Annotated in this window: 33 protein-coding genes, 1 tRNA gene and 8 pseudogenes (2 of these 42 cut by a window edge); 28 read left to right on the top strand and 14 right to left on the bottom strand. The window is 42.9% G+C overall.

Annotation, left to right across the window (positions count from 1 at the left end):
• Together JCM10512_RS06075 and JCM10512_RS06070 are read right to left on the bottom strand one after the other, a co-directional pair.
• Window positions 1–717 carry the 5' portion of a DUF4373 domain-containing protein gene (locus JCM10512_RS06075; protein WP_044161379.1) on the bottom strand. The gene continues 291 nt to the left of window position 1, outside the view, so 717 of the gene's 1008 nt are visible here — the first part of the coding sequence; its start codon is at window positions 715–717; its stop codon lies beyond the left edge, outside the window.
• Window positions 718–836: 119 nt separating this feature from the next.
• The gene (locus JCM10512_RS06070) at window positions 837–1121 is read right to left on the bottom strand and encodes a hypothetical protein (protein WP_244436968.1); all 285 of its coding nucleotides are present in this window, start codon (window positions 1119–1121) and stop codon (window positions 837–839) included.
• Between the two features lie 760 nt (window positions 1122–1881).
• Here JCM10512_RS06070 and metG point away from each other — a divergent pair.
• From metG to JCM10512_RS06025, 10 genes and pseudogenes are all read left to right on the top strand, one after another.
• Window positions 1882–3920: pseudogene (gene metG, locus JCM10512_RS06065) on the top strand (methionine--tRNA ligase).
• A gap of 105 nt (window positions 3921–4025) precedes the next feature.
• Window positions 4026–5470, top strand: a pseudogene (gene wzx / locus JCM10512_RS06060) (O-glycosylation flippase).
• Entirely contained in the window at window positions 5467–6414 is a 948-nt protein-coding gene (locus JCM10512_RS21250) for a glycosyltransferase (RefSeq protein WP_052517118.1), read from the top strand. Before wzx ends, JCM10512_RS21250 begins: the two are co-directional and overlap by 4 nt.
• Window positions 6415–6420: 6 nt before the next feature.
• Window positions 6421–7068 (top strand): glycosyltransferase, encoded by a 648-nt coding sequence (locus JCM10512_RS06050; protein ID WP_052517117.1) that lies wholly within the window; start codon window positions 6421–6423, stop codon window positions 7066–7068.
• Complete coding sequence (locus JCM10512_RS21245; RefSeq protein WP_052517116.1) at window positions 7059–7409, top strand: hypothetical protein; 351 nt, start codon at window positions 7059–7061, stop codon at window positions 7407–7409. Before JCM10512_RS06050 ends, JCM10512_RS21245 begins: the two co-directional genes overlap by 10 nt.
• A 2-nt stretch (window positions 7410–7411) precedes the next feature.
• Complete coding sequence (locus JCM10512_RS06045) at window positions 7412–8512, top strand: glycosyltransferase WbsX family protein (RefSeq protein WP_044161378.1); 1101 nt, start codon at window positions 7412–7414, stop codon at window positions 8510–8512.
• Window positions 8513–8516: 4 nt separating this feature from the next.
• Window positions 8517–9427: pseudogene (locus JCM10512_RS06040) on the top strand (glycosyltransferase family protein).
• Entirely contained in the window at window positions 9424–10485 is a 1062-nt protein-coding gene (locus JCM10512_RS06035) for a glycosyltransferase family 4 protein (protein WP_044161375.1), read from the top strand. Before JCM10512_RS06040 ends, JCM10512_RS06035 begins: the two are co-directional and overlap by 4 nt.
• 25 nt (window positions 10486–10510) lie before the next feature.
• A complete protein-coding gene (locus tag JCM10512_RS06030; protein ID WP_044161374.1) occupies window positions 10511–11776 on the top strand; it encodes a glycosyltransferase family 4 protein in 1266 nt (421 codons plus the stop codon).
• Window positions 11769–12524, top strand: coding sequence for a glycosyltransferase family 2 protein (locus JCM10512_RS06025; protein WP_044161372.1), 756 nt, complete (start codon window positions 11769–11771; stop codon window positions 12522–12524). Before JCM10512_RS06030 ends, JCM10512_RS06025 begins: the two co-directional genes overlap by 8 nt.
• A 64-nt stretch (window positions 12525–12588) precedes the next feature.
• Here JCM10512_RS06025 and JCM10512_RS23540 read toward each other — a convergent pair whose 3' ends face one another.
• The 3 genes and pseudogenes from JCM10512_RS23540 to JCM10512_RS06010 all read right to left on the bottom strand — a co-directional run bounded on the left by JCM10512_RS23540 (window position 12589) and on the right by JCM10512_RS06010 (window position 19432).
• Entirely contained in the window at window positions 12589–13494 is a 906-nt protein-coding gene (locus tag JCM10512_RS23540) for a heparinase II/III family protein (protein WP_244436966.1), read from the bottom strand.
• Window positions 13495–14426: 932 nt separating this feature from the next.
• A pseudogene (locus JCM10512_RS23535) lies at window positions 14427–15528 on the bottom strand (glycoside hydrolase family 88/105 protein); the annotation flags it as partial.
• Window positions 15529–15563: 35 nt separating this feature from the next.
• A pseudogene (locus JCM10512_RS06010) lies at window positions 15564–19432 on the bottom strand (TIM-barrel domain-containing protein).
• 406 nt (window positions 19433–19838) lie between these two features.
• On the opposite strand from JCM10512_RS06010, the pseudogene JCM10512_RS06005 reads away from it, so the two are divergent.
• The 9 genes and pseudogenes from JCM10512_RS06005 to JCM10512_RS05975 all read left to right on the top strand — a co-directional run bounded on the left by JCM10512_RS06005 (window position 19839) and on the right by JCM10512_RS05975 (window position 35069).
• Window positions 19839–21226, top strand: a pseudogene (locus JCM10512_RS06005) (alpha-L-fucosidase).
• A gap of 19 nt (window positions 21227–21245) precedes the next feature.
• Window positions 21246–23352: pseudogene (locus JCM10512_RS06000) on the top strand (glycoside hydrolase family 2 protein).
• A 108-nt stretch (window positions 23353–23460) separates the two neighbouring features.
• Complete coding sequence (locus tag JCM10512_RS05995; protein WP_044161370.1) at window positions 23461–26877, top strand: TonB-dependent receptor; 3417 nt, start codon at window positions 23461–23463, stop codon at window positions 26875–26877.
• A gap of 23 nt (window positions 26878–26900) precedes the next feature.
• The gene (locus JCM10512_RS23530) at window positions 26901–27617 is read left to right on the top strand and encodes a RagB/SusD family nutrient uptake outer membrane protein (RefSeq protein ID WP_244436965.1); all 717 of its coding nucleotides are present in this window, start codon (window positions 26901–26903) and stop codon (window positions 27615–27617) included.
• A gap of 247 nt (window positions 27618–27864) precedes the next feature.
• Window positions 27865–28941, top strand: a complete 1077-nt coding sequence (locus JCM10512_RS23525; RefSeq protein ID WP_244436963.1) for a RagB/SusD family nutrient uptake outer membrane protein — start codon at window positions 27865–27867, stop codon at window positions 28939–28941.
• A gap of 115 nt (window positions 28942–29056) precedes the next feature.
• Entirely contained in the window at window positions 29057–31450 is a 2394-nt protein-coding gene (locus tag JCM10512_RS05985; protein ID WP_052517120.1) for a M60 family metallopeptidase, read from the top strand.
• A gap of 422 nt (window positions 31451–31872) precedes the next feature.
• Complete coding sequence (locus JCM10512_RS23520) at window positions 31873–32940, top strand: hypothetical protein (protein ID WP_244436962.1); 1068 nt, start codon at window positions 31873–31875, stop codon at window positions 32938–32940.
• A gap of 59 nt (window positions 32941–32999) precedes the next feature.
• Complete coding sequence (locus tag JCM10512_RS23515) at window positions 33000–33809, top strand: hypothetical protein (RefSeq protein ID WP_244436960.1); 810 nt, start codon at window positions 33000–33002, stop codon at window positions 33807–33809.
• Between the two features lie 339 nt (window positions 33810–34148).
• The gene (locus JCM10512_RS05975; protein ID WP_044161367.1) at window positions 34149–35069 is read left to right on the top strand and encodes a discoidin/SUN/FTP domain-containing protein; all 921 of its coding nucleotides are present in this window, start codon (window positions 34149–34151) and stop codon (window positions 35067–35069) included.
• A gap of 92 nt (window positions 35070–35161) precedes the next feature.
• Here the strand turns inward: JCM10512_RS05975 and JCM10512_RS23510 are convergent, their stop codons facing one another.
• Both JCM10512_RS23510 and JCM10512_RS23505 read right to left on the bottom strand, forming a co-directional pair.
• Window positions 35162–37693, bottom strand: a complete 2532-nt coding sequence (locus JCM10512_RS23510; protein ID WP_244436958.1) for a hybrid sensor histidine kinase/response regulator transcription factor — start codon at window positions 37691–37693, stop codon at window positions 35162–35164.
• Between the two features lie 35 nt (window positions 37694–37728).
• Window positions 37729–39186, bottom strand: a complete 1458-nt coding sequence (locus JCM10512_RS23505) for a ligand-binding sensor domain-containing protein (RefSeq protein WP_244436956.1) — start codon at window positions 39184–39186, stop codon at window positions 37729–37731.
• A gap of 390 nt (window positions 39187–39576) precedes the next feature.
• Here JCM10512_RS23505 and JCM10512_RS05965 point away from each other — a divergent pair, with 390 nt between their 5' ends.
• Together JCM10512_RS05965 and JCM10512_RS05960 are read left to right on the top strand one after the other, a co-directional pair.
• Window positions 39577–40524, top strand: a complete 948-nt coding sequence (locus tag JCM10512_RS05965) for an SPFH domain-containing protein (protein ID WP_044161365.1) — start codon at window positions 39577–39579, stop codon at window positions 40522–40524.
• Between the two features lie 88 nt (window positions 40525–40612).
• Window positions 40613–40795, top strand: a complete 183-nt coding sequence (locus JCM10512_RS05960; protein WP_044161363.1) for a type II toxin-antitoxin system antitoxin — start codon at window positions 40613–40615, stop codon at window positions 40793–40795.
• Window positions 40796–40804: 9 nt separating this feature from the next.
• Here the strand turns inward: JCM10512_RS05960 and JCM10512_RS05955 are convergent, their stop codons facing one another.
• Window positions 40805–41515 (bottom strand): SIR2 family NAD-dependent protein deacylase, encoded by a 711-nt coding sequence (locus JCM10512_RS05955; protein ID WP_044161361.1) that lies wholly within the window; start codon window positions 41513–41515, stop codon window positions 40805–40807.
• Between the two features lie 384 nt (window positions 41516–41899).
• On the opposite strand from JCM10512_RS05955, the gene bamJ (JCM10512_RS05950) reads away from it, so the two are divergent.
• The 5 genes from bamJ (JCM10512_RS05950) to JCM10512_RS05930 all read left to right on the top strand — a co-directional run bounded on the left by bamJ (JCM10512_RS05950) (window position 41900) and on the right by JCM10512_RS05930 (window position 44493).
• The gene (gene bamJ, locus JCM10512_RS05950; protein ID WP_044161359.1) at window positions 41900–42484 is read left to right on the top strand and encodes a BamJ family beta-barrel-assembly machinery protein; all 585 of its coding nucleotides are present in this window, start codon (window positions 41900–41902) and stop codon (window positions 42482–42484) included.
• Between the two features lie 21 nt (window positions 42485–42505).
• Complete coding sequence (bamJ, locus tag JCM10512_RS05945; RefSeq protein WP_044161357.1) at window positions 42506–43372, top strand: BamJ family beta-barrel-assembly machinery protein; 867 nt, start codon at window positions 42506–42508, stop codon at window positions 43370–43372.
• Window positions 43373–43545: 173 nt separating this feature from the next.
• Window positions 43546–44010 carry an Lrp/AsnC family transcriptional regulator gene (locus JCM10512_RS05940; protein WP_025076302.1) on the top strand — a complete coding sequence of 155 codons (465 nt, stop codon included), beginning with the start codon at window positions 43546–43548 and terminating at the stop codon, window positions 44008–44010.
• A gap of 4 nt (window positions 44011–44014) precedes the next feature.
• The gene (locus JCM10512_RS05935; protein ID WP_044161352.1) at window positions 44015–44326 is read left to right on the top strand and encodes a DUF4491 family protein; all 312 of its coding nucleotides are present in this window, start codon (window positions 44015–44017) and stop codon (window positions 44324–44326) included.
• Between the two features lie 93 nt (window positions 44327–44419).
• Window positions 44420–44493, top strand: a tRNA-Ile gene (locus JCM10512_RS05930).
• Between the two features lie 1151 nt (window positions 44494–45644).
• Here JCM10512_RS05930 and JCM10512_RS05920 read toward each other — a convergent pair.
• A complete protein-coding gene (locus tag JCM10512_RS05920; protein WP_044161347.1) occupies window positions 45645–47060 on the bottom strand; it encodes an aminotransferase-like domain-containing protein in 1416 nt (471 codons plus the stop codon).
• Window positions 47061–47165: 105 nt separating this feature from the next.
• On the opposite strand from JCM10512_RS05920, the gene JCM10512_RS05915 reads away from it, so the two are divergent.
• Window positions 47166–47636, top strand: coding sequence for a pyridoxamine 5'-phosphate oxidase family protein (locus JCM10512_RS05915; RefSeq protein WP_044161345.1), 471 nt, complete (start codon window positions 47166–47168; stop codon window positions 47634–47636).
• 143 nt (window positions 47637–47779) lie between these two features.
• The gene (locus JCM10512_RS05910) at window positions 47780–48625 is read left to right on the top strand and encodes a methylated-DNA--[protein]-cysteine S-methyltransferase (RefSeq protein WP_044161343.1); all 846 of its coding nucleotides are present in this window, start codon (window positions 47780–47782) and stop codon (window positions 48623–48625) included.
• A 39-nt stretch (window positions 48626–48664) separates the two neighbouring features.
• Here the strand turns inward: JCM10512_RS05910 and JCM10512_RS23500 are convergent, their stop codons facing one another.
• The 5 genes and pseudogenes from JCM10512_RS23500 to JCM10512_RS05890 all read right to left on the bottom strand — a co-directional run.
• The gene (locus JCM10512_RS23500) at window positions 48665–49078 is read right to left on the bottom strand and encodes a hypothetical protein (RefSeq protein ID WP_081741236.1); all 414 of its coding nucleotides are present in this window, start codon (window positions 49076–49078) and stop codon (window positions 48665–48667) included.
• The gene (locus JCM10512_RS23495; protein ID WP_081741240.1) at window positions 49051–50469 is read right to left on the bottom strand and encodes a sialate O-acetylesterase; all 1419 of its coding nucleotides are present in this window, start codon (window positions 50467–50469) and stop codon (window positions 49051–49053) included. Before JCM10512_RS23495 ends, JCM10512_RS23500 begins: the two co-directional genes overlap by 28 nt.
• A 33-nt stretch (window positions 50470–50502) precedes the next feature.
• A pseudogene (locus JCM10512_RS05895) lies at window positions 50503–53553 on the bottom strand (glycoside hydrolase family 2 protein).
• 361 nt (window positions 53554–53914) lie between these two features.
• Window positions 53915–54247: a helix-turn-helix domain-containing protein gene (locus JCM10512_RS23490; protein ID WP_244436954.1), complete on the bottom strand. Its 333-nt coding sequence runs from the start codon at window positions 54245–54247 to the stop codon at window positions 53915–53917.
• A gap of 32 nt (window positions 54248–54279) precedes the next feature.
• Window positions 54280–57671 carry the 3' portion of a two-component regulator propeller domain-containing protein gene (locus JCM10512_RS05890; protein WP_244436953.1) on the bottom strand. Its footprint extends 694 nt past the window's final position, so the window shows 3392 of its 4086 coding nt (coding positions 695–4086); its start codon lies beyond the right edge, outside the window — the gene reads right to left on this strand; it ends in the stop codon at window positions 54280–54282.

Here is a 57671-nt window from a genome sequence, read left to right as displayed (position 1 = left end):
CAAACCTACTTTTCTGGAAACCTCTTCAGGTTCTACCCCATCTTCCGATTCACATTCATTAATGGGCACACTCCTATTCCCTTCTCCAAAATTTCTCCCTCCTTCATCATTCCCTCCTTTACCCAAAGGAGGGTTAGGGAGGATGTTTTCTTTTCTTTCTCTTTCCTTTCTTTTTATGGAGGTGTTTTTTGTTACCATATCCCCGGTTTGCGTTACATTATCCCGGGTTTGCGTTACAATTTCGGGTGATTCTGCAACATCATCCGGAGAAGATATTGAGCTTGCATTGGATGAACGCACACTTTCAGCAGACGGTTCTACCTCCTCTTCGGAAAGCAAACAGTAATCCGGAAGGATATGCTGCTGATTCCGACGACGCCTGGTTATAAAAAGAAATTGCCGCTGGATATCAGCAGAAGTTAGAATACCATAGCGTTCATAAAGCCCGGTGTCGAAGAAACCGTATTCCACCATCAAGCGGATCACGCGACGAACACCGTCATTATCCGTGTTGAAAAACTGATCGGAAAGCTCGTCATAGAAATCATCATCCGTATAGATGTAATAGCCCTCGCCCGAATAGATGTAGGACAAGGTATAGAGCAAGATCGCGAAGGCAGAATCGCCTTCACGCTTCATCACACGCCGCACAACACGATCGTGCATAAAATCAGTATTTAAGGGGAAATAGTCCAGTCCCTGCTTGATCCTTCCCATGATATAATTAGGTTTTGTGAATGGTTGTTTTTTATAAAAATAGTTCTCAATTTATTCGTCACCCGCCCATTCAGGATCGGTTTCATAACGTTTTCGCCTTTTCCGCTCTACGCGGGCGGCTACGATTTGACAGGCACGCCGGAGAAGTTTCCCCCGCAAAACAGGTCCTCTATACGGGTGATAACCGGATAGTCTTCTTCTTTCTCTTTTGCAAGGGCATGTTTCTCTGTTTTCCGATGAGCCCGGCTGGACGATTTGCGGCACTCTTTGCAATAGTTATCAGGAAGGCCAGTTTTCTTGTGTATATAGAAGGCCTCGGTTGGAAAAGATTGTTTGCAGCATCCGCAAACGAAAAGTGTTTGTTGTTTTAAGATATCCATCTCATTATTAAATTTTAAGTTCATAGATTAATAGTTTCCAAGTTAAATCTGCAATATATTACGCACAGGGCGTTTGTACACAACAAACAATCTTATTATTGTCTGTTCACCAAGCATTAATACCTAATATGTAGGGTATTAATAATAGGAAGATTAACTATTAACACCAGATCCAACAGGCATTAACAGCCACAAAAGCCCTTTTATGGGCAACGGACGAGGATTTCCCGTTCCTCTATCGTCCTTCTTAGAGTTTCGCTTATTCCACGAACGCATCAATTGGCATTTCTAAAACTAATTTAGATTTTAACCGCAGCAAAGATAAATTAATTTTCAAATAAAAAGAATAAGTTTTCAATTTAACCGTTAATAATTTCAGAAAACGTTATTTTAAGGCATTAAAAAGAGTCTCAGTTTTCAAAAAGAGCCATCATAGACATATATGTGAACTAAAGACTAGGTGTTTTGATAAAAAGACTAAACGGATATCAAGTTGAGAGGGTCAGGCACCACCAAATATTACGTAAGAAATACCAGGCTAAAACTTAATCATTCAACGGCTTGATTCGATGACGGGCACCATACATGCTACAGGGTGATGAGCCCTTTGTTTATAACAATTAATCCGACGGCATGAATGATGTTCTCTATCAGAAGACATGCTACGATGCGGCATTCGCCACAGAAAAAGGTAAATATCTGCTTTAATCCATGTAATCTGTGGCGAAAAGTCATTATCTTTGCACATTGCAAAAATTGGAAACAACAAAATCACGCGATATCAATGGAAAAGAAATTCAAAAGAACCACCGTCACATCGGCATTGCCTTATGCGAACGGGCCTGTCCACATCGGGCATCTGGCTGGCGTATATGTGCCGGCAGATATTTATGTGCGCTACCTGCGCCTGAAAAAAGAGGATGTTTTATTTATCGGAGGCTCGGACGAACACGGGGTGCCTATTACAATCCGTGCCAAAAAGGAAGGGGTTACTCCACAAGATATAGTAGACCGTTTTCACTCACTGATTAAAAAATCTTTTGAAGAGTTTGGTATCTCGTTCGATATTTATAGCCGTACCACTTCACAGACCCATCATCAGTTGGCTTCGGATTTCTTCAAAACGCTATATGAAAAAGGCGAATTTATCGAAAAGACATCCGAACAATACTATGATGAAGAAGCGCATCAATTCCTTGCCGACCGCTACATCACCGGAGAATGCCCACATTGCCATTCGGAAGGAGCCTACGGCGACCAATGCGAGAAGTGCGGTACATCCCTTTCGCCCACCGACCTGATCAATCCGAAAAGTGCCATCAGCGGAAGCCAACCTGTAATGAGAGAAACCAAGCATTGGTACCTCCCACTTGATAAACACGAAGGATGGCTACGCAAATGGATCCTGGAAGACCATAAAGAGTGGCGTCCCAACGTATACGGGCAATGCAAGAGCTGGCTCGACATGGGATTGCAACCACGTGCCGTTAGCCGTGACCTCGACTGGGGAATCCCGGTTCCGTTGAAAGATGCCGAAGGAAAAGTTCTTTATGTATGGTTCGATGCCCCGATTGGCTATATATCCAATACAAAAGAGCTACTTCCTGATAGTTGGGAAACATGGTGGAAAGATCCCGAAAGCCGCTTGATCCACTTCATCGGTAAAGACAATATCGTATTCCACTGCATCGTATTCCCCGCCATGCTGAAAGCCGAAGGCAGCTACATTCTGCCGGACAACGTACCGGGCAACGAATTCCTGAATCTGGAAGGCGACAAGATCTCGACTTCCCGCAACTGGGCGGTATGGTTGCACGAATACCTAGCCGATTTCCCTGGTAAGCAAGATGTACTTCGCTATGTACTGACCGCCAATGCACCCGAAACAAAAGACAACGACTTCACTTGGAAAGACTTCCAAGCCCGCAACAACAACGAATTGGTAGCAGTATACGGCAACTTTGTCAACCGTGCGATGGTGTTGACTCAGAAATACTTTGATAGTTGCGTACCTGCGCAGGGCGAATTGACCGATTACGACCAAGAAACATTGAGAGAGTTCGCGGATGTGAAAGCAGAAGTAGAAAAGCTGCTCGACGTATTCAAGTTCCGCGATGCCCAAAAAGAAGCCATGAACCTGGCACGCATCGGTAACAAATATCTGGCCGACACCGAGCTTGGAAATTGGCAAAGACCGATATGGAACGCGTAGGAACAATCCTAAACATCTCCCTGCAATTGGTAGCCAATCTGGCCATCGCCTTTGAACCGTTCCTTCCGTTCAGCTCGCAGAAATTGCGTACAATGTTAAAGATGGACAGTTTTGAGTGGACTGAATTGGGCAGAAACGACTTACTGGCGGCAGGCCATCAGTTGAACACGCCGGAACTCTTGTTCGAGAAGCTGGAAGATAGTGTAATTGAAGCACAGATTCAGAAGCTGCTCGATACGAAAAAAGCCAATGAAGAAGCGAATTATAAAGCCAACCCAATCCGTGAGAACATCGAGTTCGATGACTTCACCAAGCTGGATATTCGTGTGGGAACCGTGCTTGAATGCCAAAAAGTGCCCAAGGCCGACAAATTGCTGCAATTCAAAATTGACGACGGACTGGAAACACGTACCATCGTTTCGGGTATTGCCCAGCATTACAAGCCCGAAGAGTTGGTTGGAAAGCAAGTATGCTTCATCGCCAATCTGGCTCCGCGTAAGTTGAAAGGCATTGTTAGCGAAGGCATGATTCTAAGTGCTGAAAACAACGACGGAAGCCTGTCGGTTATCATGCCCGGACGCGAAGTGAAGCCTGGTAGCGAAGTGAAATAAATTCATATAGCATAAGAATACATGAGCGGAAGTACCTCATAAGACTTCTTCATGTATTCTTATCTTTTTATAGGAAACTTACCCCAACTGAGGGAAGAAAAGAAAATGAGCAAGGAACAATCTTTGAAAGAGAAAACGGCCCAAGGACTATTCTGGGGAGGATTCAGTAATGGTGCTCAGCAATTACTAAATCTTCTTTTCGGTATATTTATTGCCCGCCTGCTAAGCCGGGAGGACTACGGAATGGTAGGTATGCTCAGCATTTTCTCACTCATAGCCGGAAGTTTGCAAGAGAGTGGTTTCACAGCCGCCCTCGCTAATAAAAAGGAGATACTCCACAAAGACTACAATGCCGTTTTCTGGTTCAGTTCCCTTATGGGAATAGGGCTCTACCTCTTGTTATTTTTGTGTGCCCCCCTCATTGCCGACTTCTATAACACCCCGGCATTAACACCCTTGGCACGCTATTCATTTCTGGGTTTCCTCATTGCCAGCCTCAACACGGCTCAGAGTGCATACATATTCCGCAATCTGATGGTGAAGCAAAAAGCCATTGCCACAATGTCCAGCCTTGTCATCTCAGGAGTAACCGGTGTCACAATGGCGTTCTACGGAATGGCTTACTGGGGTATAGCGACTCAGAGCATTGTTTATATCACATCGCTGACCTGCTTTTGCTGGTATTTCTCCCCATGGCGACCCTCGATGCAAATCAATCTGCGCCCGCTCAAAGGCATGATCGCCTTCAGTTGTCGCCTGTTGATAACCAACATCTTTGGGCACATCAATTACAATATACTATCCGTTATTCTCGGGAAATTCTACACCGAGCAAGAAGTTGGCGACTTCAACCAAGCCAACAAATGGAACTACATGGGCTATTCCGTCATTACTGGAATGATCAACGGGGTGGCGCAACCCATCCTTGCCAGCGTTGCCGACGATCGTGAACGACAGAAACGGATCTTTCGCAAGATGTTGCGATTTACAGCTTTCGTCTCTTTTCCCACCCTATTCGGACTGTCACTAATTACACCGGAACTGATCACCATTGCCATCACCTCCAAATGGTCGGCAAGTGCGGAAATCCTCCGGGTACTGTGCATCGGAAGCGCATTCACCACCATCAGCGGACTCTACTCCAACCTGATTATCAGCAAAGGAAAATCGAATATATTCATGTGGAATACCATTGTACTGGGGCTGATTCAAATAGCCGTTATGCTCTATTGCTACCCATATGGCATCCCCGTCATGATTAAATTCTACGTGATCATCAATGTCAGTTGGCTACTCGTTTGGCAGTATTTCTTATGGAAAGAGATCCGCCTGAGCCTGTTTGAAATGCTGAAAGACATCTGCCGTATGCCCTCATTGCGACAGCTGTTATGCTTGCTACCCATTATGCCACGCAGTCGCTCACAAACGTATACCTATTGTGTACCGCCAAAATCCTGTTGGCAGCAACACTGTATATAGCCATCATGTGGGCAAGCGGTTCCGTCACATTTAAAGAAAGCCTGCAGTATCTATGGAAGAAAAAGCGATGAAGACAGTATCGGTCGTAATGTGTACGTACAATGGAGAAGAATATCTCCGGGAGCAACTGGACTCTCTGGTGCGGCAGACTTATCCAATCCACGAACTCATTATTCAGGACGACGGTTCCACGGACAACACACTAACGATTGCCCGGGAATATGAAGAGTTGCATCCTGAAATTCCATTTCGTATCTATCGAAATCCTCAACAACTGGGGTATAGCCGCAATTTCTTTTCCGCTTATCAAAAAGCAACAGGCGACCTGATAGCTAGTTGCGACCAGGACGATGTATGGGAGCCTCGCAAGTTGGAAGTACTGGTTGACAAGATCGAAGATTGCTCTTTCATCTTCCACAACTCGACTTTATTTAGAGGAGCAGAAGTATTGGGTAAACTGCATCGGAAGAAGCTGGAAGAGTTCCCCAGCCCGATCCATGCGTTGTTGGCTCCGCAGAGTTTCGGGCATCAGATCCTATTCACCAAACAAGCGTTGCCACTGCTCCAGCCTTTTGCAGCATACAACCTGTCATACGATTACTTCACCTACACTGTTTGCAGCAGTTTCGGGGCAATCAGATATCTGGACGACTCCTTGGTTCGTTGGCGCAGGCATGATCAAGCGACCACCTATTCCGGCAGCCGCGGATCGGAAAGCAAATTAAGCGGATATATCCGAGCGGTTTCTTCACTGAGCAAGCGTTCCAACAGAGAAACAACCCGCAACTATTTCAAGCTGTGTACCCACATCCGCTTTCGGGACCAAACAGCGGAGAAAGCAGCTTTTTATATGAGCAAAGGTGATCTTTGGCATATCTTCAAAACTTGCTATCTTTGCCTGAAACATAAGCGAGAACTTGTTACGGATAAAAAAGGAGCGATTCAAAGCCTTCGTGCTTTCTTCACCCCCTTGTTTTTCATCCGCGATCATGGACGTTATATATATAGAAATTAGTTTATTATGGAGAAAATACCGGTCTTCTTTACTTTCGATAAGAACTACGTGGTAGCAGCTCAAGTAGCCATCTACTCCATGCTTAAACAAGCTGCCCCTCGCTACACATACAAACTCTATGTGCTGCACACCGATATTCCATTGGCTGCACAAAAGAAGATAAACCGCCTTGTCGCCAAATTCGACAATGCCACACTGGACTTTATAGATACTTCCGCTTTCGACGACGATGCGCATATCCTGCAGAGCAAAGCTCATTTCTCTAAGGAGATTTACTATAAACTCATTGCCGCTGAAATATTTCCTCAATACGACCGGATCATCTGTTCGGATGTAGACGTTGCTTTCACGGGCGACATCTCCGAATCCTACTTCATGCATCCGGACCGGTTTTTTTATTTTGCCGGAGTGGGACAGATCTTAGAGAGCGACCGAATGAAGAATTACGATCCCGATTTCACCCTTGAAGAGAAGGAAATACTAAAGAAAGAAATTGCTGCAGGTTATCTGTTGATGAACCTGAAGGTGATCCGCGAGAATGCCATGCAGCAAAAACTAACGGATTACTATAAAGCGAACTACCACCGCCTCCGGCTACCCGAGCAAGACTGCATGATTCTATGCTGCTGGCCTCACATAGCTACTTGCCTCTGAAGTTCGTAGTCTGTACGAATTATTATCATACAGATACCCGAACAGCCTCTTTTTACAAGGAGAATGACGGATTCCCTCAACGACACGAGGAAGCCTGCCGGACTTTTGAAGAAGCACTTGCCACTCCGGTACAGCTCCACTACGTGGGTGGGAATAAACCTTGGAACAGCCTGTGTGTTCCTAAGCAAAGCGTCTGGTTATCCCTGCTATGGGAATCCGGATGTACCGCCGACTTCCTGCAAGCATTACCCGGCTTTATACGAAAAAGGTTAGAACGTTACAGTCTGAAACGGTTCTACACCAAAATCAGTAAACGCATCGCTAATAAGAAAACGAAATAGATATGAATAAGCAACCGGTTCGCGTCATCGCACTCTACTTGCCTCAGTTTCATCCGACTCCCGAGAACGACCAATGGTGGGGAAAAGGGTTTACCGAATGGACCAACGTCGGTAAAGCCAGGCCTTTGTTTCACGGCCATTACCAGCCACGAGTTCCCGCCGATCTGGGCTATTACGATTTGCGTGTACCCGAAACCCGGATCGAACAGGCCGAGATGGCACGTACCTATGGAGTGGAAGGATTCTGCTACTGGCACTATTGGTTTGGCAACGGACGCCAACTGCTGCAACGCCCTTTTCAGGAGGTCTTGGCATCCGGCCAACCGGATTTCCCCTTCTGTCTTTCTTGGGCCAACCATAGCTGGGAAGACAAGCAGTTTAGCAAAGAAGGTACCCATCAGGTATTGATGGAACAGCTCTATCCGGGCGAAGCTGACGAGATAGCGCATTTCAACACGTTGTTACCGGCATTCAAAGATCACCGTTACATTCAGGTGGACGGTAAACCGCTATTCATGGTATACGCTCCTTTCGAACTGCCGGATGCCGAACGCTTCATCCGTTTATGGCAAAAACTAGCTCAGGAGAACGGTTTGAAAGGAATTCACTTCGTTGGACAGACGAACAATGCAAATGATGTTGCGGCACTGCGAGCCATGGGCTTCGATGCTGTTAACATCGTCCGCCTATTCGATTTCTTTAAACAAGACTATTCATTGTTGGAGAAGATTCACATGAAAGCCATGCGACTCATCTTCAAGAAAGGACGTTTGGTGGACTATGCGAAGGCTGCCACCTATTTCTCCGGATCGGAGGACCGCGAAACCGATTGCTATCCCACCATCATACCCAATTGGGACCACTCTCCACGCTCCGGCAGAAGAGGCCATATCTTGATTAACTCCACCCCGGAGCGATTCAAAAAACATGTGCGGACTTCTTTCTCCAATGTTGTACACAAGCCGGCAGAGGAACGGATCGTATTTCTCAAATCGTGGAACGAATGGGCCGAAGGCAACTACATCGAACCGGATCTTAAGTATGGGCTTTCGTACCTGGAAGCCTTGAAGGAAGCGATTGATGAAACCAACCCTAAACAATAAGCTTATGACCTGCGCACCGATATTACTCTTCGTATACAACCGCCCGGCACATACCAGCCAAGTAGTTCAATCCTTGCAACTGAATCAACTGGCAAGCGAGAGCCCGCTGTTTGTTTATTCCGATGCCGCCCGGACAGATGAAGACGTGCAGGCGGTGGAAGAGACTCGACAACTGATACGTGAAATTACCGGATTCGCCTCCGTTACACTTATCGAACGGGACGAAAACTGGGGATTGGCACGCAACATCATCGATGGGGTTACCACTCAGGTCAATCACTTCGGACAGGTAATCGTGCTGGAAGACGATTTAGTAGTAGCTCCCTACTTCCTGCAATTCATGAATGATGCACTCGAAACGTATCGGGATGAGCCTTCGGTAGGACATATTCAGGGCTGCGACTTCACGCAGGATCCTTCTCTGCCCGATACCTTCCTGATTAAATGGACCGGCAGTTGGGGGTGGGCTACCTGGGATCGGGCATGGAACTTTTCAATCCCGATGGGCAAGCGTTACTGAATGAATTGGAAAAACAGAAACTTACGTATACGTTCGACTTCAATGGGAAATATGGGTACACCCGCATGCTACGCCGACAGGTAGAGGGTAAAAACAACTCGTGGGCCATTCGTTGGAACGCTTCTTTATTTCTACACAATATACTTTCGCTCAATGTTGGCAAGTCTTTAGTACAAAACAATGGATTCGACGGAAGTGGCACCAACTGCGGAGGAGGCGGGCTTTATGCTTCCAACCTCCACTTACAACCTTTGGAAGTGCGTAAACTCTCCCCCATTGCGGAAGATCCGAAAGCACGGAATGCGTATGTACGCTATTATGCACGTACCAATTCATTTACGGCAAAGGCTATCCGGCGCATCCAACGAACACTGAAAGGAGACTTCGGAGCATGAGAATATATTATTATCATACGCGCCCCATTCTCCCGGCCTTGGAAGAATGGAAAGAGTTTAAACATCCGGGACACATCCTGTATGGGCTGACTCATTTTGAAAGAAACGGAATCGACACAGTTATCCACCCTTTCAAAGCATACGCTTCCCGCCTCCGGTTAATGATCTACAACCTGATCACCATTCTGAGTTGCAAGCAATCTTACGACGTATTGTATGGTACTTCTTATCGGGGACTGGAATTACTCATTTTTCTACGCGCATTGGGGCTTTATCGCAAGCCGATCGCTATCTGGCATCATCAGGCCGTTCCGGCATCCAACGGATATTTAAAAAACCAAGTTTCTAAACTCTTCTACAAAGGGCTTGACTGCCTGTTTTTCTTTAGCCGAGCACTCATCGAAGATTCCTTGAGCACCCGCAAGGTGCGGGCAGAGCGACTTCATCTCATCCATTGGGGAGCTGATCTTGATTTCTATGATCATTTAATCCAGGTAGATAAACCCGGGAAAAAGGATTTCTTTATCTCTACGGGCAAAGAAAACCGTGACTTCCAAACGCTGCTACAAGCCTTTGCTGCAACTCAACAACCTCTTGAGGTTTATACGTCGAGTGCCAATGGCGACCAACAATACGACACAATTCTACAGGCGTATGCCGATCAACCGCATATTCGCATTCACTTCGTGAAAGGAATCATCCCTTATGAATTAGCTCTCAAAGTGGCCTCCAGCCAGGCAGTAGTTATCTCGTGTCTGGACTTTCCCTACACCGTGGGACTAACGACTCTGGTAGAAGCTCTAGCCTTAGGTATTCCGCTAATCACTTCACGCAATCCGAAATTCGAAATGGATATTGACCACGAAGAAGCGGGCATCACCGTAGCGTATGGCGATGTCAACGGTTGGGAAGAAGCTATACGCTTCCTTCAGCAACATCCTGAGAAGGCGGTCGAAATGGGACAAAATGGAAGGCATTTGGCCGAGCAGACATACAATTTAGAGAACTATACCAAGGAATTGGCCGATATTTTAAAGACTTTAGCTAGAAAAGCGTAACTTTGTGCAAACTTTATAACAGGCTATGAGGGTACTTATTATCAATACGTCCGAACGCACAGGCGGGGCCGCTGTTGCCGCCAGTAGATTGATGGAGGCATTAAAGGACAACGGCATTAAGGCGAAGATGCTGGTACGCGACAAGCAGACCGACAAAATCAGTGTGGTCGGTTTAAAACAGGGATGGACACAAATTTGGAAATTTGTATGGGAACGGATCGTGATCTGGAAAGCCAACCGTTTTCATAAGAACAACCTTTTCTTGGTCGACATAGCTAATACCGGCACTGATATAACCTCTCTTCCCGAATTTCAACAGGCTGACGTCATTCACCTGCATTGGATCAACCAAGGAATGTTATCGCTAAAGCATATTCGCAAGATTCTGGAATCCGGCAAACCGGTTGTATGGACCATGCACGATATGTGGCCTTGCACAGGTATCTGCCACTATGCCTACGACTGCGATCATTATAGCGATGAGTGCCATCACTGCCCCTTTATTTATGGAGGAGGCGGTAAGAAGGACCTTTCCAATCGAATTTTTCGAAAGAAGAGAAAGATATACAACATATCCCGCATTAATTTCGTCACTTGCAGCCGTTGGCTTAAAGAGAAAGCGCAGATTAGTTCCCTGCTTACCGAACACTCGCTAGTAAGTATTCCGAATCCAATCAACACCAACTTGTTCAGACCCGGAAACAAGAACGAGGCTCGTGTTAAGTGCCAACTGCCACTAAATCAAAAATTGATTCTATTCGGATCCGTTAAAATCACCGACAAACGCAAAGGGGTAGACTATCTAGTCGAAGCATGCAAACTGTTGGCCGACAAGCATCCGGAACTAAAGGAGTCTTTAGGAGTCGTCGTATTTGGCAACGAGTCTCAACAAATACAAGACTTGCTTCCTTTCAAAGTCTATCCGCTGGACTATGTAAAGGACGAGCACGTATTGGTTGACATCTACAATGCAGTCGATCTGTTTGTGCTCCCATCTCTCGAAGACAATCTGCCTAATATGGTGATGGAGTCCATGGCTTGCGGAACTCCTTGTGTCGGATTTAACACAGGTGGCATCCCCGAAATGATAGATCACTTGCACAATGGCTACGTGGCAGAATATAAATCGTCGAAAGACTTAGCCACGGGCATACATTGGGTGTTGACAGACCCGGGTTATCCTGAATTATCCGAGCAAGCCCATCGCAAAGTGGCGACTAACTACTCGGAGAGTGTTATTGCCAAGAAGTATACGGACCTTTACAACAAAATAACGGGGAAGCATGCATAACAACCACCCTACGCCTACATTTTCAATTATCACAGTCACCTACAATGCGGAAAAGGTTCTGGAAGAAACCATTCAAAGTGTTATTTCGCAAACCTATCGACATATAGAGTACATCATTGTAGACGGGGCCTCAGTGGATGGCACCTTGGGCATCGTTGAAAAATATCGGGCACAAATAGACAAGGTGGTGAGCGAACCGGATAAAGGTTTATACGATGCGATGAACAAAGCCATTTCCCTGGCTACCGGCGACTACCTCTGCTTTCTCAATGCAGGCGATTGTTTCCATGAAGACCACACGCTACAACAGATGGTGTATACACTCCGCCGTAACGATCTCCCGGATGTTCTTTACGGAGAAACCGCCATTGTCGACACGAACGGGCACTTCCTGCGTATGCGCCGCCTATCAGCTCCGGAAACCCTGACCTGGAAGGATTTTAGAAAGGGGATGCTTGTATGCCACCAAGCTTTTTTCCCCCGACGTACACTTGTTGAGCCCTACAATCTACACTACCGGTATTCAGCCGACTTTGACTGGTGTATCCGCATACTCAAGAAAGCGCATGCCACGCACAATACGCATCTGACAATTATCGATTATCTGGAGGAAGGAATGACAACACAAAACCGGAAAGCATCTTTAAAGGAACGCTTCCGCATCATGGCCAAACACTACGGTTGGATAAGCACCCTCCTCTATCACGCCTGGTTTGTCGTACGACTTATCACCAAGCCGGGACAATAGCTGTTACCAGCAACAGCTATTGCATTCGACTTATAATCATAGATTTTCTTTATCAAGACCAAACTCACTTTGCAGACATGGACAACCGAATATATCCGGTTCTTGCCTGATCTTTGAGTACGATTCCAATACGTGTATAAGCCGGTGAGTTTACCTCAATCACTTCATGCGTAAACTTAACTGCACCGGAAGCTTCAATAGAAATAACCATCTGTTCTGTTTCAGTAGTAAGCAAAAGATGTGTGTCGTCTAAAATACTCCAATTAGTTTGTGTTGTAACGGCTGTTTCGAATCGAATAGGAACTTTCGCTGTAAATTCATCATTGACACTAAAATTGCCTGCACCTTGGCGTTCGTAAACGAAAGTACGAGTAAGCTTATCTAAATTGGGGGTAGAATAAGCTGAAGTAAGATCAATGCTAAATACATCTTTTTCATTTGTAAATTCTTTCTTCAACACAACACCTTTTGCTTTGATACCTGTAGACTGGGTTACGCCGTCGACTAGCGGAACCGGATGCCCGAATGAGCCTTTAATCTTATATTTCTCAGGAGCACCGGAATCAAAATAATCACCCGGATAGGAGAAAGGACCACCTTGGTCTCCTGCCATCGTTCGGTCACCTAAAACAACCGCATAAGAACCGATGTCATTGTGATTATGACTTTCGGCGTTATTACCTCCTTTGGCCGAAATAGCCAAGCGACAGGAAGTACCTTCGGCCGGACGAGCAATAAGAACATCTGCTTGATTGTAATAAGCCCGAAGTAGGTCTGATTCATCTTGCAGAGCTTGTCGAATCTCATCATTCTTTTCTATCTTCCAAGCCTGAATAGGGAAGAATTCAAGTAGCTGAAGAGAGAAATTCTCTCCTACGGGAAAGGTCGATTGCTCTTTGGAAGAAACAATGCCAAGTGCCTGATCACAATAATCGATGATAGACTTATCCGGCGATAAGCTATTCGACAATCGGAGTAAGCGGGACAAATTCCATTAACTATTTGTATCTTCTTCCCATATTGAGCAATGCGAACAAACTTTGAATTACGGAAAAAATCAATCTTCCCCTGCGTTGCACGGCAAACCTCCTCACGCAATAAAATATAGGCGCGGAAACCGTAATTATAATAACCTACCCCTTCACTGCAATAGCCATCATCGGCATAGCCTTTCATTCCATATACGTTATACTTTTCCGCTGCAGCAATGAAATAAGCCCGTTCTTCCTTGTCAGGCAGTAGGGTAAGTGCCGCTCCCGTAACACCAGCTAAACAAACAGAGTTCCAATTGTTGGTTACCGTAAACCAGCCAAACGGCTTTGTCTCTTCCAGACTGCGGTAAACCGGACGAAACATCTTTTCACGGAAGGCGCACTGAACACGTGCTTTCACTTCGGGGGACAAGCGGTCGTCAAGCATGGCAACACATTGAGCTATGCCATTTCCAGCCGTAGCCACAACTAAATCTACATAGTAATCAGTCCCCTTATAGTTATTCAGGTTCCGATCATGAGCGGGAATAGACCAGGATTTCTGATTACATAGTGCTATCAACGCTTCCTCAATGGCACGAACATAACGTCTTTTGTTTTCCACACATTCGGCTAACGTAAGCCTAAACAGATATTGATACCGGGCATTCATCATGTCCTCTCCCGGCAAGCGAATATTAGTCTTATTCAAATGCAGGTATAACGAATCAACAAACGGAGGCATCCCCTTCTTAAGCAATAAAGGCGCCTCTTCCAAAAGCAATTGTTGCACATCATCACTCTGCTTGACCTTCTCCCAAAATGTGCGATCTTTATAGGAAACACCAATGCCTTGTGGTTTGTCTGATAACATCTCTGCTATCTCTCGAACACGTATCGGTGAGATATTTGTATGCTCCCTCGGTGCATCCTGCGCCATCCGGTAGATCTCTGTTCCCGCCAATAAGAAGGCTCCCGGTCCATAGACTTCGGTCATTTGGCGAGTCACCTTTTTAGGATCGGCACCAATCGGCTGTACATATCCCAGCTTCCCATCTTCCTCTACTGCTGAAAGCAATGCTTTCCACCCTTTGTCAACAACCGGAAGCATTTTCTCCGCAGGCAATAACCCTTCGTTAATGCCATAAGCTAAAGCATACACGAAGAAACCACTACCGCTAGTTTCGGGTGACGGATAGGAAGCCGGATCCAACAGACTCGCATGCCAGAAGCCATCACTACTCTGCAAACCGGCAATGCGATGACACAGCTTTTTAAATAACTCTTCATAAAACGGACGATATTTACTCTTGGCAGGAAGTTCTCGCAAGATCTCTACGAGCTCCGAGAACCCAACCATTCCCACGTCCCCAGAAAACCTTAGCCCCATTGGCCTCCTTCATTGTAAAATAGCGGTGGTCGCGATAGAAAAGGTTTTCGTCTTTATCAAATAAATAATCGTAAGTGGCCTTATATTCTTTATCCATGAAACGGATAAACTTCTTATCACCCGTTATATTATAAAGTTTCATATAAACAGGAGGGGCCATAAAAAGCGCATCACACCAGGTCCAGCGTTCTAACGTACTGCCATCCGAGTAGTCAAGTCTAAAAGACCCCGAAGAAGGGTGTGTAGCCACCCATTCGGCACGTGCCAACGTGGGAATAAGCATGCCTTTTCTCTTATACTTTTCGTACAGATAGAGATAAGCCTGAGAAATGCAGATATCGTCTGCATGATACATCCGCTGATCGACCTGCCAGTAATTGCGATTTCCAAGACGCAACAACCATTTATAATAGGAATCATCCTGATCTGTCTGCTCGGCCACTGCCGCCCAATGGGCAAGTCCCAAATAAAAAGTAGCATTCACCCAGTTAAGATCGCCGTAAATAGCCTTATTATAATGGGCAATCTGCCAGTCGGCTACCCGACGCATGGACTGTTTTACTTCAGACTTACTAAACGACTGTGCATTGATCGCACATAAATAGCTCATACACAAGATGAGAGTTAACAGTTTTTTCTTCATAATGCAATTCAATTACATGACAGCGATGTCAAGCTTTACAACTTATGCGTATTAAGTTTCTTATCTACTAATAAACCATCCACTAACTTCAGGTCGAAGGTGAGTTTCCGCTTTGCCTTGAACTTCAAGACAAATAGGTTAGTAGTTCCTTCAAGCGTCTTTTTATTTCCCACATTAATAAAGGTAGGATACAAAGATTTTAAGCCGTTACTATGCAGACGGTCATACGTGAGATTTTCCATTTCACCCATATGCTGTAATTCGACACCCGCGAATTCATAAGCTTGCTGATCATAGGGCAAAGCAAAACTCAGGGCATTGACAGCACTGAGATCAATGCCTTTCACCTCTATTTCAATAAGCTCATCCTTGGCATAGATTTTCTTGGAAGTACTGATTTCAACAGCACCGTTTACTTTTTCTGTTCCACGGGTACCTACACCACCTTCAAGTTGTGTAGCAACAACCGAGATATCATAAGCATCGATCAAGCCATTCTTATTAATATCTCCATTGCTGATATAACCTTCAAAATCAGAATCGCCCTTTCGCAGCCCCGTATAGTTTGTATAAGATGTCAAGTCATTACCATCAATCTTACCATCAAAGTTGATGTCTCCTTGAAGATAACTTTCTGTTCCGGGAACCTTGAATACATAAATCTCTCTGCCGGAGCCATAATTGCCAACAGCCTCCGTAACAGACAACCTGATATAACGAGCCGTAGGCTGATTGGCAAAGCTGAATACCTTGACATCACCGTTACGTTGCCACTCGAAGGCACCCGCCTCTATCCACTCTTCTCTGTTCATGCTATAGGCCACCTTTCCTTTCAGTAAAGTTCCATTGCCGGCATCCGTACGAGGTAAATAATGGAATTTATCCAATTGGCTAACTCGAACCAGATCGAGTGTTAATTCGAACGGAACTGCTTTTTCTCCGTACTTCGTATGCCATACATCCCCCGATTCTACAAAATCAACCAAACGCTTTATTCCATCTCTCCCTTGAGAAGCTGCAGTTGATTCAACTTTGATATCACGAATAGCAAACTCAAGCGGATCGGATTTGGTTATTGCGCTGAATTCTGTCCAATCAGAAGTGCCTGTTTTATTGACTGCACGCATCTTAAATGAATAAGACGTTTCAGGTGTTAAATCTTTAAAGACTAATTCCGTATGCTTAATCGTAGTATAAAGCATACCTTCAAAATCAATCTCGTAGAAGTCGGCATCAGCAACCTGATTCCAGGTTGGCTTCAGCGTATAAGCTTCTATATAATCAGTAGTGACTTGAGCCACAGGAGCAGACAAGGCTCCAGCGGTTATCCGATGTCTGTCTTCCGGAGTAAACCGAAAGCCCTCTATACGCAAGGTCGTTGCAGATGCTGTGACATCTTCTGCTCCTAATTTCACCAGCAACTGAGGATTTTTGGTAACCACCTTCTTCTCAAACTCACTCCCTGGTGTGGCAAATTTATTCAGATTAGGAGTTTTATCGTAGAAATACACATTCTCGCCTTCAATATACGCATCTCGCGATGCCACATTTGTCAATTTCACTTTTCTTCCTCCTACTTGCGCAGTTATTCTCTTCGGTTGAGCAGTGACATTGATCCTAAATTCAGTAGTCTTCTCTTTCACAAAACCCACAAAACTGCCTTTAGTCGGATGAATAGTGACAGTGACATTATTCTTATTATCAACAATTGATTCAATATCCGTTTTAACGCCTTCACCTCGCTTATACGATTCAGAGATTCCATCGTCATCATATTCGGTAAAAGCACTCTTACCATACGGGTAAATCTCATAAATTCGAACTCCGTCATTTATTTCACTAACATTGTTATTAGGGTTTGTCAATGGAATAATTGCTCCGTTCTTTACAAATATCGGAAGTTTCCAAAGGGGAGCAGCAAAATTATTGAGTATACAGTTTCCCTCGTATTTTTCTCCCGTAAAGTAATCAATCCAAGAACCTTCAGGCAAATAGATACCATCACGGATATCATTACCGGCTTCGTCCGTTTGAGTCGCCTGATAAATAGGAGCAACAAGAAAGTACGGACCGTACATATATTGATATTGTGTAGCCGCACTCCAAGTATAGGCATTGGGGCATTCGAGGAACATGGCTCTTATCATCGGCATACCACTTACAGCTTCCTCTGCAATGCTATAAGTATACGGCATAAGTTCCGATTTCAGCTTCAGATACCAGCGATTGATAGATGTACCCGGTTCTCCCAACGCATGCGGATATTTCTCATTCGATCCCCACCCGTCCATATTCAGTTCCATAGGAGTAAATGTCTTCCACTGGAAATCACGAGTGTTGACCTGCAGATTCTTACCCCCAAAGATACCATCCACATCGGAGGTAATATTCGGTTGCCCGGACAGCCCGGAGCCAATATAAGTAGGAATATGAAAGCGGATATACTCCCAGACACCACCTGTCTGGTCGCCCGATCATATCCCAGCATAGCGTTGTGTACCGGCCCATCCATCCAAAGATATGATAAATGGTCTGGCATCATTTCCATAGTAAGACATGATATGCCCTACGTCAGCTACTCCGTTCAAACCGAAAGAATAGCCTGCACCTACCCAAGCAACGTCAGTTTTAAGTACACGAACTCCGGCATCCCTCACTTCTTTCACTATATCTCTTTGTAGCAAAGCACTCACGCCTTCTTTCGGATGTAAATCCGATTGTGTCCACAAACCTATTTCCACACCATTTTTACTTGCATATTCACCTAATTCTTTCAGGTTTTGTATATTTCCGTCCAGTGTTTCCGTTTGTCCATACCCCGCTCCATAGCCGTCGTTCGATAGTAACCAGCCAAATGGCATATCCTGTTTTTTATACCGGTCAATTACAGCCCGCGCCGAGAACTGATAATTATTTTTCTCTCCGTTCAGCGACTCTTTAATTCCTCCATTATCCTTCTGACTCTCTTTGTAACGCTTACCATCTTCAAACAAAATACCGTTCTCATCTTCTTTCCAATAGTCCCGGTTATATGCGTTGAGATGTCCCTGATAGAAACCGAATTTTGGCAGTAATACCGGATTTCCTGTCAGTTGATAAAAATCATTCAACAGTGCTACAGCCCCGTCGCTTATCATATAAAAGACATCCAGATAATTCGATTCGTGATATAATTTCACCTTACCCGGTTCAGATAAACCAAAATCATATTTTCCTTTTTTAAACGTATACCACATCACTCCATAGCCACTGGTGGACCAGTAGAACGGAGTAGGAGAAGCGACTCCCCCATCTGTCCAGCTATTCTGATTTTCAATCGAAATAGATTTCCCTTTATGTGAAAACCGTCCGTTCTGCACTCCACCACCATAGAAATATTCCTCTGAATTCTCTTTCAATGTCAGCGTGACTTTATCTTTTTCGAAAACAGGTGTTTCTACTTCTTCCAGTACCACTGTATTCGTTGCTAAATTGACTACTTTAAGCAGTAATGTTCTTTTGTCTAGTTGGACCTTTATTTTTCCGGTAGTCATAAAGACAAAGTCTGTATTTTCATCCAATTCGAGTTTAGATATCTTCTTCCTGGGATTATCGACTAGTATTTGAGCTTCAGGTTTCGCCTCTGGGTCTCTGATAGTTCCGCCGGAGTTATCCTGAAATACCCTAAAGATATTTTCCCCATAGAAGTCCAAAGTCCTACGCTGGTTATCGAGCAATAGAATCTCAACAGTCGTTGGATTTATTTTCCTTGCATCAATGATTGTAGTTACATCTCTTGAGGCTTTTGTATCATCGTATTGACATACGGAATGGCCTGAGTTGATGAAGGCCAAAGCATAGTGGATAATCCCAATACAAACAAAAATATTTTCTTTTGCTTGCCAATTAAAGTCTGGTTTTTCATATTCTTATTTTATATATTAAGCTCATATCTGGTAAAAGTAGGACAAGTTGTATAATAATAAAATACAATATAGACAAAAAACATTCACTTTAGTTCCTGCTGGAATATTCAGTCATATTTTATGGACTATAAAGGCATATACTCGTATCATAAACACAAATAGAATCATCCATATACCTTATTTCATAAAGAATCTTCTTCAGATGAAAATATATACATAAATAGTCCATAATAAGTGCTTTTATATTCCAAAAGAACCAGAGATACACTTTTACAACAGAAAAGACATTTCAAAGCGATCAATAAACGATAAATTTGCCCATGTTCCATTCTAATATAAATAATAAATTCGATCAACATGAGAAACACAAAACAAATTATCATATCAATCACCTTATTAGCCGTAATGGTTTCCTTCTCCTTTGCTCAGGAAGCTAAAACCGAAATTTATTTAAAATATGGAGCCACCAACGAAGGCAAAAGACAAGATTCCGCTATGCAAAAATTCCGGGATAATAGGTTGGGAGTTTTCATCCATTGGGGACTATATGCTATTCCGGGAGGAGAATGGAATGGAAAAGTATACGCCGGAGCTGCCGAATGGTTAAAAAGTTGGGCAAAAGTACCTTCCAATGAATGGATGCAGTTAATGAGCCAATGGAATCCCACCAAATTTGACGCCAAGAAGTGGGCCGTTATGGCTAAAGAGATGGGAGCTAAGTATGTGAAGATCACAACGAAACACCACGAAGGATTCTGCTTATGGCCAAGTAAGTACAGTAAATATACGGTAGCAAGTACTCCCTATAAACGCGATTTGCTAGGAGAGATGGTGAAAGCATATAATGAGGAAGGCATTGATGTACATTTCTATTTTTCTGTTATGGACTGGAGTAACTCCGACTATCGTTATGACATCAAATCGCAAGAAGACAGTATCGCTTTTAGTCGGTTTCTAGAATTTACAGACAACCAATTAAAGGAACTGGCCGCACGTTATCCGACAGTTAAAGACTTTTGGTTTGATGGTACATGGGATGCCAGCATCAAGAAAAACGGTTGGTGGACCGCCCATGCTGAACAAATGTTGAAAGAATTGCTACCAGGAGTTACTATTAATAGCCGTTTACGTGCTGACGACAAGGGAAAACGACATTTTGATAGCAATGGACGATTAATGGGTGATTACGAATCGGGTTATGAACGTCGGCTACCTGATCCTGTGCAAGATCTTAAAGTCACACAATGGGATTGGGAAGCGTGTATGACTGTACCGAGAACCAATGGGGATATCACAAAGATTGGTCGTTGAGTTACATAAAAACACCGTTTGAAGTCATCGATCGCATTGTGCATGCAGTTTCTATGGGCGGCAATATGGTCGTAAATTTTGGTCCTCAAGCTGATGGCGATTTCCGGCCGGAGGAGAAAGCACTAGCTACTGCTATTGGCAAATGGATGCAATGCTATGGAAAAGCTATTTATGCTTGCGATTATGCCGAATTTGACAAACAAGACTGGGGATATTATACGCGCGGAAAGAACGGAGAGGTATATATGATCGTATTCAATCAGCCTTATAGCGAAAGACTAATCGTCAAAACCCCTAAAGGAATTTCGATTGAACAGGCCTCTCTACTGACAACCAATGAAAATATAGTGGTTGTGGAGACAACTCGCAACGAATATAATGTATCTGTACCCCAAAAGAATCCGGGCGAACCTTATGTAATCCAACTTAAAATTCGGGTAGCAGAAGGAACAAAAGGCGTTTATAAGGATGCCTTAACATAATTAAGAAAGATACTATAATATGAAACTCAAATATATACTCATTCTATTAACTCTTGCCGGAGGTATATGCTCGCTTACTGCCCGAGAAGTAATCCCTTTCAGTGAAGGGTGGTTATTCAAACGCGGCCCTTTCGCACAGGACCCGGCAGAAGTGGTTAATCAATGGAATGGAAAGTGGGAGATAGTGAATTTGCCTCATACTTGGAACGCCAAAGACATGCAGGTAAAAGCTGCTTCCTTTTATGAAGGAGTAGGTTATTATAAAAAGCAAAGATTCTTTGGCGAAGAGTTGAAAGATAAACGTATATTCCTCCGCTTTGAAGGTGTAGGCTCAAACACTGAAGTGTATGTCAATAGCAGACTTGTCGGCACGCACAAAGGAGGGTATAGTGCTTTTGCTTTTGAAATCGGCACAGCTTTGGTTTTTGGTTCCGAGAATGAAATCATGGTAAAAGCCGATAATACCGCATGCCCGGATGTTATTCCGGTAAATCATAATTTATTTGGGGTATATGGGGGAATTTATCGCCCAGTTTGGCTTATTACAACTGAACAAAATAATATAACCGTGACCGACTGCGCGTCTCCGGGCATATATATTACTCAAAAAAATGTTTCGAAACAGTCCGCTGACATTACAGTAAAAGTAAAGCTAGACAACGGTAGCCTTACCCCTGCCAACTTGATACTAGAAAATACGCTCTACACACAAGAAGGAAAAAAAGTTTCTTCTCACCGCCTTCCCTTGGAGCTCACTCCGCAAGGCACTCAAATTTATACTTCTAATTTCAAGTTAATCAAGCCTCATCTATGGCAAGGACGCAAAGATCCCTACCTCTACCGGATTGTTTCGCGTTTAATCGCAAATAAAGAAATAATAGACGAGGTCATACAGCCATTGGGTGTCCGCAAATTTGAAATTATTGCCGGTAAAGGTTTCTATTTGAATGGCGAGAAGTATCCGATGTATGGTGTAACTCGTCATCAAGATTGGTGGGAACTAGGCAGTGCGCTCACTCGCAAAGAGCATGACTTCGACCTAGCGCAAATCATGGATATCGGTGCAACCACCGTTCGTTTTGCCCACTATCAACAGTCAGACTACCTTTATTCCCGTTGCGACTCTTTAGGTTGGTTATTTGGGCCGAAATACCTTTTGTTAATCGCGTGACAGGACATGAAGCGGAAAATGCACAGACCCAACTTCGTGAATTGATTCGCCAGAGTTTCAATCATCCTTCTATTTATATCTGGGGATTACATAATGAGGTATATAAACCTCACGAATACACTTCAGGATTGACACAAGCTCTCCACGACCTTGCTAAAACAGAGGATCCTGACCGCTACACAATAGCAGTAAATGGTTATGGATATGCCGAACATCCAGTAAATCAACACACAGACATTCAAGGTATGAACCGCTATTTCGGATGGTATGAAAGAAAGATACAGGACATCGAGTCATGGGTAACAGGGCTGGAAGAAAAATATCCATGGCAAAAGTTTATGCTCACAGAATATGGTGCTGATGCAAATATAGAACACCAAACTGAATATCTCGGAGATGCCTTAAACTGGGGAAAGCCATTCTATCCAGAGACATTTCAAACCAAGACACACGAATATCAATGGGGAGTTATATCAAAGCATCCCTATATTATTGCTTCTTATTTATGGAATATGTTTGACTTTGCTGTACCAATGTGGAGTCGCGGGGGTATACCCGCGCGCAATTTGAAAGGGCTGATTACTTTCGACCGGAAGATCAAAAAGGACTCTTACTTCTGGTATAAAGCAAATTGGAGTAAAGAACCCGTTCTTTACCTAACCCAACGACGAAATACTGACCGCGAACGGAAACAAACTTCTATAACAGTCTACTCCAACATTGGCCCCCCCAAATATACCTTAACGGGAACAAACTGACTGGTATCCGACAAGGATATACAAACGTACACTACATTTTAGATGATATAACCTTAACAGAAGGAAAAAATCTAATAAAAGCCGTCGTAACACACAATGAGCAAGAACACACAGACGAAATTGAATGGCAATATGCTAGTGAAAAGAGACGCAGCGCTGACTCTCACGAAAGTAAGAAAGAACATGCCGGTTGGTAAAAGAAACAAGAATTATTAATCCACTTAAAACTTAGAGCCTATGAGGTAATAAATGAATTTGATCGCTTATGCGATAATTATAGTATCTAATAAAATCCTTAAATACTTATGAAAACTAAAATTTGCTTATTATTAATAATATGCTTTTCTGTCACAAAATTATGCGCGCAGAGTGGCACAGAAGTAATTGATCTCTCTTTTGAGAACGTACCATTAAAAGAAGCTATAGACAAAATAGAAAAAGCTTCTGAGTATACATTTTCATATAATGTCACAGAAATAGACATTAAACAGCTAGTAAGCCTACACGCAAAAAAAGAAGAAATACGCTTAGCTATCCGCAGGATGCTTGAGCCGACAGATATCTCATTTCAATTCCAGAGGCAACGCATTATCCTTACACAAAAAGAATTTGGAGCGAGTAAAAAAGGCGTTTTGAAGAAAATAACCGGTATTGTCAAAGATGAATTTGGCGAACCAATAATTGGTGCTACAGTACTAGTAAAAGGCACTATCAATGGTTCCTTGACCGATCTAGATGGAAAATATTCGATTGAAGCCAAAGAAGGCGAGACTCTAGAATTCCGTTATATTGGATACAAAAGTGTTGACCAAAAGATTCGAAAAGAAAGTTCATTGAATATAGTACTTGCAGAGTCAAATATAAATTTAGATGATGTTATAGTAATTGGTTATGGACAACAAAAAAAAGAAAGCGTCGTTTCATCTGTAAACTCCATAAAACCGGCAGAAATAGCCATACCGACAAGAAGCTTATCAAACATCATTGCAGGTCAAGTAGCAGGTGTTATCGCAATTCAACGCAGTGGTGAGCCCGGAAATGACGATGCTTCATTCTGGATACGTGGGCAAAGTTCATATGCCGGTGGAACTAGTCCACTCGTATTAGTCGATGGAGTTCCTCGCAAGATGAATGACATAGATGTAGACGAAATTGAATCATTTACAGTTCTAAAAGATGCAGCAGCTACAGCCGTATATGGATCAGAGGGAGCTAACGGAGTCGTTCTAATTACTTCAAAGCGCGGACGAGCACAAAAAACCATTATATCATTCAACGCACAATATAGTGTAGCTACTCCAACACGAATGACCGAATTAATGTCCTCACATGATTACCTATCAATGTGGAATGAAGCATCTTGGAATGATGCAGGTAATCCCGATTGGAATACATATGAAAAGCCATATAGCAATGATGTTCTCGAAAAATATCGCTCAGGAATAGACACAGATCTATATCCAAACTCTATTTGGACCGACTTACTATCAAAGAACACGCACAATCAACGCTATACCATAAACTTTCGTGGAGGCTCTGAAAAAACTCGTTTTTTTGCTTCAGGCGCATATTACTCAGAAGATGGAATATTCAAATCCAACCCACTGGACGATTACAATGCCAATATCGGATTAAAACGCTACAATCTTCGATCAAACATAGATATGGACATAAGTTCCACCACTCAACTTTCAATTGATTTAAGCGGACAATATAAAACAAAAAACAATCCGGGGAACTCATCCGATCAAATATTTAAACACATTGTTTTATTCCCAACTCACCTCGTCCCTATGCTATGGTCGGATGGGACAGCCTCAGTATCTGAAACAGATGCAGACGGACGCTATAATCCTTATAATTTATTAAACTTTTCAGGATACTCAAAATCGTGGTATGCTTCTTTACAGACTAAGGCAACTTTAAAACAAAAGCTTGATTTTATAGCAAAAGGACTTTCAATCCAAGGAAGCATCAGCTTTGATGCAGATTTCTCCTCTGTCATGAAACGTTCTATGTCACCTGATAAGTACATCGTATCAGGCAGGGATGAAGATGGAAAATTAATAAAGACATTGAGGACGGAAGGCAGTCCTCTAGGAGAAGCAAGCGTAAGTAGTAGCGATGGTACAAAGAAGATATACATTGAAGCTCAACTAAATTACAATCGCACTTTTGCACAAATACATGAAGTATCCGGAGTTGTTGTATATAACCAAAAAGAAACCCAATATCAAGGCTCCAGAAAGTCAAGTGGAGCTGAAGAGGTCGGAGGAATATCCTTACTACCCTATCGCAAGCAGAATGTAGTCGCACGCGGAACTTATTCCTATGACAGCCGCTATGTTGCAGAAGCGAGTTTCGGTGCTACCGGTAGCGAAAATTTCGCACCTGGACATCGGTGGGGAATCTTTCCGGCAGCAGGTATAGCCTGGAACTTACATGCAGAAAAATTTATGCAGAAAGAAAAAACTGCAAATATCTTTAGTAAAATTCGACTAAGGGTCTCATATGGACTAACTGGAAATGACAACACTGGTAGTAGTCGATTCGTATACAGAGAGTTACTAACTAATAGCGGCAATAGCTACCTCGGACTAACTCCAGGAACCGGTGGAGGAGCCACCAATAATTATGGATGTATCTATGAAAACACCTTTGCTGCTCCTAGCTTAAGTTGGGAAGTAGAAAAGAAGGCAAACTTTGGTCTCGATTTAGGATTATTTCGCGGACGGGTTGATATCACAGCTGACTATTTTACAAACAAGCGAGAAGATATTTTGATCACACGCGTCACCATCCCAACAGCGACTGGTTTCCGGATAAACCCATGGCAAAATTTTGGAACAACAACGAATAAAGGCTTTGATGGAAGCATTGTTATAAAACAAAACATTGGAGACTGGAAATTATCAGCCAGAGGCAACTTCACTTATGCCAAAAACAAAATAGAAGAAAAAGATGAAATACCACAGCAATACCCGTGGCTCACGCAAACCGGTACATCTATTGGGGTCAACAAAATCTACGTAGCGGAGCGATTATTCACCAACAATGATTTTTATATAACACAAAAAGCTGACGGTAGCTATAATTATCAATTGAAAGAAGGAATCGCGACCTATGATCCACAAGTAAAGCCCGGAGATATAAAATACAAAGACTTAAATGAAGATGGCTATATTAATGACATGGACCAGACTTACTATAGCGGAATTTATCCCAACAACCCGCAGATAGTATATGGTTTTGGATTAAATATTGAATGGAAAGGTTTCTACACTGGAATTTTCTTCCAAGGTGTTGGCAAAGCTTCTACTAACTTGAAAGCCAATACAAATTACTTTGTACCATTTGCTCTAGGTAAAGACCAATCATCCGCACGCGCAGAAGCCGCTAGCCATTGGAGTGCAAACGATCCTAACAATAGCAACGTATTGTATCCTCGCCTACATACAAATGATTATAAAAACAATACAGAGAATAGTACTTGGTGGTATCGTGAAGCCAGTTTTCTACGCCTAAAGAATTTCGAATTAGGTTATCAATTTAGCAAAAAGGTAATCCAAAAAATGAAAATGCAGAATCTGCGTATTTATGTACAGGGAAGCAATCTGGCAGTGTGGGATAATATCAAAATGTGGGATCCAGAGCTAGGTAACAGCGGCTCAAAATATCCCATAAACAGAACATGGACATTTGGTCTAGACGTTACATTTTAAAAACATAATAAACTGTTAGTGTTATGAAAAATATAAAATCAATAATACGCACAATAATAGCCATTGCATTAGTAAGTGGAATAACTTCCTGCAATGACTATTTGGATATTTCCAAAGAACTTTCAAAAAATCTAGATAAAGAAACCGTTTTCTCTACAGCTTCTTATCTTAAAAGATGGTATGGAGAAATCTATTCAACAATGCCTAATTACTCAGAGTCTGGGTTCGACATTCAAAACCAGGGTGGCTTCTATAATTCATGGGCAATATTATCCGGAGAGCTTGTATGTGCACATCCCAACGTGTTAAAGTATGGGCAAAATACTTTTACTACTAGCAGCTCTCAGTTTCATCGTTGGGCGAATTGCTACAAGCAAATTCGCCAAGGCATGATTTTTCTGGAGATGGCACCCCAATCTTTAGGAGACCCAGCAGACCAATCCGGCTATATTTCAGAAGAAGAAATGCGTCGAATGAAAGCTGATGTAACATATCTTATTGCATACAACTATTTTCTAATGTTTGAATTATATGGACCAACACCAATTATTACAGAGGTGGCAGATCCCGAAAATCAAGAAATAGACTACTTACGTGCATCCGTTGACGAGATGGTAAACCACATTGATGGTTTACTTGATCAGGTAATCAATGGTGAATACAAAAACGATTTACCTGAGACTATAAAAAAGGAACGGGGGAAGATTACGAACATGATAATAGCAACTATGATCTACTGAATATCCTCCGCCCGACAAAAGTTGCTGCGTTAGCTTTAAGAGCTCGTTTATGGGTATATGCAGCTTCTCCGTTATTTAATGGAGAATATGAGGAAGCACTAAAGATAGTAGATAAAGAAGGCAAACAGCTTTTCCCCAATAAAGATGAGAATAAATGGAAAATAGCTAAACAGCACTTAGAAGCATTATTGCAATTTGCCGAATCACGTGGGATGCATTTATATAAATCAAAAATAATGATCCCAATATGTCTATCTATGAATTATTCCAATATTATAATGACGAGATCATTTGGGCTAATGGCAACAATGACTATCAATCTGCAACTGCAAAAATGGAGGCGCGCACGATTCCGGGAGATATTCCGGGTGGTATGGGAAACGTAGGTACATATCAGGAAATGGTAGATATGTTCTTTACTGAAAACGGTTTGGATATTAATGAAGATAATACATATTCCGAAGAAGGCTTCTCAAACTGGCCAAATATTTGTACCAATACGACTCTCAATTCTTCTGTTACGACTAAGCATATAGATAAGCATATTTTCAATATGTACACTCATCGCGAGCCCCGCTTCTATGCTAATATAACTTATGAAGGAAAGAGCTGGCATATTCAAAGAGATCAAACCACTTATAAAGATTTTGGAGCCTATTTCAGTTTGGGAGGAAAAGCTTATCTAGATCAAACAATGCATGCCCGGACTGGATATCTACTTTACAAATTCAACCATCGTAGTATGCTCAATGTTGGTTCAAATATAAAGTCTTGGGCACGCCCGTGGATTTATTTCCGGTTGGCTGACTTCTTTTTATATTATGCCGAAGTCTGTAACGAGATTAACCCAAATGACGAAAATATTATTAAATATCTGGATGCAGTTCGCGATCGTGCAGGGGTTTCCGGGTATAAAACCCTTAGAGACACGGGAGCAAAAGATATTATTGGCAATAAAGAAAAACAACGTGAAGCCATACATCGCGAACGCATTATTGAAATGTTTGCCGAAGGTAACTACTATTTTGACATACGTCGATGGATGAAAGCAGGTTGGTCTAAGAGTGAAAGTACAGGTGAATGGATTAAGAATAATGAAGATAAAGCCATCATCCGTACATCTATGGATATCAGTAAAGCGACAGCAACATTTAACGACAAAGGGATTCCGACTTCTTTCAAAGATGAGTATGGGCCAGGTACTTATTATAATCGGATTGTAAAAGACCGATTCCCATGGAAGAAAGCGATGTTATTCTATCCCATACCTTATAATGAGATGCAGAAGAGCAAACTTATTGTACAAAATCCATTATGGGACTAATCCACTAACATCAATAAATATAGTAGGAGAAAGGAAGTTACTTCTTTCTTCTACTATATCGTATAAAAGAAAGTTCCAAGCCATAAGATATTCATCCAATATTTTAATAATAACTATGAAGCATACAAAAACAAAAGTATTACACTGCATATTCAATCTATTATTAGTATTTCTTCCAAGCCTCTCCATTAGTGCGTGCAGTGATGAAAAGGCAGAAGAGAATGGTTTTAAAGACGATTGGATCAGCATTTCGGCAGAAAGCATGCATATTCCATATGAAGGGAGCACAGAGAATCGTAACTTTACCCTTAATGAGGGAATAAATGTTTCTCAACTAATGTACACATTGAATAACAATGGAGAAGATTGGTGCACCGTCACTCTCAAAAATTCTCAATTATCAATACTAGTTGAACGCTCATATGCCGAAAACGAGCGCAATACTACCCTAACACTCATCTACGATGAGCAGCATAAGTGTAACATTGTGATCAAGCAAGCACCCGCACCTAGTGCATCAGATAAACTTATTAAAGTTCTTAGCGGAGTGGCTACTTCTGAAGAAACTAACGCCAAGGATGCAGACAACAACCCGTTAACATTAAAGATGTCATATGATGGCAATAAGAAGACTTTCTTTAACTCAGAGTACGGAGTGGTTTCCTACCCTTTTCACATCACATACGAATTAGAGAGTGGTCATATACTAAATAGTATAGTGTATACTCCTCGGACTGACTCCGGAAATAAATGGGGCACTTTTAATGAGTTCTCCGTAGAGATATCTACGACAGATCATCCCGATCAATTTGTTCATATAGCCGATTATAAAAGAGAAGACGCCGTACATACTCCGTTCACGATGAAATTGCCCGAGGGAATTGTCAACGCTCAAAAAGTACGATTTGTTATAACGAAAGCATATCAGGACAGAGTAAGCTGTGCCGAAATGGAGTTTTTCGAAGCAAGTGCCAACAGATTTGACTTATCTACGATCTTTGCCAATTCAATGTGCACACAGCTTAAGGCTAATGTCACCGAAAAACAAATCAAACAGATTCCCAATGAGTATCTACGAGCATTAGGGCTTGCACTATTGAACGAGAACTACAATTCCCACTATCGCCTGGCAGACTATCGTCCTTATCAGCATCCAAGCGTTATGGCCGCAATTAATAAAACCGCTAAATATAGTTTGCGAGATAATCCAACCGGAATTTATGCACAAAGAGGTGAAAAGCTGGCGGTTATAGTTGATAAGATATATGCTGATGGTGAGGTCTCCATGCTCATACAAGACTTAAACGGTGGCTATGGGAATTCTAGAAGTTACAAGTTGGAAGAAGGATTCAATGAAATTACGCCAGAAGTTGATGGCCTGATTTACATTCTAAACCACACAAAAGACGACATACCTCTTCTTCTGGATGAAGCAGGTGAAGCACAAAAAAAAATAATTCAAAATAAAACGGTACAAATACATTTCGCAATGGGCAAAGTGAATGGTTATTTCGACCTCCAAAGAAACAAAGAGAGTGATTGGAAAGATATCATTGAGAATGCCCAATACCAAGATATAGATGTATTAGGAAAGTATGCACACATCACTTGGAAAGTATCTCACTTCTTAGACAAAAAAACAGATATTATCCAAACGATTGAGAACTTTGATCGACTAGTATACCTAGAGCAGGAATTCATGGGACTCATAAAATATAAGAAGATGTTTAATAATCGCATGCACTTTAGCATTGACTACAAGGCATCAAGCCCCAACGCAACAGAATATCGAACAGTGTACACTCCCAGCTACATAGAACCCTTTTGTGTACCTGAGCGTTTTGCTGCTCGCTGTTGGGGGCCTGCCCATGAAGTCGGTCATTGCAACCAAACCCGCCCGGGACTAAAATGGGCTGGTACTACAGAGGTTACTAACAACATCATGTCTTTGTATATACAAACATCATTTGGAAGACCATGTAAGCTATTGGTAGATGGCTGTACTTTAAAAGATGAGAAAGACGAAATTATTGTTGGAGATTACAGCAATATATACGAAGCTGCCCAAGCTTTTATCGTGGAGGGCAAACGTGCTCATTGCCTCCCGGATATTAACAGCATAGTACGAGAAACTCAACTAGTACCCTTTTGGCAACTTAAATTATATATGATAGATGTACTTTATAACGGAGATTTCTACTATGATTTATATGAATACTTCCGTACACACGAAAGTCCAAGTGACAAGGGAGAGAATCAAGGTCTCAACCAATTAGATTTCGTACGTCAAGTATGTCTTATAGCTAACCTAAATATGCTAGACTTCTTTGAGAAATGGGGGTTTCTGACTCCGGTAGCAACTTATTTAAATGACTATGGAAGCAAAGAATTTATAATTACGCAGGCCCAAATTAATGATTTAAAAACGGAGATCAATGGGAAAGGCTATCCGAATGCCCCTAAAGACCTTCATTTGATTACTGAAGCGAATCTGAGCAAATATAAGTAACTATAACTTTACACATTGGAGAAAATAGTACTCCAAGAAACTCTTGAAATACTATTTTCTTCCTCAAACATTAATGCTATGAAATATTGGATATCCCCAGCCTTATTTGTGTTATGTGTCCTACAATTCAGTCTTACATCAGCATCTGAAAATAAAGACTGGTTAATAGACAGTGCCCCTTACCAAGCTAAAGTTACGATTCAAAATAAGCAGTTATGCATGTCTAACGGTCTGCTTTCTCGCACCTTTACACTTGTCCCCAATGTGGCAACTATCGCACTCGACAATTTGATGACTGGCTGTAGCGAATTGCGCGCAATCCGCCCCGAAGCCTTGTAGTTATTAATGGCAAGAAGTACCCAATTGGAGGACTCTATAAACAACCTGTTCAGAATTTCCTAGCGTTTAACTTCCTGGAACAGATGCAAAATTGCGATACCGCTTTTATCTACACCAGCCATGAAATAGGTCCTACAATTGAACGCTTTCCTTATCGGCCAAAGAAAGAATGGATATCAAACCAATATTCATGGCCTGCCCCTGGCCAGAGAGTTACATTTACGTATAAAGCAGCACCCAAAGCCCCTTCCGAAATACAAGCGATCGTTGTCAAAGTCATATACGAGTTATACGACGGTGCCCCGATTCTATCTAAACAGATTGAGGTAGAAAACCTAGGAAAACAAGCCGTGATTTTGGAGTCATTCAAGTCCGAAATACTCGCATTAACCGAAACAGCACCCAAAGTATATTATGGTGAACCACATGAAATCCGCATACTAGCGCAAGAGCCCGGAACCTATATTCAGAATCCTAAAAAGGAACCCGTACAAACCGATGCACCTCGGGATTATATCGACCGGTTCACTCAACTCTTTGTAGTGACTGACTACGCCATGGGAGGCGATATGGAAGCGATGAAAGACAACCCAGCCGTCCGTTGGGTATTCGACCATCCACAATACGAAGCAACCGGAATACGCTATTATGGACAATACAAGCCTGCGCGCTTAGAAGTATCTCCCCTGATAGGACCAAATTATGAAATAGAGCCCGGTAAAACTTTCCAGTCATGTACAGCCTTCGAAATGCTCCGGGACGCTACTGACAGCGAGCGCCGTGGGCTTGCCGAGTGTCGTTTTTGGAGAATGATGGCGCCCTGGACTCAAGAAAACCCAATTTTAATGCATGTGCGGCGTTCGGATGAAGAATCTGTTAAGTCTGCAATTGATCAATGTGCAAATGTAGGGTTCGAAATGGTCATTATGACATTTGGCAGTGGGTTTAACATCGAAAACAACTCACCTGAATATCTTAGTATAATGAAACGACTGAATGAGTACGCATCCTCCAAAGGAATCACTCTTGGGGGTATTCATTATTGGCCAGCAGAGGTGCGAAAGATAAAGATGCGGCAATCAGCCGAGAAACCGGTAAACCTGCTGTTACCCGAGAAGAAGGTAGTCGATTTGGAAAATCTCCTTGCTTAGCCTCGGAGTGGGGGAATACATATTTCAATACATTACGTAACTTTTTCAAAGAAACGGGGATGGGCATTTTTGAGAACGATGGTTCTTATCCGGGAGATCCCTGCGCATCAACGCAGCACAATGGCCATAAAGGATATCTTGACTCCCAATGGAAACAATGGGAAATGATTCGTGATTTTTACCGCTGGTGCCGGCAAGAAAGTATTTATTTAAATGTGCCCGATTGGTATTTCCTTTCCGGTTCAAATAAAGTTCCGATGGGATATGTAGAAACAAACTGGTCATTACCGCGTGAATATCAAGAAGTAATTGAACGTCAAAACATATTCGACGGTACTTGGAATAAAACGCCTAGCATGGGATACATGTTTGTTCCACTCACCCAGTATCATGGCGGTGGTGAAGCAGCCACAATTGAACCACTTTGCGAACATTTAGACCATTACCAAATACGACTACAAAACTTATTTGGTGCAGGCGTACAAGCATGTTATCGAGGACCTCGCTTATACGACACGGAGGAGACACGTCAATTGGTAACTCACTGGGTGGCTTTCTATAAAAAACATCGCAACATCTTGGATTCGGACCTCATTCATCTACGCCGTCCGGATGGCAGAGATTGGGATGGCATACTACACGTTAATCCGAATTTAAAGCACAAAGGATTTCTATCAGTCTACAACCCACTTCCGATAACCATCGAGCGAAATATTCGAGTGCCGGTATACTACACAGGATTGCATAATAGAGTATCAGTCAAAGAAAAAGATGGCAAAGCGATTGTACACACAGTCAAACGTGACTACTCTATACAACTTAAAATAAGCATCCCTCCAAAAGGGTTCAATTGGTATGTTTTTGAATAAATGATAATCAAGGTATATTCCCTTTTAAGAGCACAAAATTAACTAATAAACAAACTAGCCGCGAAGGAAATAATCAACTAATAAACTTTTAAAATTAACTATTATGAAAGATGTCAAAACAAATGCGAAGAATATAACTCTTCACTTATTACTACTTTTAGGAATATTTTCTACCATAGGTTGCAGTGATGATGATAAAACTACTGTAATTCCAGAAGATTGGATTCAGATTTCCAGTGAAGCTTTCTCTACAACTTATAAAGGTAGTATATTGGAACGTGATTTTGTGGTATCGAAAGGAGTCAAATCCTCTCATATTTATATTATCAGCCAAGCTGAATGGTGCTTAGCTCCATTGAAAATGGCTCCAAGGTCAATATCGAAATCAAGGAGTCGGCAGTTATAGAAGAAAGAAAAACCACCGTAATTCTAATCTATGACGAACAGCATCAGGTAAGTATCCCCATTACTCAAGGGGCAGCTCCTGCAGCGTTAGTTAAAGAGATAAAATTCCCAACAGAGTTACTCGGGCAGCCTCTTGGAGCAGGCCAGACATTCGACTTAAATTCAGTCATGCAAATACTACCGGAAAATGCAGGGAATAAGGTTTTAAACTATAACATAACAGGAGATGAAGGTGTCATTTCAATAACGGATGGTATACTGAAAACTTTATCAGCAGGAAGTGCTACAATTACCGCAGCCGCTACAGATGCTAGTGAGATTACAGCAGATATAACAATTACTGTAAATAATTCTCTTCCATTCAAGAGAGACTTATGGACAATAGATACTTCTATCAGATACGAAAATGCAGACAAGACAAATTATGTACCTGACAATACGACCGGATTACCGGAACACTTATTAGATGAAGCAACTACGACTTATCTATCGCTAGCCAAACCAGGTAAAACGGTAAACGGCTGTAACACTCCGGAAGGACATGAGTTGTACTTCGTTGTTGATACAAAAGCTGAACAAACTTTCAACTATTTCATTTGGTCGCACAGAAGCAGTAACTCAATGACGTACTTAAGAATATGGGGTATTTCTATCTACGGTAGTCACGACGGCGAAAACTTTGACGTGATTCAAGAAAGCGTTCCAATTGATTATAGTACGATTGAAAATAAAATAGCTATTCCAGAATCGACATATAGGTATATAAAAGCTAAATTAGTGGATTGGAGCGACCTGAATGGGATAACCTCTGGAAGTTCATTACAAGTAGCCGAGTTTAACCTCGGAAAAGAATAACCGACATAACATATCGCATTAAACGTAAGAGGGGCAAAATTGCCCCTCTCTCTTTGAACGCATAAGGCATTTATTAAGTTTAAACAGGAAGATTACTTTTTTTTACTCCTTACACTTTGTGGAGTTACTCCAAAGAAAGCCTTAAAAGATTTACTGAAATAACGCGGAGAAGAAAAGCCTAGCCGCATAGAGATTTCCGAGATATTCAAATCGAAATGATTATTCAACAGGTACATTGCTTCATCTAACTTCACCTTCAATATAAATTCGTTCGGAGTCAATCCCGTTATACCCTTAAACTCCATATATAGTTTGCTGCGTCCCATACATAACTCGGAAGCAAGCATCGTAACATCAAACTGCAAGTTTTCAAAATTCGTTTTCACAATACTCACGCATTTCGCCAGAAATTCTTTATCACGTTCATTTACTGCTTCCAAAGCGGGTGTCTCCATTATTACTTTGCCTGCATAGTAAGACATTAAGCGCTTCTTATTATTTAACAAATTATTACAGCGAGCTACCAATACTTTCACATTGAATGGTTTTGTCACATAATCATCTGCTCCGAACATAAACCCTTCAACAGCATATTCTACAGAAGTCTGCGCGGTCAGTAATACTACAGAAATATGAGAAAGTTCCACATTAGTCTTTATTCTATAACACAGTTCTTTGCCGGACATCTCAGGCATCATCACATCACTGACAATCAAATCGGGCTGTATTTGCTGTACCATTTCCCAACCTTCACGTCCATTGTATGCAATATACACTTCATACATCGGTGAAAATATCTCTTTCAACATAAGGAGTAATTCTTCATGATCTTCCACCAGTAAAATGACCGGTTTGTTTTCTTCCTCTGAAAACTCGGCATTAGTTACAGCTTCTTCGATTGGAGTACTATAAAAAGGTAATGATGCTATTTCTGGAAGAATAGCCGATTCTCGACCTTCCGTAGAAGCCATTTCCTCATCACTAAAATGTCGGTTTCCCAGAGGTAGAGATAGCGTAAACTTGGCACCTTTGCCTATTTCACTTTCCACATCGACTGTACCATGATGCATGGTCATTATACCTTTTGCCAGCGCCAGCCCAATACCGGTTCCCAAAGTAGTAAAAGAGGTCGTATCTGTCTGATAGAACCGATCAAATATTTTCGACAGATGCTCCTGCGAGATACCGCTTCCGGTATCACTCACTATAACAACGGCTTGTGAGGCAACCTTTCTTACTTCCACCGTAATACTTCCTTTATTGGAAGTATATTTAAAAGCGTTAGACAGTAAATTGAAAATAACCTTTTGTAGCTGCTTCGAATCGAACCATGCCGAGACTGTATCTTCCAGATGCATAAAACGATAAGTTATCTCTTTATTCTGAGCGTACTCATAAAAACATAAATAGATCTGCCGGGTAAAAGGCACCAGATTTTGTTCTTCAACTTTAAGTTTTAAGTAACCCTGCTCCTGTTTCCGAAAATCGAGCAGTTCTGAAATTAGATTTCGCATATGCCAAGCGTTCTTATAAATACGCAGGATGCGATTATGCACCATCGAACCCAGCTTATCCATTTGCATCAAAGCCTCAATCTGCCCTAAAATGAGAGTTAACGGAGTACGAAACTCATGAGAAATATTAGTAAAGAAACGTAATTTCACTTGATTCAGTTCCTCAATCCGTTCTTTCTCTTTTCGTTCAAACTCTAAAGAAGATTTTAAAGCAGCTTGCCTCATTTTAAAACGTATAAAGGTCAACAACAAGCCGCTCAGACAAATAAAATAAATCAGATAAGCCCAGATTGTCGCATAAAAAGGAGCTGAAATATGCAGTTTCAAAGATATTTCTTTAGCTTCTATTTGTTTACTCTCCAATACACGTACGCGAAGCGTATAATCTCCCGGCGGTAAGCTCGTATAAGTTATCAATGTACCATTGGTTTGCGTCCAGACTTTATCAAGGCCGTCCATGCGATACTCAAACAGGCAATTCCGATCGTTGTTATAGCTAAAAGTCGCGAATTCGATAGTTACATTGTTTTGTTTAAAGTTTAGATAGATGTCCGATGTTCTGGCCAATATATCGGTCAGGATACCAGAACCGTCATTGGGTACAACTTCTTTATTGAAAATAAGTAATTTATCGAAATTCAGAAAGTTTTTGGCCGGAAGCGCTTTTAGAGATCTCTCCTGAAATATAGCCAGTCCATTGGTTCCAAGTAGCAAAACACTTCCCTTCTCAACTCGAAACAAAGCCGATCCTTGACTATACGTTTGATTAAACAAATGATATGTATTTTCCACTTCTCTCTTATCCTTATTATAAACAGTGATTCCTTTACCATGCAAAAAAAACAAGCGATGGCTATCTATCGACTCACATATATAGTAACAATAATCACTCGGCAGGAGCTGGTTGCTGGTGCTATAAGACTTAAAAGATCGATCCTTCTCGTTATATTTAAAGACTCCCGAACCTATGGTAGAGAAATAGACTTCCTGAGCACTATCTTCAAAAATATGAACTATTTTAAATTTGCCAACTGCCGCATTGAGCGAACTTTCGGATGTATAACGAGTTACTTCACCCGATGGCAGATGAATACATATTACCCCCCCCATGGTAAGTGCCATCCACATCCTATCTTTGCTATCAATCAGAAAAGTCTCATACAGATACTCCCGCTAGCCAGTTCCCAAATTTTCGCATCATTCAAAAGTGGTGTAAACTTCTCCGTGACCGGGTCCATAAATACCGGTCCCCCCTGTGTCAATAAAGCAAGACCATTTTTATATGCTTGAATATCATTCACGATTTCATGCGGCAATGATGTCCGATCACCTTTTACGGGATGAAAAGTCCGGCCTTTATTCGATTCCAGATCCAAAACAAACAACCCTCCCAAATGAGTTCCAACATACAAACGGTTATTTTCTTTCCGGTAATAGATAGACTTCAGGTTATCGCTTCCAATACTATTTGGGTCTTCTTTCCGGTGTTGATAGCGGGTAAACTTCTTCGTGTCGGCGTGATAACAATTCAAGCCACCGCCTTCTGTACATATCCATAAGTTACCGTTATTATCCTCCGCCATTTTTCCTACTACTGGAAAGCTCAGGCAATCTTCCTGCAAAGGCTCCGCACTATAAAAACGATTCGTAGCCTTATTCGGGTTGAACATATTAACTCCTCCGTAGTAAGTCCCTACCCAAATATTACTCTGCATATCTTTGCAGAGTGACAAAACTGAACTATGGCTCAGAGTATTTGATGAATTACCATATCGGGTATAGTGTTCCCACTCGCCAGTAACCGGATTATAGCTATCGAGACCACGAAAGGTTCCCACCCATATATTTTTAAAATCATCTTCCAGCACACATCTAACTTGGCTATCCGATAAGTCTCCCCCCTCAGCCTGACTTTGATAATGCGTTACTTTCCGATTTGGAGAAATACGATACAAGCCATTCCAAGACCCAACCCATATGTTACCATCACTATCACCGGATATACATCTACCCCTGTTGAGCGATACTATTTTTTCTTGCAACGCATGGTTCTCACGCGAAATTGCTACCAAATAATCAAGAGTAACTACCCATATATTCTTCTTGTCTACATACAAGGCTTCCCCCCGTTTGACTTCTTCTTCCAGCAATGTCACCAAAGTCAATTCAGGCCTTGTTTTTGTATAATAATAAACACCGTTTTTACAAGTTACCCAGAGCGTATCTTCCGCACAAAAAAGCCCCTTTACATCACCGCGACGCAAGCAAGTAAATTCTTCTTTATAAAGATCTAGTTGTACCAAATCATTCCCAGATCGGATGTACATTGTGCCCTTTCCATCACCACAGAGTTCGCTAATCTCATTCTTGGTTAACTTTGTGCTATCTTGCGAAGGACGATATATCTTCAGGTCTTTGCCATTGTATCGATTCAAGCCTTCCGTAGTGCCCATCCATACAGCCCCTAGTTCATCTTGATAGAGTGAGAGAATGCAGACTTGCGACAATCCATCCGATAACCCTAAATGTTTAAAATACTGCTCTTTAGCAACGATTCCTAGTAAAAACAGAAAGCATAGTAGGGAAGAAAAAGTCCTTTTCATGGTTATAAGAATTAAGTCAAAAGCAAATTTACGTAAAAAAAACAACACTTGGTTGCATTTTCCTTTTAATTAATATTGTTTTTTTACTACTATTCGTTGCGGTCAGAAGATGAAAAGCCTTTGTTAATAAATAAAAGAAATAAGCCACTTATTTATCCATAAAAGTATCCTTTCAAAAATAGCACCATGTCCGGAAAATAAATATTTGACCAAACAAAGCGTTTCTTTGTTTCAAAAAAGTATTTTCTCTAAAATTACAAACCGAACATTTATCGGCACACTATTGAGTAAAGCACTAATAATCCTTAAATAAAAAGTTCCCATCTTAGTTTTATCAAATATTATTCAATATATTTGTGATATCAAAACAATATCATAAAACAATCAACTATGGGAACAAAAGAAATTACGTATGAAGGAACTGCAATCAATGGATTCGCAGCCTTATTAATCAACTTAATCGCGCTACCACTCTTGGCTGCAGTCTCAGCAAATATTGGAATGAGCAGTGGTGCTTCAATCCTGTTGACCACCATCTTCGCAGCAAGTTTTTTTCTCATGCTTCCGGGATATTTCTCACAAGAGCCCAACGAGGGACGCGTAATGGTTTTCTTTGGTAAATACAAAGGCACTTTTACCCAAACGGGCTTCTTCTGGGTCAACCCTTTCATGAATAAAAAGAAGTTATCGATGCGGGCGCGTAATATGGAAGCTAAGCCCATCAAAGTAAATGATAAAATAGGTAATCCGGTATTGATTGGCTTGGTACTAGTTTGGAAACTCGAAGATAGCTATAAAGCCATGTTTGAAATTGATGCGCAGACCATGGCCGACAATAAAGGTAATGGTTCAATAGGCGTAACCGTTGCCGGACGAATGAATGCTTTCGAAGATTTTGTGCGTGTGCAAAGTGATGCTGCCCTTCGCCAAGTAGCGGGTTTGTACGCATACGATGACAACGAAGCCGACACAAATGAACTCACTTTGCGTAGTGGTGGTGAAGAGATAAACGAGCAGCTGGAACAAAAGCTGAATGAACGCTTAGCCATGGCCGGCATGCAAGTAGTCGAAGCTCGCATTAACTATTTAGCTTATGCTCCTGAGATCGCTGCTGTCATGCTACGTCGTCAACAGGCTTCCGCCATTATCTCTGCTCGTGAGAAAATTGTAGAAGGAGCTGTATCGATGGTCAAGATGGCCCTACATAAGCTCTCCGAAGAGGATATTGTTGAGTTGGACGAAGACAAGAAAGCAGCCATGGTTAGTAACCTACTAGTTGTTCTTTGTGCGGATGAAGCAGCACAACCGGTGGTAAATACCGGCACTTTGAATCATTAATAGTAACTTGCTTGGTGAGCCGGAACCGCCAACAACTAACCGGCTCACCAAGCATTATTGATAAAACTGAATAATAAGCAATAAGATAGTGGCCAAAAAAGAATCTTCAACTAAAAATTTTGTTTTGCGCGTAGATACCGAAACAATGGAGGCCCTCGAGAAATGGGCAGCCGATGAATTTCGTAGTACCAACGGACAACTCCAATGGATCATAACCGAAGCCCTCAAAAAGAGCGGGCGACTAAAAAAGACTCGAAGCGCTTCAAGCTAGCCTTTTCAACTAAAGAGCACCTTTCGTACACAAAGTCTTTATCAATTCAGCCATTCCCGCAGAGGCTCCTTTCCGGATAACATGTATCTTACGAGAAGCATGTACATCCACCGGATTGGGATCGATCAGATAAACGGGTACTCCATATCCAACATAATTCAGCAGACCGGCAGCAGGGTATACATTCATCGAAGTACCTATAATCACAAACAAGTCCGCTTGCTCTACATACCTGACTGCCGTTTCAATCATTGGTACCGCCTCACCGAACCACACGATAAAGGGACGCAATTGAGTACCATCACCTGCCAGATCGCCGATGTTTATATCGAATTCATCCGGACTCAACTCCTTTATATAATGCGGATTATTTGGATCTCTGCTCGAGCAAACCTTAGTAAGTTCACCATGCAGATGAATCACCCGGCTACTACCAGCCCTTTCGTGCAGATTATCTACGTTTTGAGTTACAACCGTAACGTCGAATTCCTTTTCCAACTCAGCCAACAATTCATGCCCCCGATTTGGCTCTACCTGTAATAATTGCTTCCGCCGTTCATTATAAAAACGAGTCACAAGTTCCGGATCGCGTCTATAACCTTCAGGAGTAGCCACCTCTTCTACCGAATACTGCTCCCACAAACCTCCTGTGTCGCGAAATGTATTAATTCCACTCTCGGCACTCATACCTGCCCCCGACAAAACGACCAACTTTTTCATAACTATGCCTCCTTTAATTTAACGCTATACAAAAATAAACAGAAAGTAGAGAATAATAAAACTTTCACCCACATATAATTGAGTGCCCATAGGCTAAATTTAATCGTCCTACACCTGTTATCCTTGTACCTGAGAACCTATTGAACTTCCGTCTGACAACTGTCAGGTAAATACTTCCTGACGTTCTAGATCATAATCTTTCGCTACAAACCCAGCAAATATGCAAATAAAAGCAACGAACTTTCACAGATATAAGAATTTTTAAATACCAAAAGCTAAATCATTCAAATAAAACACGTACTTTTGCGTTTCATAAATTTGCAACCGATTGAAAGCTAAAACCATGAAGGCACAACGCTTACAATCTCCAACAAAACATAGTATATGGACAAATTCAGTTATGCAATTGGTCTCGGAATAGGCCAAAACTTAGTAAGCATGGGTGCTAAAGGCATCGCAGTAGATGACTTCGCCCAAGCCATCAAAGATATATTAGAAGGCAACCAAACAGCTATCAGCCATCAGGAAGCCCGCGAAATAGTTAACAAGTACTTCGAAGAACTGGAAGCTCAAATGAGCGAAGCCAACATAGGACAAGGCAAAGCATTCCTCGAAGAAAACAAAAAGAAATCCGGTATCGTTACACTACCCAGCGGACTACAATACGAAGTCATCAACGAAGGAAGTGGCAAAAAAGCCAAAGCTACCGATCAGGTAAAATGCCATTATGAAGGTACATTGATCGATGGAACACTGTTCGACAGCTCCGTTCGTCGTGGAGAACCTGCCGTATTCGGTGTTAACCAAGTTATCCCGGGATGGGTAGAAGCACTGCAACTCATGTCCGAAGGCGCCAAATGGAAACTCTACATTCCTTCTGACCTAGGTTATGGAGCAAGAGGTGCCGGTGAAACGATTCCACCACACAGCACACTAATATTTGAAGTAGAATTACTCGAAGTATTATAAATAAAAAAAATCAAAAGCGTAATGAAAAAAGTTAGTATTTTTATGGCAATTGCCGCTGCTGCAAGCCTTGCTTCTTGTACAGCTCAAGCACCAAAAGCAAATCTTAAATCAGAACTCGATTCTCTGTCTTATTCCATCGGTATGTCTCAGACTCAAGGTCTGAAAGGTTACTTGGTAGGCCGTTTGGAAGTGGATACTACTTACATGGCAGACTTTATCAAAGGTTTGAACGAAGGTGCTAACAAAACTAGCAAGAAAGACATCGCTTATATGGCGGGTCTGCAAATCGGACAACAAATCAGCAACCAGATGGTGAAAGGTATCAACCAAGAACTTTTTGCAGGTGATTCAACCAAAACAATCAGCAAAGACAACTTCTTGGCAGGTTTCATCGCCGGTACATTGGAAAAAGGTGGTTTGATGACCATGGAAGCTGCTCAAGAATATACTCGCACAGCCATGGAAAGCATCAAAGCAAAAGCTTTGGAAGAAACATATGCTGACTACAAAGTTGAAAACGAGAAATTCCTTACTGCCAACAAAGCAAAAGATGGTGTGAAAACAACTCCAAGCGGATTGCAGTACAAAGTACTTACTGAAGGCAAAGGCGAAGTTCCTGCTGACACTTGCAAAGTGAAAGTAAACTACAAAGGTACAATGATCGACGGTACAGAATTCGATAGCTCTTACACTCGCAACGAGCCTGCTACTTTCCGTGCTAACCAAGTAATCAAAGGCTGGACAGAAGCTTTGACTATGATGCCTGTAGGTTCTAAATGGGAACTTTACATCCCACAAGAATTGGGTTACGGTGCAAGAGAATCAGGTAAAATCAAACCTTTCTCTACATTGATATTTGAAGTTGAACTCTTAGGTATCGAAAAATAAGAGTAGACTAAATAAAAGACCTATTTTAAATTGAATAGGTAAGAGGTGCAAAGACTTTTGCACCTCTTTTTTGCCTTTTACCTATTTTTTTTCTAGAAAAAGAGAAAGATTTAAAATAAATATCTATATTTGTTTACTATTTGATAACAAGCGGAAATTAAAAATTTATTATTATGGAAAAAATAGACAACCTTGACAGGCAGATACTAGAGATCATTTCTCAGAATGCCCGTATCCCTTTCAAAGACGTTGCGGCAGAGTGTGGCGTATCACGAGCGGCCATTCATCAGCGCGTACAAAGATTGATCGATCTAGGTGTCATCGTAGGCTCAGGATATCATGTCAATCCAAAATCTCTGGGCTACAGAACCTGCACCTACGTCGGAATTAAACTGGAAAAGGGTTCCATGTACAAATCCGTAGTAGCTGAGTTGCAAAAAATTCCGGAAATTGTAGAATGCCACTTTACTACGGGTCCCTATACCATGCTAACTAAACTATACGCATGCGATAACGAACACCTGATGGATTTGTTGAATAACAAAATGCAGGAAATACCGGGCGTGGTAGCTACCGAGACTTTGATATCCCTGGAACAAAGCATTAAGAAAGAAATACCAATTCGCATAGAAAAGTAAACGTATGGAATTTCTGAACGAATATCACCTAGCAGGATTATTCATCGGAATTTGTACCTTCTTAATAATCGGTCTTTTTCACCCCGTGGTAGTAAAGGCCGAGTACTATTGGGGCACTAAATGTTGGTGGATATTTCTGGCTTTAGGTGTTGCAGGTGTAATAGCCTCATTAAGTATAGATAATGTAATACTGTCCTCTCTGTTAGGCGTATTTGCATTCTCTTCGTTTTGGACGATCAAGGAAGTATTCGAACAAGAAGACCGGGTAAAGAAAGGTTGGTTTCCCAAGAATCCAAAGCGCAAATATAAATTCTGAAAAGAGAAAATATAGTGGTTTTTTATTGAAAGCTCTTGCATAGTTCATCAAAAAGCACTACTTTTGTCACCGCATCCGATAAAAGGATACGCCGGACTTGTAGCTCAGTTGGTTAGAGCAACAGACTCATAATCTGGAGGTCCCTGGTTCAAGCCCAGGCTGGTCCACAAAATATAAATATAGGTTCATAAGCAGCAGTTTATGGACCTATATTTTTTATATCCTCCTCCGATCTTTCTGCCTGAAAAAGTAGAATAGGATCATCTGCAAAAGCATAGAATTTGGATCCCTCAATTTCTCTAAGACTACTCAAGTTTTTACTCTTTTTGCAAACGAGACAGAATCCATGCAGCGGACTTGCGTTCCTTATTCCATCGCCGAAACCTGAAAAAAATATTATGCAGGATGTTTTACTTGAGTATGTCGTCATCGTCACTTTTTTGCATATCTTTCATCATATCAATCGTTTACAATGCGCCTTCTTTTTAAAATGAGTTTTTTTTCGATGTGCAATCAGCATGGCTTGCCTTCTCCCCGAGAAAAAGAGTATCGAATGAACCAAAGAAGCTTTTTTAAATCTATAATGTAGGCCTCTATTCGTACATTTATGCAATCGTTTCTTCTATTTATTCCTTTTAATTAGCTAACTCACATATTATGCAACAGGTAACTCACAATATGTGGGACAGCCGTTGCACAATTGTGAGTCAACTGTTCCACATATTGTGGAACAGCAAAATTAATGGGCAAAAATGCCTTTTTGGGTTGATTAGTATTATCTATTGCAGGGGATTTTGCCAAATATACAGCTTTGGCTATTGGTGTTGTCTATCGAATAAATCAGTATCAGGAAAGTATGCGCATTGTATTTTACTGTCAATCAGCCTGTTCTGTAAAAAAGTGATTTAATCATATAGTCGATTACATTTGTTTGCTCACTTGAATAACATAGCTTGTAGGTTAATTAGCTATCGATGTAATGCATTCTCTAGCTTGCACTTAACGGAAGACGTAGTGAATAGCCTTTTTTCTAGCGAAGATTAACATAGAATTATGCATGGTCCACATCACTTTAGCAGTGAGCTAAAAGAGGTTCATACGTAAAGATTACGCATTTAGCCCTTCCGGGATTGATAGCATCTGCGAGCATTTTTTAGCAAGCAATCAAGTATTAACACTGAACTTCCAGGTTATTAACAGTTTACCTAACAGAGATTAATACTTGAGACAATACCTATTAATAGCTGAAAGATGGGACACTCATACAGAAACGTCGAATGATTAACCAATGGATTGTCAAGCATATATATTCATACACTTACAGAAGTTTAGCCAATACTTCAATTCCATTACTTAATTCTGCTTCCGATAGTGACGCATAGCCCAGCCTGAGTCCGGTGATAGGAGTGTCGAAGCTGAATCGATCGGAGGTATAAAAGCTAACTAATTGGGTGTTGGCCTGCTGCTTAAGCCGAAACAGGTCTACAGTCGCAACAGGCTTGATCCAGAAAGCAAGCCCGCCATCAGGCTTCTTATAGATAACTTTATCAGGCAGGTAATGGTCCAGAAGTGAAGCGAAGTAATCTCTTTTCCGCTCGTAATAGCTGAGCATTCTTTTCTGATGCCGCCGGATATCGCCATCGCCAATCAACTCCATGATGGACTGCTCCATAATCGTATCGCCTTGTCCGTCTATTATCTTTCGCAGTTGCCCGATCTTAATTATGAAACGGGGACTAGCGGCAATGTATCCAACTCGTATCGCTGGGGCAATCAGCTTACTCAAAGAGCCGATATAGACGTAGTTGCTTTTGTCCATGCTCTCGAACGAAGAGATGGGCAAGACGGGACGCTGTGAGAAATGGAACACATTATCATAATCGTCCTCAATAATCGTAAACCCATAGAGGTTGGACAGTTCAATCAGCTTCAGCCGACGTGCCAAGCTAAGCGTTGCCGTTGTCGGATATTGGTGATGTGGCGTCAGGTAGACAGCCTTTACCTTTCTCTTTTGCAGGACCGACTCCACCTCGATAACATCGATCCCTTCATCGTCAACGGGGATAGGAATGATGCGAGCTCCGGCATGTTCGAATGCTTCCCAGGCAGGCCTAAAACCGGGATTTTCCACCAGTATAACATCGCCCCGTTCCAACAGACAATGAGCCGTGAGAAACAAGGCCATCTGACTTCCTCTTGTTATGCAGATCTCATGCGAAGAGGTTCTCATGCTTCTGTTCTGATTCAGCATGTTGGAAATGACGTGACGAAACTTTTCATCCCCGAACTCACTCGCCAGATTCATAATCTGCCACCTCGCTTTACGGTTAAAGATCCGGCGATACGCACGGGCAAGTTCTTCCATCGGAGCGCATGAGACATCGGGCAATCCATCGTCGAAAAAGATAAGATCCTTTCTGTATATTTCGGTCAGCGGCTGTTGAACCTCTTCTTTTTCGCTCGCAGGAGTAATTTGTATCTTATCGGAGATACACGTTCGTTTCCGTTCTTCGGAAATGAGCCAGCCTTCGGCCAAGAGAATATCAAATGCCTGCACCACCGTGTTTCTGTTCACACGAAGTTCGGCTGCAACCTGCCGTGTACCGGGCATAATCTCGCCGGCTTTCCACGTCCCGTTTTTGATGAATCCGATTATACCATCGGCTATCTGTATATAAATGGCTTTCTTTGCCGTTCTATCTATCTGAGCTCGAAGCGGGGTTAAATCAAACATCTGGACTATCTGTTTTTATTCATTCTGAGCCACAAAGATAGTCCTATTGTTTCATACCTTTGCGTCCGATAAAAGAATTATTAACCATTTATAAAAGAGCAAACTATGCAAGGAAGAATGAAACAGCATCCGTTGAATGCAACCGAAATAGCCGAAGTATTGAATAAATCGGAGGTGGGCAGAATAGCAACTAACGACCCGAACGGATTTCCGTACATCGTACCCGTTCACTACATTTACTGGAATGAAAAGATCTACATTCACGGACTTGTAAAGGGACAGAAGATAGATTATCTAAAGCTGGATTCCAAGGTAGGGTTCGAGGTTGACGAAATGGGCGCGATCTTACCCGACGAGCATATTGTGTGTGATACGAATACCGTATTCCGCAGTGTTATTCTATTGGGGAATGCCCAGATGGTGGACGAAACGGATCTAAAAAGGAACGTACTCAAACGCGTTGTAGAAAAATATACCCCTGAACTCAGCCACCTCGAGTTTCCGGAAAACATGTTCAAAGCCACGGGTATTATAGAAATTACCCCGGTTGCCGTCACAGGAAAATATTACAAATAACCGCAAGATTCGGGTTTCCAATCCACCTTCTTTTGACTAACTTTGTACCCGGTAAGAGACAAATCGCAACGACAAAGAGTATGCCCATAGCGCATATTCCGGATTAGTTGCATGGGTCGAACAACAAAAAGAAAGGACTACGAATGAATACACAGCAGATCATCGATTTCGAAAGAATCAAGGATGCGATTGAATATCTCCATGCAAATTACAAACTGCAACCGAGTCTGGACGAGGTGGCAGAGCATGTACACCTCAGTCCGTACCATTTCCAGCGGATGTTTTCCGAGTGGACAGGAGTCAGTCCCAAACAATTCCTGCAATACATAAGCCTTGCGCATGCAAAAAGTCTCTTGAAGGAGACCCGTGCGTCGCTTTTTGATGCAGCGCATGAAGTAGGACTATCGGGTACAAGCCGTTTGCACGACCTCTTTGTACACATTGAAGGCATGACTCCCGGCGAATATAAGAACGGAGGCGAAAACCTCTCGATCAATTACAGCCTGGCCGAAAGTCCGTTCGGTAACATTCTGGTTGCTTCTACCCCAAAAGGCATCTGCTACATGGCTTTTGCCGATAAGGAAGAAGAAGCATTCGAATCCCTAAGAAGCACATACCCTAACGCAAAATATAGCAACACTACAGACCGGTTGCAACAAAACGCAGTTTTTGTATTTACACAAGACTGGTCGAACCCGGCCGAGATCAAGCTTCACGTGAAAGGTACCGATTTCCAACTAAAAGTGTGGGAGACTCTCTTGCATATTCCGGCAGGAAAGCTGACAACATACGGAGACATTGCCCAAAAGATAGATAGTCCCAAAGCCAGCCGCGCGGTCGGTTCGGCCGTCGGAAGTAACCCGGTAGCCTTCCTGATACCCTGCCACCGAGTTATTCAATCCAGCGGTATACTGGGCGAATATCACTGGGGAAGTTCCCGCAAGGCGGCTATGATTGGATGGGAAGGAGCAAAATCAGTAAACGACTAATTCAAAGCTGCTACCCTATCGAGCAAACAGAGAAGAGCACTAGTTGTTTTTCTGCATTTCGACATGAATAGCACCCCCGAAAGGATCGAAATCAAACAGGGCCTTGCCCGGGAGAATCTGTACTTTCAATTTCCGTCTCCCCTGACGAACAGTCAGTTTCCGGTTGTTATCCAATTCAATCACTGCCGTTAGCGGTTCTGTGAAGAGAGATGCATCCAGTTTCAGTTCAGGCAGAACCGTAAAACCCTTGGCGGTTTTCACGACTTCATACGTTATGGCCTTTTGCTCCCGAATGTATGCCGCCACTTCCCGAAAGGTTCCTACCCATATTTTATCTTCCTGAGCCTTCACCTTGCGTAAATGCTCCCAAAAGATTTCCGCATCGCTGAAATGATCGTACCCGTACGTAATTCCATGCGTCATCGTCACTCCCCAATCTTCCGCGGCAAGCAAGTCGTCGACACGTTTTTCAAGATTTGCGTGGGTGGACTTTCCGCCGACAGAAAACTGCAAGAGACGAGTTGCGATACGTCCTTGGGAGGCAACCATGACCGATGTATCGCTCTTGGCATTGCCCGGATAACAGAATGTACGCGGGAAAACACCTGTTCGACTGAAGATAGCCGTATCATTGTGTTGAATCTCGTAGCGTAGAGCTTCCCCATGCAAACGCGGCAGGCTTTGATGGCCCATCCGTGATTTGAAACCTCATGCCCGGCAGTGGCCAATTGTTGCAGTTGCGCCCAATCCATTCGCGGTTTACCGGCTTCCCGCATAGCCTCAGGATTTGTTTCCCACTGCCGAATGGTGTTTCCGTTTATCCAGAATGTTCCCTTAAAGCCCAGCTTTTCGAACATCGGTGCCACAAGTGTAGCATGCTCCTCCAATCCATCATCAAAAGTATAACTGATTGCGGCGGCTTTATCACCCCGGTACTTGGCTACGCGAAAACCGGACTTATCCGAATTCTGGATTTTGCTTAATACCTTATACATTTCCCGCCCAAGGTATTCTGCTCCTTTCTCGTTAAAGTGTGTCCGGTCACCTTGCAATTCGCCTTCGGACATATCGATCAGATATGCGTTGGGATCTTCCTCGGCTATTCGTCGCATCGCCGCGTCGACAAGCGGCTTATAATGACGGTTCGCGTGAGGAATCGAACCAAAGATGAAAGGCAAACGCATATAATCTTTCCCGGTCTTCTCTGTCAGATGTCTTCGGACATAAGCGACCACAGCTTTCAGGTTTTCATAATACTTCTTTTCGTAGCGGTCGTCACTTTCTCCTTGATGCCACAAGAAAGCATCGATTGTATAACCTCCCTCTAGTTTGGACAACGTACGATCAATCGCCTCATCGATGGCATCGGTAAAGGATAACAGCAGCGACCGGCCGCCTTTCTCATACGAAGCGGTCCGTGCCAGCCAATCTGCATTCGCCGACCAATAACGCCCTTTTGCCGAATCATTGGGGTATTGAATGGAAGTACCGCCAACAGCATATTTCACCACATAGAATTCTTCCTGCAACGCCTCTTCTAAAAGATAATACGTCACCGCATCGTAAGCCCATAGCCCATCTGTAAGCCTCCCCTTGGGGAAATAAGGAATAAACTGACCATCGCCACGATTCTGTGAAATCTTACAGAAGCGATACGCTCCGGTAGTAAAACCAACCGTATCAGTCGCCAATGCTTTCATATAGCCGGGCAAAAGGCGGTTATTCACACGTCCATCGGTATTCGACTGTCCGGCAGTGATTAGAACATGAGATTGCGCATGCAGTATTCCTAATTGGCAGTTGCCAATTAGGAATATTAAGAGTATCAAGACCCGGTGTTTCATCTTTATAAAATAGCGGACTTCCATTGCACGACATTAACGTTGTTCATAAACTTCCGCCTCCACGATGCGCAGTTGCCCTTTCGCATTAGCTGCGTTGGGATCTTTGAACAGATCAAGCTCGCCCGCCGTAGCAGCAGCCACTTCCACAATACCACCGAAAGCATCTTTGTCTTCACTCTGCCCAACTAGTTTGATGGTTACAAAGCGACCTTTAGTAGGCTGAACCGGAATGGAGATATAACCGAGTGACTTTTCAGTTTCGCCCTCAAACACTTTCTCATCGTCCACAAAAACCTGAATCGGATACGAACGCATACGCCATCCGGTAAGTTTGAGTTCGATCTCATTCACGAGTGCGTCATGCGCCAACTCGTACTTGATCCAACCTGTTGCGAGACGGCCATCGTTGCTCCATTCCGAGAGTTCGTTATCATCATAACTCTTGACGCAATCGGCCTCATTGCTACCTGCCGTAGCGGAAACAATGTCTACCGAATACCGTTTCACGGTAAAAGACTCCCCTTTAGGCGTTTCACCCCGGTCGAGATTCACCGGTTGGTAGTCGGCTGAAATATAGGTAGACAAACCCTGCTTTTGTACCATCGGAACCGAATGGAACGTAACCGCCGAAGAAGATAGCAAATCGCTATTGGTTACTTTAGCCGTCAACACCACTTTCCCGGCTTTCTTTGTCGAGCGGATCAGAACACGGTTTATCCCACATTCCACCGGCAACGTTTTCTCCAATACGTAGTTGCCCTCCTTGCCGCCATGGGCAATGCCACCACGCCATTCGCCTTCACCACGCAGATCAAAAGAGATCATGGAATTGTCTAAGGGACAACGACGCCCTTCCTTATCTACAACTTCAATTTCCACCAAGCCAAGTCTGCACCATCGGCTTTGAAACCATCCGGAGCGGTCATGAGTTTCATAGTAATATGGTGAGGTATTCCGGCCGTTTCTTTATTTCCGCGAGACAATTCTTTCCCATCAGCATCGTAGCTAATCGCTTCGAGCGTTCCTGCCTCCCACTTAATATTCGGGAATGTAAATAGGAAGCCTACACTTCGTTCACCAAATCCTTTCGACTTCCCGTTGACAAACAGTTCGACTTTATCGCCTGTGGAAACAACCATAACCTCTTTCTTCACACCCCCTTCGGCAGACGCAGGAGCAACTCCATAATTCCAGTGCCCACAGATGTAGGTTCCGTGTTTTTCAATATCCACCCAACCATTCCACATCACCTGATGGGCAAAGAACGCATCTTTCGGAACACGCATCGCATCGACAACCCCGCTGCGACGGTAACACTCTTCTCCGCGCCAATGTGAGTTTACTTCATGAAACTGAATTTTCAATCCACCGCTGCTAACTCGTTTTCCCATGCCGGGACGAACTCGGAAATAATCCCACCAACGGGTAACCAACTCCTTAAAGAATGAATCCTGGTTACGGTTGTACGGACTGGTATCTATATTTTTCTGATTTCCGGCAACAACCGAACGATAGTAACGTGACCCTGCTCCGTCTTTGTGATAGGGATAGGAAAGCTCGTCCCAGTACCAGCGTAACGCCTCGTCGCGACAATATTCGGTAGCGAACATGGGGATATGCGAACTTTTGTTGATATAAAGCATTTCACCACCAAACTCGGCTATCTTACTATCCAGCATCTCGCGCGAACCGATTGCCCGCCCACCAAATGGATCATACAAATCGCGTACGGCTTTTGAGTTCTGCCATATGTGGCTCGCTGATTGCATCATTTCCTCCCTCATAGAAGATGATCGACGGATTGTTACGGTTGTAAATAATGGCGTCACGCATCAACTCTACCCGCTGATCCCAACGGCGGCCTTCCACATCTCTCTCAGCATCCCCGGCAGGCATCAGTTGGATCAATCCCACGCGGTCGCAGCTCTCAACATCCTGCTTCCAAGGAGTTACGTGCATCCAACGGACTGTATTACCGCCCGACTCCACCAACAGTTTATTGCTGTAATCGCTAAGCCATGCAGGGACAGACTGCCCCACGGCAGGCCACTCATTGGTGCTACGTTCGGCATAACCTTTGATTTGCAAAACACGGTCGTTGAGCCAGAACATTCCATCGGCAAAACGGGTCTTCCGGAAGCCGGTACGCGTCTTTACCACATCCACCAGTTTGCCGTCGATCTTCAGCAGCGTATACACATTATATAAATAGCCGTACCCCCACGACCAGAAGTTGAGACCGGTTATTCGCTCGCCTGCCTTCATGATTTTAGTCTGCCCGGCTTCAATGGTTTCAGGTGTGGCATGAAATGTCTTGATGATCTTACCATCCAAATCTTCTACCTGTACCTCGAGCTCCACTGTCTTCTCCACGGCAAGGTCGTTGCGCACCTCTGTTTCCGCAAAAACAGCCGCACTACGTTTGGTTATGTCGATTTCGCGAGCGTAAACATAGGTTCCTGTTGTTTGCAGATTGGAGTATAAAGGTAGGGTTTGATAGACTTTAGGCGTAACGTGCAGATATACATTCTTCGGGATTCCTCCGTAATTCGCGTAAAAGTTGCGGTCGTTCCATTGATAAGTGGAACCCGTGGTGTGCTCGTGGTAACGCCAGGAGTTATCAATACGTGCCGCCAGCACATTATCGCCTGTATAATTGACGAAGTCCGTAATATCGAAACCGAAAGCCATTACACCATTCTCGTGCCAGCCAATCGATTTGCCATTCACGAAGAACTCACCACCGAAGCGTATTCCTTCAAACTCAAGGAATATCTTCTGTCCTTGGGCTGTTTTAGGCAGACGGAAATGTTTGCGATACCAAACGATTGTATCGGTGTGCTCGGAGATACTGACACGGAACGCTTCGTCTTCATTGAAAGCAGCGGGAAGGGTAACCGGTTTCCATGCGCGATCGTTAAAGTCGATGCTTTGTGCATTTTTCACATCGCCGATCATCAACTGCCAATCGCTGTTGAAGTTGTACTTCACCCGTTCGTTGCCTTTAAAGACCGGATGCGAAGTACTACCCAAAGCGGTATAGGGAACAACCAGCATAAGATATAACAGACTCGTAATTCTCAGAAAAGTTTGTAATAAACCCGTTTCTCTACGTTTCATAACATTAGTTATAGATTGATAAATTAAATCATTTGAGTGCCACGCACCATTTTTACGCTTGCAATTTTAAGCAAAAGATGAGACTACGGGTTGGATAAATTGCATGGATTGGATGGAATATTGTCCGCTATACAAATATTCCACCTAAAATATATAATTATTCCAGTGTAAAGGGAGCTACCGGGGCTAAGAAACAACAGCATATATAGGATGACATAGTATTGAGACTGTTTCACCGCAGAAACAGCGCATTTTATCGTAAACCAATTGGGGGTGAGCCGCAAATCCACAGGCTCTTGCCGATAATTCGATAAACAGGGGGCGATCACTCCTCCCGGTCGGACTGCTCTTGGATCTCTTTATTCTTATAAGCCGTAGGAGTAACGCCAAACTGTTGGCGGAAACACTTACTGAAATAATGCACATCATTGAATCCGACCTGATAGGCAATCTGAGAGATATTCAGATCGGATTGCATCAACTGGGCAGCCTGTTTCAAGCGTACCTCTTTCAGGAACTCAACAGGCGAAAGTCCCGTCAAGTTCTTCACTTTATTGTAGAATATGACTCTGCTTACTCCCACTTCACGAGTGAGTTCTTCTATTTTCAGGTTGCCATTGTCCAGATTCTTATAGATACTGTCAATGAGTCGTTTCATAAAAAGCTGGTCGTTGGTAGTGATCGTGCCAGCTAATGCCTGTTGCTCTCCTTCAAGCATCTCTGCAACCGAAACAGGCGGTTCTTGCGACGTCTCTTCGAGCAGAGTCGCAACGGCCATGAGCGATAATACGTTTGCAGCCTCTTCCGTCGTTCGAGAATGTTGGCCACACTGACTTTCAGGTAGGCGATGCTGAATGGTTTGGTCACATAGTCTTCCGCTCCCAATTCGATCCCTTGAATCCGACTCTCGATGGCCGACTTTGCAGTCAGCAGGATAACAGGAATATGACTGATCGTGATATCCTCACGCAAACTGCGCAAGAGTTCGATGCCATCCTTTCCCGGCATCATGATGTCACTTATGATCAGATCGGGGAGGCAGTCTTTTGCTTTCTCAAGTCCTTCCGCACCATCTGCCGCTTCGATGATTTGAGAAAAGACACCCTGAAGTGCTGTTTTCAAGAAATAGCGTAACTCTTGGTTATCCTCTACAATCAATACTTTCCCGAAGTTTTCCGAATCGGTAGTATCCCGCTCTACATGCGGTTCTTCTTCATATTCATGTGTCAACAACGGCAGTTCTTCTTTCCAGTCATAAATTTCAGGAACGTTTCCATTCGACCTGATAAACTCAGTACCCGCATCAAAGTGCGCCTTCCCTTTCCTGAAATGCAAAACAAAGCTAGTCCCCTCGCCCGTCCGGCTCTGAACCGAAACACTTCCTTTGTGCATATCCATCAGTTCCTTTACCAAAGATAATCCAAGCCCTGTGCTTGCCTGATTCATGTATTGGCTGACAAGAGCCGACTCAAACCGCTCGAACAGACGTTTCAGTTTATTCTCAGGAATGCCGGAGCCTTCATCCGTTATCTCAATCCGTACCTCATGCTCCCCTTCTGCTAAAACGATCTTGATCGGTTTCCCATTCGGGGTATATTTAAAAGCGTTCGACAACAGGTTGAACAAGATCTTTTCCAACTGATCGCTATCCGCCCATACGATGATGTCCGGTGCGTTACTCTCCAACGTAAAATCAATCTGGTGCTCTTCGGCCAATAGGTTGAAGCATTCCATCAGCTGGCGGATAAATGGAACCAACGTTATGGCTTGCACGCTCAGTTGCACTTTACGTTCCTGTATCTTACGGAAGTCCAGAATTTGGTTAATCAGGTTAGTCATCCTGTTGGTATTCCGATCGACTACACGAAGCTGGTTACGTATTTCGGGAGCAAGGTCGTCACGCTCCAGTACATTCTTTACCGGACCGGTGATTAAGGTCAGCGGCGTGCGAAGCTCATGGGAAACATTGGTGAAGAATTGCAGTCTCAACTCAGAAAGCTGATGCTCCATGCGTATTTTCTGCCGCAGCCGGAAATAGATAAAGATAGCCGCAGCCACCAATATGCCTAAAACGATATAAAGGCAGATTCCCCAAGGGGATTCCCAGAACGAAGGCAGAATGCGTATGGGCAGACTGCGTGTATTATCCACCCAGACACGATCGCTGTTCGTAGACCGCACTTCCAACACATAATCGCCCTTGGGGATATTGGTATAATTGGCGTAATCCGTATTCCCTGCTTTATGCCAAATACTCTCAAACCCCTTTAGTCGATATTCGTACAGGATGTTGTGCGGATCATTCAGATCGAGTGCGGCAAAAGAGATACTGAAAGAGTTCTGCCTATGCGTCAAGACAAGCTGAGGTGTTGCATCAAGGTTTAACTCAAGAATGCCCGTGCTGTCATTAGGCAAAACAACCTGATTGCCCAGTTGCAGCTGGGTGAAAACAATCGAAGGTGTAAAAGTCGATTTATGAACAGCCGCAGGATTGAAACATAAGACCCCTTGCGTTGTATTAAATAAAATCTTTTGATCGGCATCCGAATAGCATCCGTTGCCATCATTGAATCGGATGGACAGGGGAAACTCTTTTACGGAAAAGTTCTCGAAGTGTTCGTTCAATGGCGAGAACTTGCTTACCCCCTCCATCATGGACAACCATAAGTTGTCATCAGCATCGTCGAGTATAGATAGTACAATATTTGAAAGCAGCCCCTCCTTGTCAGTATATGACTTGAAAACGGCTTTCTCATTCTTATAAGAGATTAGCTTATGAAGTCCTCCGCCAAATGTAGCGACATACAATTCGTTTCGGGCGCTCAAGTGGACATACGTAATGTCGTTATTATTCAGACTCCCCTTATCACCGGGAATATGTGTGATTCGATTGAATCGGATTTGGGAAGGATCCCCGAACTTTTCATCAAAGACCAACAATCCATCAGACGTAGCGACCCATAAACGTCCTTCGCCATCGGATGTAATGCATCGTGCCTTAGCGCATGAGCGAATCGGATATTGCTTGAGCTTATTCCGATAATTGATGAAGCGGTAGCTCCCTTGGGTATCTTTTTCCAGATAGTTTATCCCTCCATCCCACGTCGTAATCCAAAGCCGCCGCTCCTTATCTTCATAGATATGCCAAATATCATTCGCGCTCAGACTATAAACATCGCTCCTGTTATAGCTGAAATGAGTCAACGCAAATGTGTCGGATCGACTGCCAGCTTTAGCAGCGATAACGCCATTCCCTTTAGTTCCGATCCAAATTGTACCTTCGTGATCCTGTGTAATCGAATAGGCATTTACCTGCATCCCGGATTCTGCCGACGAAAGAGTGCCGTTACTTTGCAGATAGCCTAAGAACTCCCGGTTCCGATCGTAAACCCCAACGCCCATATTCTGAAAACCGACCCATAACCGTTTATCACGGTCTATAAAGATGGCTCTGGAGTTTACCTGCCCCTTTTGCCATTGAGGAGATGCATACAGACTGAACTGCTTGTTTTTGAGCGTGATCTTTTCGAGCCCGTTGGCAAATGAGCTGATCCAGACATTGTCTTGCTTATCCAGACAGACATCCGTAATCACATCCAAATCGCCCCATCCATCAAGTAGTTGCCTGTTATAGAAGGGTACTAGTTGTTTACTTTCCCTATCGTACCAAGCAAAGCCGCCACCATTGGGGTGAATATATAAATTACCCCGGCTATCCTCAACAACTAGCTGATAATGATGTCCGTTGGATATTGGTTTCCCGTTCTTATCAGGAAGTATAAAGTGGGTGATTTTATCAGTTCGGGGCTCAAAGTGTGTAATCCCGACATGCTCTTGTTCGATCCAAACTTCGCCATGTTTGTCTACATAAGCATTCCGTACCCGGTTATCGGGCATCTCTCCAAATCGCTTTTTCGTATAATGCTTCCACTGCTGATTCGCTACCGACATGACAAAGAAACCATCATTCTGTGTTCCGCAAAGCAAAGTCTCTTTATCAATAAGGCGTAAGACAGAGATACGTGAGGCTGTAGGGAGCTGTATGGTGTCTAACTGACTGCGCTCTTTATTATATTGTCCGA

The organism is Bacteroides reticulotermitis JCM 10512 (assembly GCF_000517545.1).
Taxonomy (GTDB): Bacteria; Bacteroidota; Bacteroidia; order Bacteroidales; family Bacteroidaceae; genus Bacteroides; species Bacteroides reticulotermitis.
The sequence above is the reverse complement of the archived record's forward strand: the minus strand, read 5'-3'. Positions and strand labels throughout refer to the sequence as shown.

Excerpts from the sequence above, each read along its gene's own strand:
- JCM10512_RS06045 (WP_044161378.1), top strand. The coding sequence starts at position 7,412 with ATGAATAAGCAACCGGTTCGCGTCATCGCACTCTACTTGCCTCAGTTT.
- JCM10512_RS06025 (WP_044161372.1), top strand. The coding sequence starts at position 11,769 with ATGCATAACAACCACCCTACGCCTACATTTTCAATTATCACAGTCACC.
- JCM10512_RS06035 (WP_044161375.1), top strand. The coding sequence starts at position 9,424 with ATGAGAATATATTATTATCATACGCGCCCCATTCTCCCGGCCTTGGAA.
- JCM10512_RS06070 (WP_244436968.1), bottom strand. The coding sequence starts at position 1,121 with ATGAACTTAAAATTTAATAATGAGATGGATATCTTAAAACAACAAACA.
- JCM10512_RS05985 (WP_052517120.1), top strand. The coding sequence starts at position 29,057 with ATGAAGCATACAAAAACAAAAGTATTACACTGCATATTCAATCTATTA.
- bamJ (WP_044161357.1), top strand. The coding sequence starts at position 42,506 with ATGAAAAAAGTTAGTATTTTTATGGCAATTGCCGCTGCTGCAAGCCTT.
- JCM10512_RS05935 (WP_044161352.1), top strand. The coding sequence starts at position 44,015 with ATGGAATTTCTGAACGAATATCACCTAGCAGGATTATTCATCGGAATT.
- JCM10512_RS23525 (WP_244436963.1), top strand. The coding sequence starts at position 27,865 with ATGTCTATCTATGAATTATTCCAATATTATAATGACGAGATCATTTGG.
- JCM10512_RS05920 (WP_044161347.1), bottom strand. The coding sequence starts at position 47,060 with ATGTTTGATTTAACCCCGCTTCGAGCTCAGATAGATAGAACGGCAAAG.
- JCM10512_RS05965 (WP_044161365.1), top strand. The coding sequence starts at position 39,577 with ATGGGAACAAAAGAAATTACGTATGAAGGAACTGCAATCAATGGATTC.
- JCM10512_RS05940 (WP_025076302.1), top strand. The coding sequence starts at position 43,546 with ATGGAAAAAATAGACAACCTTGACAGGCAGATACTAGAGATCATTTCT.
- JCM10512_RS05955 (WP_044161361.1), bottom strand. The coding sequence starts at position 41,515 with ATGAAAAAGTTGGTCGTTTTGTCGGGGGCAGGTATGAGTGCCGAGAGT.
- JCM10512_RS21250 (WP_052517118.1), top strand. The coding sequence starts at position 5,467 with ATGAAGACAGTATCGGTCGTAATGTGTACGTACAATGGAGAAGAATAT.
- JCM10512_RS23505 (WP_244436956.1), bottom strand. The coding sequence starts at position 39,186 with ATGAAAAGGACTTTTTCTTCCCTACTATGCTTTCTGTTTTTACTAGGA.
- JCM10512_RS23495 (WP_081741240.1), bottom strand. The coding sequence starts at position 50,469 with ATGAAACACCGGGTCTTGATACTCTTAATATTCCTAATTGGCAACTGC.
- JCM10512_RS06050 (WP_052517117.1), top strand. The coding sequence starts at position 6,421 with ATGGAGAAAATACCGGTCTTCTTTACTTTCGATAAGAACTACGTGGTA.
- JCM10512_RS23515 (WP_244436960.1), top strand. The coding sequence starts at position 33,000 with ATGGGCATTTTTGAGAACGATGGTTCTTATCCGGGAGATCCCTGCGCA.
- bamJ (WP_044161359.1), top strand. The coding sequence starts at position 41,900 with ATGGACAAATTCAGTTATGCAATTGGTCTCGGAATAGGCCAAAACTTA.
- JCM10512_RS05915 (WP_044161345.1), top strand. The coding sequence starts at position 47,166 with ATGCAAGGAAGAATGAAACAGCATCCGTTGAATGCAACCGAAATAGCC.
- JCM10512_RS06030 (WP_044161374.1), top strand. The coding sequence starts at position 10,511 with ATGAGGGTACTTATTATCAATACGTCCGAACGCACAGGCGGGGCCGCT.
- JCM10512_RS23530 (WP_244436965.1), top strand. The coding sequence starts at position 26,901 with ATGAAAAATATAAAATCAATAATACGCACAATAATAGCCATTGCATTA.
- JCM10512_RS23490 (WP_244436954.1), bottom strand. The coding sequence starts at position 54,247 with ATGAAACGACTCATTGACAGTATCTATAAGAATCTGGACAATGGCAAC.
- JCM10512_RS05995 (WP_044161370.1), top strand. The coding sequence starts at position 23,461 with ATGAAAACTAAAATTTGCTTATTATTAATAATATGCTTTTCTGTCACA.
- JCM10512_RS23520 (WP_244436962.1), top strand. The coding sequence starts at position 31,873 with ATGCAAAATTGCGATACCGCTTTTATCTACACCAGCCATGAAATAGGT.
- JCM10512_RS05910 (WP_044161343.1), top strand. The coding sequence starts at position 47,780 with ATGAATACACAGCAGATCATCGATTTCGAAAGAATCAAGGATGCGATT.
- JCM10512_RS05975 (WP_044161367.1), top strand. The coding sequence starts at position 34,149 with ATGGTGCTTAGCTCCATTGAAAATGGCTCCAAGGTCAATATCGAAATC.
- JCM10512_RS23510 (WP_244436958.1), bottom strand. The coding sequence starts at position 37,693 with ATGGGGGGGGTAATATGTATTCATCTGCCATCGGGTGAAGTAACTCGT.